This is a genomic window from Streptomyces sp. NPDC006296, from assembly GCF_040613235.1.
Classification (GTDB): Bacteria; Actinomycetota; Actinomycetes; order Streptomycetales; family Streptomycetaceae; genus Streptomyces.
On sequence record NZ_JBEXRT010000005.1, the window covers coordinates 53,737 to 109,585 of the forward strand.

Here is a 55,849-nt window from a genome sequence, read left to right on the forward strand (position 1 = left end):
GGGGCTGCATCCTCGCCGCGCTCATCACCTTCCCGCTGACCTGGGGCTGGTTCACCTTCACCTCCGGCAGCGGTTCGGGGCCCGGCTACGAGATGCGCATCTGGGGCGTCAAGATCCTCGGCTTCGACTCGCTCGACGCCCTCGGCTGGCTGATGTTCCACGGCCTGGACATCGCCGCCGTCCTCGTCATCCCCGGCGCGTCCTACTTCCTCTGGCGCCGGATGAGGGACCGCGGGGCCATCACCGGCCAGCGCTTCGCCTACGACATGGTGCCGCTGCTCGCCCTGATCATCATCTCGGTGACGGGCCTGCTGCTCACCTTCTCCTCGCTCTTCCTGCACGGCGGAGGCTACGAGTTCCTGGCGATCCTCCACATGGTGTCGGTGGTCTTCACCCTCATCTACATCCCGTTCGGGAAGTTCTTCCACATCGTGCAGCGCCCGGCCGCGGTCGGCATGCAGCTCTTCAAGTACACCGGCCGCCAGGACGACGAGGTCTTCCCCTGCCGCCGCTGCGGTGAGGCCATCGACACCGGTCCGTACGTCGAGAACCTGCGCGGCACCATGCAGGACCTCGCACTCGGCTTCGACGCATGGGCCGAGTACTGCCCGCGCTGCAAGCGGGTGCTGCGCGGCAACGCCTATCTCACCCAGGTCAAGAAGGGCTTCAAGTGACCGCGGACCCACGCGCTGCCGACGGCCGTACGGCCGTCCCCCTCGACCCCTCGCTCGCACCGCCCGGCACCCGCGGCTTCCGGGACGCGGGCGGCATCCCGGCCGACCGGTGGCACGCCGACCAGAACGGCGAGACGCTCGTCCCCACGCACTGCTGCTTCTGCGGCGTCCAGTGCGGGATGTACCTCCGCGTGGACCGGGGCGGCAAGGTCTTCGGGGTGGAGCCCCGCAACCACGACATCAACCGGATGCGGCTCTGCCCCAAGGGCATCAACGCCTACCAGCAGGTCAACCACCCGGACCGGCTCACCGCACCGCTCATGCGGCGTTCCCGCGACGAGGAACTGCGGGAGGTCTCCTGGGACGAGGCGCTCGACTTCACCGTCTCGGAGATCGAACGCATCCAGGAGGTGCACGGGCGGGACGCCGTCGGAGTGCTCGGCGGGGCGAGTCTCTTCTCGGAGAAGACCTATCTGGTCGGGAAGTTCGCCCGGGTCGCGCTGAAGACCCGGCACGTCGACTACAACGGCCGGCTCTGCATGGTCAGCGCCGCCGGAGCCAACAAGCTGGCCTTCAACATCGACCGGGCCGGCAACCCCTTCTCCGACATCCTGCTCACCGACTGCCTCCTGCTCGCCGGGACCAACGTCGGCGAGTGCTTCCCGGTGCTGACCCAGTACGTCTGGGGCGCCCGGGACCGGGGCGCCACCCTGATCGTCGTCGATCCGCGCGAGACGGCGGTGGCGCGCACCGCGGACATCCACGTCGCCCTCAGGTCGGGGACCGACTCGGCCTTCTTCAACTCCGTGCTGCACGTGGTCGTGGAGGAGGGCCTCACCGACGAGGCGTACCTGGCGGCCCACGCCACCGGCTGGGAGGAGGTCAAGGCCACCGTCGCCCAGTACCCCCCCGCCCGGGCCGCCGAGATCTGCGGGATCCCCGCGGAACAGGTCGTCCAGGTCGCCCGTGCCGTCGCCCGCGCGCCCAGGGCCATGGCCTTCCACGCCCGGGGCATCGAACACCACACACAGGGTGTGGAGAACTGCCTCAGCGTGATCAACCTGTGCACCGCCACCGGCCACATCGGCAAGCCGGGCGCCGGCTACGGCACCCTCACCGGGCAGGGCAACGGCCAGGGAGGCCGCGAGCACGGCCAGAAGGCCGACCTCCTCCCCGGGGGCCGCTCCATCCTGAACGAGGAGCACCGGCGGCAGATCTGCGAGGTCTGGGGCATCGAGGAGTCCGAACTCCCCGCCGCGGGCACGTCCATGATGGAGATGGTCTGGCAGATGCAGCGCCGGGAGATCCGCGGGCTGATCGGCATCTGCAACAACCCCTTCGTGTCCCTGCCCCACCACGCCGTGGTCAAGGAGGGGTACGACAGCACGGAGTTCCACGCCCAGTTCGACTTCTTCCTCTCCGAGACGGCCGCGAACGCGCACGTGGTCTTCCCCGTCACCGTCTGGGCCGAGGACGAAGGGGTGATGGCCAACTCCGAGGCCCGGGTCGTCAAGCACAACAAGGCGCAGGAACCGCCGGCCGGGGTGCGGACCGACACCTGGGTGATGTGCGAGCTCGCCCGTCGTCTGGGAGCCGGCGACAAGTTCGCGTTCGACGGCTCCCGCGACGTCTTCGACGAGCTGCGCAGGGCCTCCGCCGGCACCGTCATCGACTACTCCGGCATCACCTACGAGCGGCTGGAGGAGACCGGTGGGATCTCCTGGCCCTGCCCGTCCACCGACCACCCCGGCACCCCCCGGCTGTTCGAGGACGGCAGGACCTACCACGCGGACGGCAGGATCCACCTGCAGGTCGTCGAGTGGCATCCGCCGGCCGATCCGTACGACGACGAGCACCCGATGACGCTGACCACCGGGCGCACCGTCGCCCACTTCCTCTCCGGCAACCAGACCCGCAGGCTGGGTGCCCTCGTCGAGCAGACCCCCCGGCCCTGGGCCGAGGTCCACCCCTCGCACGGGTTCCGCAACGGCGAACCCGTCCGGGTCGTGACCCGGCGCGGCAGCGAGGTCTTCCCCGCCCTGGTGACCGAGGCGATCCGGCCCGACACGGTGTTCATCCCGTACCACTGGCCCGTCCCGACCGCGGCCAACGCACTCACCGTCGACGCCCTCGACCCGCGCTCCAAGATTCCCGAGTACAAGGTCTGCGCCTGCCGCATCGAGCACGCCGCAGCGATCGACGAGGTCCCCGCGCCGCCGGTCGCACCCGGCCACGTCGCCTATCCCGAGACCCAGGTCTCCCGCACCGACCCGCTGCCGCCCACGGCCCCGCAGGGCCGCGGCACCTCGGAAAGGAGCTGATGCCCGGATGATGGGTAGAACGATCTTCATCGACCCGGGGCGCTGCATCGGCTGCCAGGCCTGTGTCTCCGCCTGCCGGGAATGCGACTCGCACCGCGGCAAGTCGATGATCCACCTCGACTACACCGACGAGGGGTCGTCCGTCGCCTCTCTTCCCACGGTCTGCATGCACTGCGAGGACCCGGTGGCCCCCTGCGCGGAGGTCTGCCCGGCCGACGCGATCCTCGTCACCGCCGACGGTGTCGTCCAGCAGGCCGACACCACGCGCTGCATCGGCTGCGCGAACTGCGTCAACGCCTGCCCCTTCGGTGTCCCGAAGATCGACCTCCGGGCGAAGCTGCAGATGAAGTGCAACCTCTGCTACGACCGCACCGCCTACGGGCTCGCTCCCATGTGCGCCACCGTCTGCCCGACGGGCGCCCTCTTCTACGGCACCGTCGAGGAGCTCCAGGCGGAACGCCCCGGTGTGCAGGTCGCCGACACCTTCGTCTTCGGCGAGACCGAGGTCCGCACCGGCGTGGCGATGGTCGTGCCCGCGGAGCGGGTCCAATGGCCGGTACCGGGCGGACTTCCCGTCGTCGAGATCAATGGGAAGGACGTGCGCCGATGAGCGTCACCGAGCAGCAGCCCGGACCCGACCACGGGTCCGGCAACGGCTCGGGCCGCGGGTCCGGCAGCGATCCCCGCGAAGCCCTGCACGACAGGATCGCCGCCGACTCGCTGACCACCCGCCGCGACTACCTCCGGATCGTCGCCACCGTCTCCGGTGGTCTCGCCGTGGGCGGCCTGGCCGTGGCGGGCGGCATCCTGCACCGGCACGGCGACACGGAGGACGGGAAGGCGCCGTCCCCGAAGCGGATCGCCGCGCAACTGCTGCCGGGGGAGTCCCTCGCCTTCCGGTACCCCGGTGACGAGGACCGGGCGGTCGCCGTACGCCTGGACGACGGCACGCTCGCCGGCTACTCCGCGGTCTGCACCCACCTGGCCTGCGCCGTGCTCTGGCGCAAGGACCGGGGCACGGAGGGCGAGCTCTACTGCCCCTGCCACGAGGGGGTCTTCGACGCCCGCACCGGCGAGGTCACGGCGGGCCCACCGCCCCGCGGACTGCCCAAGGTGGTGCTGACCGAGCTGGAGGACGGCAGTATCTGGGCCGTGGGCACCACCCGCTCGGGAGAGAGCGTCGAGCAGGGGCTGTGCCGCCAGCTCGGCCAGGACCGCCCCGATCTCGCGGAGCGGATCGGCTGCCCCGGCACCGGGGGCGGCGCCGAGGCACCCCCCGGACCGCCCTCCTCCGGTGCCGCGGCCACCGGATCGGCCACGGCGAGGCGGTCATGACCGAGCCCCTGGACCCGGTCGAACCGCCCCGGCCCCCCGGCTCCTCCGGAACGCCCCGTCCCGGCTATCACCCCGGCAGTGCCCGCGCCGAGCTGAACCGGCCCGTCCACGAGCGCTATCCCCAGATCCGGCCCACCAGCGGGTACGCCGACCCACGGGTGCGCCACACGGGTCCGGGGCCCGGGGCGGGCTCGGAGCAGGAACCCGAACGCTCCGCGAAGCTGACGGCCCGGCTGGTGCTGGCGCTGAGTGTCGTCATCGGCCAGCTGTGGGCGCTCACGGAGGTCGTCGACGTGTGGATGGAAGGCGACACGGGGACCGCCTGGTGGGGCGCCGGATTCCTCTGCCTGTCGTTCCTCGTGGTGCTGGGGCTGTGGCGGCTGGATCCGAAGGACCGCTGAACCCGGCCGTACCCTGGAGACATGAGTACCGCCCCCGCCCCCGGACCGCGAGAGCCGAAGCCGTCGCAGCCGCAGCAGCGGCCGACCGAGGAGTCCAGGCCCAGGCCCCCGGCTCTGATCTTCGACGATCCGCTGGACAGGCAGTCCTCGGACGATACGGACCAGGGATGGGGTGAGCGGGCTCCCGGCGGCGGGTCCGACCTCACCCGCTTCCTCGACGAGAAGCCGCCCCACCACATCTGAGCGACGGGCACACCGGTCCATGACCGCTCCCGCCCGGCCTCGTCGGGCTCTGCCCTGGCGGGCCCTGTCGTGGCGGCCGGCCGGGGACGACCAGTCCGGGCCTGTGCAGGCCCGGACCCGCTGGCATCGGCCTCACCGGGCCCGGCACCGGAAGGCCGGGCACCGGAAGGTCTGGCACCGGCAGGTCCGGCCTGTGCAGGTCCGGACTCGCCATGATGGATCTCACCAGGGCCCGGCCCACCGGGGCCGGCACCGCCGTCCCGGGGCCCGTCCCGCCGGGCTGTACGGGAGCAGGACTCGCTACGCCTGGCCTCGCTGGGCGACCAGGGCGTCCCGGATCTCCTTCAGCACCTCCAGCTCGCTCACCTCCAGCGTCTCCTGCACGCCTTCCTTCGCCGCCTGGGCCGCCGCACGCTTGGCGAGGTACTTCGCCATCGGCCGCACCAGCAGGAAGTAGACGACGGCGCCGGTGATCAGGAAGCTGAGGGCGGCACTGAGCACCGAGCCCCACAGGATCTCGATGCCGTCCGTCATGCCGGTCTCCGGGTCCACCTCGCAGGGGCCGCGGAGACAGGAGGTGTACTTCTCCAGGTCCTGGGTGCCGAAGGCGCCCACCACCGGATTGATGACGCCCTTCACGATCGCGTTCACCACGTTCGTGAACGCGGCGCCGATGACGACGGCGACCGCGAGGTCGATCACATTGCCGCGCGTCAGGAAGGCTTTGAAACCCTCCAGCAGACCGGTCTTCTTCTCGCTCACACGTGAGCCTTCCTCTGTGCGTGCGGTGGGGGGAGTGAACTACCCCGCCACATAAGGCAGCAGAGGAGCACATTGTCCAATCTCGTACTTCTGACGAGTGAGTTGACGTGACACCTGTTCTATTCCGCATGGGACACCGCCACCGCGAGACGCCCCGAGACACCGGCACCGGCCAGCGCCGCCGCCGTCTCACGCTCGACGGACAGGACCACCAGCGCTCCGTCGGCGCCTCGGGCCGTGCCGCCCTCCGCCGTGCCTCCGCCCTCCGCCATGCCGTCCGCCCCGGGGAACGGGGGCTTCCCGTCGCCCGCGAGGCCCGGGATCCCGGTCACGCGGGCGTCGCGTGCCACCACTCTGGCCTCCGCGCCTCCGTCAGCCGCCGCGATCACGTCCACGCGGTCACCCGGCCGCAGCAGCCCGACCGTCGCCGCGTCGGCGATCCGCACCGGGGCGGACACCAGCCGCACCGCCTGTCGCTCGGGTCCCGGTGGCGCGCCACCGACTGCCGCGACCGCTCCCTTCTCCACGCCCGAACCGGAGATCGCGAGCACGGCCGAGGCGAGCGCGAACCCCAGGGCCAGCGCCCGGCGTTGCCCGCGCAGGGCGCGCCGGATCCGCCGGCCGGCGCCGCCCCGCACCCGGAGCGGCCCGAAGGACGGGACGCCGCACGGGGCGGGAGGCGCGGGGCGTGTGTCGGGTACCGAAGGGATCATGGCCAGCACCACCTGCCGTGAAGGCGATCCGGGGGCGCGTACGTGCGGGGGACCGCGCGGGAAGGCGCGCGACACCACGGAGCACTGCCCGGGGAAAGCGTGAGGGGAGTCCGGCGGACCGATCCGCCGGACTCCCCTCACGATCCACCCTGCGCGGAAATGCCGCAGACGCCTGTGGACAACCCACGGGATGTGGACAACCTCGTCACCCGTGCGAGAAGGGCACGCGGCGAAGTCCCTGCTCGGCCAAGCCCCCGACCGGCAGGACACGCTCCGCCGGAGCGCCGCCCCGCCAGCCGCCCACGCCCGCGGCATCCGCGCTCCCGGGCCGGCACTCCCGCGCCGCAGCCCGGCGCACCACCGCCGCGCTCGCAGGCCGGCACACCCGCACCCCGCGCGCCGACCCGCAGCGCCACGCACGGGCCCCCGCCGCGTCACCGCTACGGCAGGGCGATCCCCGTGTCGAGACCGTCCAGGGCGTGCGCGCAGACGCAGTCGCGGTCCTCGTTCGCGGGCAGGGCGGCCACCGCGTCGAAGAGCACCGACCGGAGCCGGTCCACGTTCGACGCGAACACCTCCAGCACCTCCGCGTGGCTGACCCCCTCGCCGGCCTCGGCTCCCGCGTCGAGGTCCGTCACCAGGGTCATCGTCGTGTAGCAGAGGTTCAGTTCACGGGCGAGCACCGCCTCCGGGTGGCCCGTCATCCCGACGACCGACCAGCCCATCGCGGCGTGCCAGCGCGACTCCGCGCGGGTCGAGAAGCGCGGGCCCTCGACCACGACGAGCGTTCCGCCGTCCACGGGCTCCCAGTCCCGTCCGCGGGCGGCCGCCAGGGCGGCCCTGCGCCCCTCCGGGCAGTAGGGGTCGGCGAAGCCGAGATGCACGACGTTCGGCTGCGTCCCGTCGGTCCTGGGCTCACCGTCGTAGAACGTCTGGGTGCGGGCCTTGGTGCGGTCGACCATCTGGTCGGGCACGAGCAGGGTGCCCGGCCCGTACTCCGGCCGCAGGCCGCCGACCGCGCACGGGCCGAGCACCTGGCGCACGCCGACGGAGCGCAGTGCCCAGAGGTTGGCGCGGTAGTTGATCCGGTGCGGGGGGAGGTGGTGGCCGCGGCCGTGGCGCGGGAGGAAAGCCACCCGGCGGCCCCCGAGGTCCCCCAGGAAGAGGGAGTCGCTCGGCGCCCCGTACGGGGTGTCGACCTGGATCTCGGTCACGTCGTCGAGGAAGGAGTAGAAACCCGATCCGCCGATGACTCCTATGTCCGCTGCTTCTGCGTTCGCCATGCGGGTCACACTAACCGGGCGGGCACGACCAAGACCCCACCGAGTCGATCGGGCGGGGTCCGGGCGGAACGTGGGGTGTCCGGGTGCTGCCTCAGGCGGCCGAGGTGCCGCTCGACGAGGACGAGGACGTGGAGGACGACGCGGAGGAGGCCGAGGACGACGAGGAAGCGGCCGACGTGGCGTCCGACTTCGACGAGGTCGACCCGGCGGTGGACGCGTCGGACGTCTTGGAGGACGACGACGTGGCCGGCGTGCTGCTCGACGAGGAGCCGCGGCTGTCGTTCCGGTAGAAACCGGATCCCTTGAAGACGATGCCGACGGCCGAGAACACCTTCTTGAGGCGTCCCTCGCAGTTCGGGCACACGGTCAGGGCGTCATCGGTGAACTTCTGCACCGCTTCGAGGCCCTCGCCGCATTCGGTGCACTGGTACTGATAGGTCGGCACTTGCTCCTCCTGGCACTCTGACTCAATGAGTGCTAACGACGCTCCATAGTGACGTATTCCGAGCGATCAGTCCACCGCGACCGGCTCGCGGTGACCGACACCACGTGCCACCGTCCGTCCCGCGGGGCGCGGTGTCAGCCGTGAGCGCAGGGCCAGCAGGGTCGCCAGAGCCAGCGCCGTGCCGGTCAGCGGGACCACGAAACCGGTGCTCGCGCCGTGTGCGTCGGCGAGCTGCCCGGCCACCGTGACGGCCGCCGCCTGGCCGAGTGCCACCGCGCCGGTCAGCCAGGTGAAGGCCTCGGTCCTGGCGGACGCGGGCACCAGCGCCTCGACGAGGGTGTAACCGCTGATCAGCGCGGGAGCGATGCACAGCCCGACCAGCAGACCGAGTCCCGCCAGCAGCGGTACGGAGTGCACGGCCCACAGCCCGGACGCGGTCAGCGTCAGGGCCACGTAGCCGACGACCAGCCGGCGGCGCGGACCGCTCTTCCACGCGACGGCGCCGCAGGCGATGCCGGCCAGCATGTTCCCGGCCGCGAAGATCCCGTACAGCAGCCCGTTCACGCCGGGCCGGCCGATCTCCTCGGAGAACGCCGTGAGGGAGACCTGCATGCCGCCGAAGACGGAGCCGATGCCGAGGAACGTGACCGCCAGGACCCGCACCCCGGGCACGGAGAGCGCCGAGCGGCGCGGTCCGGCCGCCGGGCCGGTGCCGCCGGGTACTACGGGCTGGGTGGAGCGCCGGGCGGCGAACAGCACGCCGCCCAGAAGCGTCAGGGCCGCCTCCGCGGTCAGTCCGGCCGCCGGGTGCACGCCGGTGCACAGCGCCGTCGCGAGCACCGGTCCGATGACGAAGGTGAACTCGTCCGTGACGGACTCGAAGGCGGCCGCCGTGGACATCAGCGGGGAGGCGGGACGGCCCGGGGCCGCGCCGAGCAGGGCCGCCCAGCGCGCCCGCACCATGGGCCCGACCTGCGGGACGGAGGCCCCGGTGGGCACCGCCGCGAGGAACAGCGCCCACAGGGGCGCGTCCGCGAGGGCGAGCACGGTGAGCGCGCCCACGGCCGCGGCGTGCACCAGTACCCCGGGCAGCAGCACGGCGCGCTGGCCGAACCGGTCGGCGAGCCGGCCGCTCTGCGGCGCGAACAGGGCCATGGAGACGCCGGAGACGGCGGCCACCGCACCCGCACTGCCGTACGAGCCGGTGGTGTGCTGCACCAGGAGCACGATGCCGATGGTCAGCATCGCGAAGGGCTGCCGGGCGGCGAAGCCCGGGAGGAGGAAGGTCCACGCACCCGGGGTGCGCAGCAACTGCCCGTAACCGGGGCGGTCGGAGACCGTGGACGCCACGGTCCATGCCTTTCTGCCGCCTGGTGGCCGTGTCCCCGGCGGCCCGGCACCGGGGTGCGGGCGTACGGGAACGGCCGAGAGCTGTCCTCTTCGCGCGGGACTGCGGTAGATGCCGGGCGGCTCGCTCCGGAGGCGAGAGGACGCCACGACCGCCATACGGTCGCGCCAGCTCTGCATCAGGCAGAGTTGGTCGATCAGATTCGAATCAGGTGGATCAGGAGATCCGGTCCTTCATGTTACAGGCTGCGCACCCATGTGGGCCTGCGATCGCGTGACGCCCGGGGCCGTGGGCGGGCTCGGGCGTCACGCCGCCGGTCAGTGGTGGGTCCGCCGGTCGCCCGCCCCGTCCCCCGCCTTGTCCTCGCCGCCCCTGCCCAGCTTCCTGGCCAGTCTGGTGAGGTGCGGGAGCTCCCCCGGGGCACCGGCCTGCCGGTCCGTCCCACCGGTCGCCGTCCCACCGGCCGCTCCGGCACCGGCCGGCTTCCCGCCGGCCGTTCTGACCCCGGCCGCCTTCGCGCCGACCGCCTTCGCACCGGCCGGTCTTCCGCCGGGAGCCTTCCCGCCGGGCGCCTTCGCCCCGGCCGGCTTCCCGCCGGTCCCCAGCCAGCCGGCCAGCTTGCCGCCCTCGCCGACCGCCCGCAGCCGGGCCTCCGTGGCGTCGCGCACCGGGTCGGTCGCGACGACCAGCAGCTCGTCGCCGTGGCGCAGCACCGTCGAGGGCGCCGGGACGAAGCTCGTCCCGTCCCGCACGACGAGGGTGACCGCGGCCCCGGCGGGCAGCCGGAGCTCCGCCACCTCCACGCCGTGCATCCTGGACCGGCCGGGTACCGCGACCGAGAGCAGATGGCCCTGCAGCCGCTCCAGCGGGGCCGACTCGATGCCGAGGTCCGCGGTCTCGGAGGGGTCCTCGGAGATCTTCAGCGCCCTGGCCAGCCAGGGCAGGGTCGGTCCCTGGATGAGCGTGTAGACCACGACGAGTACGAAGACGATGTTGAAGACCCGGGTGCTGCCCTCGATCCCGGACACCATCGGGATGGTCGCCAGGATGATGGGGACGGCGCCGCGCAGCCCGGCCCACGACATCAGGGACATCTCCCGCTTGGGCAGGCGGAACGGCGCGAGGCTGAGGAAGACCGACAGCGGCCGGGCGACGGCCGTGAGGACCAGCCCCACGACCACGGCGGGCCAGAAGTCGTCGATGAGGTCGTGCGGGGTGACCAGCAGGCCGAGCAGGACGAACATGCCGATCTGCGCCAGCCAGCCGAGCCCGTCGGCGAAGCCGCGGGTGGCGGGCCAGTGCGGGAGCTTGGAGTTGCCGAGGACCATCGCGGCCAGATAGACGGCGAGGAATCCGCTGCCGTGGGCCATCGCCCCGGCCGCGTACGCGGAGACCGCGATGGCCATCACGGCGATCGGGTAGAGCCCGGACGCGGGCAGCGCCACATGGCGGATGCCGTAGGCGCCGAGCCAGCCCACCGCAAGGCCGATCGCCGCGCCGATGGCCAGTTCCAGGGCTATCTCGCCGACGAGCGCGTACCAGTGCTCGACGGGGCCGGCGGCGGAGAACGCCACCACCAGGATGACCACGGGGGCGTCGTTGAAGCCGGACTCGGCCTCCAGGACACCGGTGATCCGGGAGGGGAGCGGGACCTTGCGCAGGACGGAGAAGACGGCCGCGGCGTCGGTGGAGGAGACGACCGCGCCGATGATCAGGGCCTGCCGCCAGTCGAGGCCGACGAGGTAGTGCGCCGCGCTCGCGGTGACGCCCACGCTGATGCCCACACCGACGGTCGACAGGACGGCCGCCGCCGGAAGCGCGGGCTTCACTTCCTTCCACTTCGTGCCCAGACCGCCCTCGGCCAGGATGACGACCAGGGCGGCGTAGCCGATCACCTGGGTCAGCTCGGCGTTGTCGAACTTGACGTCGAAGATGCCGTCCTGCCCCATGGCGACACCGATGCCGAGGTACAGGAGCAGGCTGGGGAGCCCGCTGCGGGACGAGATGCGTACCGCAGCGACGGCGACGAGCAGGACGAGGGAGCAGACGAGCAGAAGTTCGTTGAGCGCGTGGACAGTCAGGGTCCGTTCCTTCCCTGCGTACGCCTTCCGGATCGGCCTCCGGCGGCCAGTACTTCGTTACCTTACCTAATCTTTAACGCTTTCTTGACGCCTTCGGCCCTTCGTGCGAACCCGTACGCAAACGGATGCATCCCCATACCGCGTCCGAGTGGCTTCGGCGGGGCGCCTATGGTTGCTCCTGCACTTCCAGGACCACCCTGCCCCTCTAAGGACAGCGATGCCCGCCAACACAACCGCCCCTTCCGGGTCTTCCGATGCGAAGAAGACCGGCAGGAAGAAGGGGCGACGCGCCCGCCTGTTCGTGATCGTCCTGGTGCTGGCGCTTGTCGCGGGTGTCGGCTACGGCGCGTACTGGTCCGTCTCCACGGTCCGGGCCTCGTACCCGCAGACCACCGGGTCGATCGAGCTCAAGGGCCTCTCCGGAGACGTCGACGTCAGACGCGACGGCTACGGGATCCCGCAGATCTACGCGGACACCGACAGCGACCTCTTCCGCGCCCAGGGGTACGTCCAGGCCCAGGACCGCTTCTGGGAGATGGACGTACGCCGTCACATGACGTCCGGACGGCTCTCCGAGATGTTCGGCTCCGGCCAGGTCGAGACCGACTCCTTCCTGCGCACGCTGGGCTGGCGCAAGGTCGCGCAGGAGGAGTACGACAAGGTCCTGGACGAGGACACCAAGAAGAACCTCCAGGCCTACGCGGAGGGCGTGAACGCCTATCTGGACGGCAAGGACGGCAAGGACCTCTCCGTCGAGTACGCGGCCCTCGGTCTGACCAACGACTACAAGCCCACCGAGTGGACCCCGGTCGACTCGGTCGCCTGGCTGAAGGCGATGGCCTGGGACCTGCGCGGGAACATGCAGGACGAGATCGACCGCTCGCTGATGACCAGCAGGCTCAGCGCGAAGCAGATCGAGGACCTCTACCCGGACTATCCGTTCGAGAAGAACAAGCCGATCGTCGAGCAGGGCGGGATCTCCCCGGTCACCGGGAAGTTCGACCCGGCGGCCGAGACGTCGGGCGGTGTCGGCTCGCAGACCGCCGAAGGGGCGACCCAGGGGCTGAACACCCAGCTCTCCGCGCTCTCCGACACCCTGGACGAGATCCCGGCGCTGCTCGGCCCCAACGGCAACGGCATCGGGTCGAACTCCTGGGTGGTCTCCGGCGCGCACACGACGACCGGCAACCCGCTCCTGGCCAACGACCCGCACCTGGCCCCGCAGCTCCCCTCGCTCTGGTACCAGATGGGGCTGCACTGCCGTGAGGTCTCGGAGTCCTGCCGGTACGACACGGCCGGGTACACGTTCTCCGGGATGCCCGGTGTGATCATCGGCCACAACCAGGACATCTCCTGGGGCTTCACGAACCTCGGGGCCGACGTCACCGACCTCTTCCTGGAGAAGGTCTCCGCCGACGGCTACCAGTACGACGGCGAGACCCGGCCCTTCGTCACCCGTGAGGAGACCATCGCGGTCGCGGGCGGCAGGAGCCGGAAGATCACGGTCCGTGAGACGAACAACGGGCCGCTGGTGTCCGACCGGAGCGACGAGCTCGCGAAGGTCGGCAAGAAGGCTCCCGTCACCACCAACGCGCCCGACCGCGGCGACGGGTACGGCATCTCGCTGAGGTGGACGGCGCTTGACCCCGGCAAGTCCATGGACGCCGTCTTCGAGCTCAACCGGGCCAAGGACTTCACGAGTTTCCGCAAGGCGGCCTCCCACTTCGAGGTGCCCTCGCAGAACCTGATCTACGCGGACACCAAGGGCAACATCGGCTACCAGGCCCCGGGCAAGATCCCGGTCCGCACCCAGGGCGACGGCACCATGCCGAGCCCCGGCTGGAACCCGAAGTACGGCTGGGAGAAGGACCCCGTGCCGTTCGACGAGCTGCCCTACGAGTACAACCCGGAGCGCGGCTTCATCGTCACCGCCAACCAGGCGGTCATCGGCGACGGTTACGCGCACATGCTCACCAAGGACTGGGGTTACGGCGCCCGCAGCCAGCGGATCAACGACCTGATCCAGAAGAAGATCGACGGCGGCGAGAAGATCTCCACCGACGACATGCAGACGATGCAGATGGACAACCAGAGCGCGATCGCCGCGAAGCTGGTGCCCGAACTGAAGAAGATCGGCATCTCGGACACCAGCGTCCGTGAGGCGCAGAAGCTGCTGGAGGGCTGGGACTACACCCAGGACTCCGACTCGGCCGCCGCCGCCTACTTCAACGGCGTCTGGCGCAACATCCTCAAGCTGGCGTTCGGGAGCAAGCTCCCCAAGGAGATGCGCGCCAAGGGCGACTGCATCTACGTCACGCCGGTCGCGAGCACCGGGCCGGTGGACGAGCAGGACAAGCTGGTGCGCGAGTGCGGTCAGCGCGCCCCGGACGCGGCGCAGCCGGACGGCGGTGACCGCTGGTACGAGGTGGTCGAGAACATCCTGGACGACCAGGACAGCGCGTGGTGGAAGGTTCCGGCCAAGGGGCGCGAGGAGGCGATCGACAGCCGTGACGAGCTGTTCGCCCGTGCCATGGCCGACGCGCGCTGGGAGCTGACCGCCGAGCTGGGCAAGGACATCAACACCTGGAGCTGGGGCCGGCTGCACCAGCTGACCCTGCGCAACCAGACGCTCGGCAAGGAGGGTCCCGACCTCCTGCAGCGGGCCCTGAACCGAGGCCCCTGGGACCTCGGCGGCGGCGAGGCGGCGGTCAACGCCACCGGCTGGAACGCGGCGGGCGGCTACGAGGTCGTCTGGGTCCCGTCGATGCGGATGGTGGTCAACGTGGGCGACTGGGACAAGTCCCGGTGGATCAACCTCACCGGCGCCTCGGGACACGCCTTCAGCGCGCACTACACCGATCAGACCGACAAGTGGGCCGACGGTGAACTGCTCGACTGGTCCTTCGGGGCGGACGCGGTGAAGAAGTCCACCGTCGACACCCTGACGCTCACGAAGCCCTGACGCTCACGAGGCCGGAGCGCGGAAGCGCCGCACTCCGGCCGGCGTGACCACGGCGTCCACGGGGTGGTCGTGCGGTTCCTCCGGGACCCGCGCGACCACCTCGTCGTCGTAGAGCAGGACGATCAGGGCGGGGTGCGCCCCGGCCGACGCGAGCCGGGCCAGCACCCGGTCGTAACTGCCTCCGCCGCGCCCCAGCCGCATGCCGCGCCCGTCCGCGGCCAGCCCCGGCAGCAGCACGGCGTCCGCGTCCAGGACCGCCCGCGGCCCGAGGCGTACGCCGTCCGGCTCGCGCAGGCCGCGGCCGGCGGGCACGAGGTGCTCCGCGCCCTCGAACACCGCCCAGTCCAGGTCGTTGTCCGCCATGAGCACAGGCAGGAGCACCCGGACCCCCCGCGCCCGCAGTGCGTCCAGGAGTGGGTGGGTCCCCGGCTCGCGGCCCACGGACACGTAGGCCGCGACGGTCCGGGCGGCGGTCAGCTCGGGAAGCTCCTGGGCGGCCGCGGACAGAACCGCGGCGGTCCTCCCGACGTCCTCCTGACCGAGGAGCCGTCGTGCGGCGAGCAGATCGCGCCGCAGTGCTGCCTTTCCGGACATGTCATGGTTCAACGGGTGCTCACATGGCTCGCTTATGTGGATGTATGAGAACGAAGTTAACCGGACGCTCATCTTCCGCCCATATGTACGCGTTACAGTTCTGCGCATGACTCAGTCGCACCCCAGGATCAGCAAAGCTGTCATCCCAGCTGCAGGTCTCGGCACCCGGTTCCTGCCGGCCACCAAGGCCACTCCCAAGGAGATGCTGCCTGTCGTCGACAAGCCCGCCATCCAGTATGTCGTCGAGGAGGCCGTGGGGGCCGGACTCTCCGACGTGCTGATGATCACCGGCCGGAACAAGCGTCCGCTGGAGGACCACTTCGACCGGAACTACGAGCTGGAGTCCGCGCTGACCCGCAAGGGGGACGCCGAACGCCTCTCCCGGGTCCAGGAGTCCAGCGACCTGGCCACCATGCACTACGTGCGCCAGGGCGACCCGCGCGGCCTCGGCCACGCCGTCCTCTGCGCCGCCCCGCACGTCGGCGACCAGCCGTTCGCCGTCCTCCTCGGCGACGACCTCATCGACCCGCGCGACCCCCTGCTCGCCCGGATGGTCGAGATCCAGGAGCGTGAGGGCGGCAGCGTCGTCGCGCTCATGGAGGTCGACCCCGCGCAGATCCACATGTACGGCTGCGCCGCCACCGAGCCGACCGCCGACGGCGACGTCGTCCGGGTCACCGGTCTCGTCGAGAAGCCCGACCGCGCGGACGCGCCGAGCAACCTCGCCGTCATCGGCCGGTACGTACTGGATCCCGCCGTCTTCGACATACTGCGACGGACCGAGCCCGGCCGCGGCGGCGAGATCCAGCTCACCGACGCCCTCCAGCTCCTGGCCGAGGACGAGAAGATCGGCGGCCCGGTGCACGGCGTCGTCTTCAAGGGCCGGCGCTACGACACCGGTGACCGTGGCGACTATCTGCGTGCCATTGTCAGACTCGCGTGCGAACGTGAGGACCTGGGCCCGGACTTCCGGACCTGGCTGCGCAGTTACGTCACCGAGGAGTTGTAACAGCTTGAGCGGCACGATCTGGTCGGTGGACGAGCACCTGGACGACATCCTCGCCGCGGTGAAGCCGCTCGAACCCATCGAGCTGCTGCTGCCCGACGCCCAGGGCTGCGTCCTGGTCGAGGACGTCGTGGTGCAGGTGTCCCTGCCGCCCTTCGACAACAGCTCGATGGACGGGTACGCCGTCCGGATCTCCGACGTCGAGGGAGCGAGCGAGGAGTTCCCCGCGGTGCTCACCGTCATCGGTGACGTCGCGGCGGGCGACGGAGGCCTTCCCGACGGCCGGTCCGTGGGGCCCGGCGAGGCGGCGCGCATCATGACCGGCGCCCCGCTGCCCGCGGGCGCCGAGGCGGTCGTCCCGGTCGAGTGGACCGACGGCGGCACGGGCGGCGGCCCGGCCGACACCATGCGGGCCCACAGCGACGCCCCGGAGGGGGCGAGCGGTGAGGTCCGCGTCCACCGCCCAGTGAAGCCCCGCGCCCATGTGCGCGCCAAGGGCAGCGATGTGAGGCCCGGCGACCTGGCGCTGCGCGCGGGGTCGGTCGTCGGCCCGCCGCAGATCGGCCTGCTCGCCGCGATCGGCCGTTCCACGGTGCGGGTGAGGCCCCGGCCGCGCGTGGTCGTGCTGTCCACCGGCAGCGAGCTGGCGCAGCCGGGCGAGGAGCTGACCGGCGGCCGGATCTACGACTCCAACAGCTTCGCGCTGACCGCCGCCGCCAGGGACGCGGGCGCCATCGCCTACCGCGTGCCCGCGGTCGCCGATGACGCCGAGACGCTCCGGGCCACGATCGAGGACCAGCTGATCCGCGCGGACATCCTCGTGACCACGGGCGGCGTGAGCGTCGGCGCGTACGACGTGGTCAAGGAGGCCCTGTCCTCCGTGCGCGGCCGTGGCGCCGGCGGCGGGGTCGACTTCCGCAAGCTCGCCATGCAGCCGGGCAAGCCGCAGGGCTTCGGCTCGGTCGGCCCCGACCACACCCCGCTGCTGGCCCTGCCCGGCAACCCGGTCTCCTCGTACGTCTCCTTCGAGCTGTTCGTGCGGCCGGCGATCCTGGCGCTGAGGGGCCTGGAGGACGTCCACCGCCCGTCCGTCCGCGCCACGCTGCACAGCGACGGTCCACTCTCCTCGCCGTCCGGCAAGCGCCAGTTCCTGCGGGGGACCTACGACGCGGAGGCGGGCACCGTGACCCCCGTCGGCGGGCCCGGCTCGCATCTGATCGCCGCCCTCGCGCAGGCCGACGCCCTGATCGTGCTGCCCGAGGACGTCACCTCGGCCGAGCCCGGCACGGAGACCGAGGTGATCCTCCTCCGCTGACTTCCGCCCGGTGGCGGTACGGTGTCTCGCGCTGTGCCTTACCGGGGGAAGCCCCCGGGCCCCCGCCGCGCACTCGGCGCGGATCGGGCGGCAACCGGCGCCCTACCGCTAGGCGGAGTGAGTTGAGTACGCAGAACAGGCTGACGCACATCGACGAGGCGGGCGCCGCCCGTATGGTCGACGTGTCGGAGAAGGACGTCACCGCCCGGGTCGCCCGGGCGAGCGGTCGGGTCCTCGTGTCACCGCGTGTCGTCGAACTCCTCAGGGGCGAGGGAGTCCCGAAGGGGGACGCGCTCGCCACCGCGCGCATCGCCGGGATCATGGGGGCCAAGCGCACCCCGGAGCTGATCCCGCTCTGCCACCCGCTCGCCGTCTCCGGTGTGAAGGTCGAGCTGAGCGTGGCCGACGACGCGGTGGAGATCCTGGCCACCGTGAAGACCACGGACCGCACGGGCGTCGAGATGGAGGCCCTGACCGCCGTGTCGGTCGCCGCGCTCACGGTGATCGACATGATCAAGGCGGTCGACCGGAGCGCGGTGATCACGGACGTGCGGGTGGAGGCGAAGTCGGGCGGCAAGTCCGGCGACTACCGGCGCCCCGCACCGGAGGGGGCGGACGCATGACCGCGCCCGGCGGCGAAGAGGCGCGGGCCGGAGGCGCCTCGACCGCTCCCTACTCGGCCCTCGTGGTGACCGCCTCCAACCGCGCATCGGCCGGTGTGTACGCCGACAAGGGCGGCCCGCTCGTCTCCGAGGGCCTCACGGCCCTGGGGTTCGCCGTCGACGGCCCGCAGGTCGTGCCCGACGGAGATCCGGTGGAGGCCGCCCTGCGCGCCGGCGTCGCGGCGGGGTACGACGTGATCGTCACCACCGGCGGCACGGGGATCTCGCCCACCGACGGCACGCCCGAGGCGACCCGGCGCGTGCTGGACCGCGAGATCCCGGGCATCGCCGAGGCGATCCGTGCCGAGGGCCGCGACGCGGTCCCCACCGCCGCGCTCTCCCGCGGTCTCGCGGGCGTCGCGGAGGGCACCCTCGTCGTGAACCTGCCCGGCTCGACCGGGGGAGTGCGCGACGGCCTCGCGGTCCTCGGCAGGCTGCTGGTGCACGCCGTCGACCAGGTGCGCGGCGGCGACCACCCCCGACCGGGGAGCCCGAGCTGAACGTCCGGACCTGGCCGGTGATCCTGACCGACGGCACCGTCACCCTCCGCCCGATAAAACTGCGCGACCAGAGCACCTGGCGCGAGGTCAACCGGCGCAACCGCGACTGGCTGCGCCCCTGGGAGGCCACCGTCCCGCCGCCCGCCCCCGGCGGTCCGGTGGCCCAGCGCCCCACCTACCGGCAGATGGTCAGGCACCTGCGCACCGAGGCGAACGCCGGTCGGATGCTGCCGTTCGCCATCGAGTACGAGGGCCGTCTCGTGGGGCAGTTGACGGTGGCCGGCATCACCTGGGGCTCGATGTGCTCGGGCCACGTCGGCTACTGGGTCGACCGGAGCGTGGCGGGCCGGGGCGTGATGCCGACCGCGGTCGCGCTCGCCGTCGACCACTGCTTCCGCACGGTCGGCCTGCACCGGGTCGAGGTGTGTATTCGGCCCGAGAACGGCCCCAGCCGGCGGGTCGTGGAGAAACTCGGATTCCGTGCGGAAGGGCTGCGTCCACGTTATCTCCACATCGACGGCGCGTGGCGGGACCACATGATCTTCGCGCTCACCGCGGAGGAAGTGCCGGACGGGCTTCTGCAGCGTTGGCGCAGGGTGCGGCCCGGTACGTCGGGAACACCGCACCCGCCCGGATAAATAAAATAAGTGTTCGAATTCGACCGATCCGCGAACGTCATCCGTGTCACTTTCGCCACGTGTCGGCTCGAACAATCGTAAAAAAAGTCCGTCATATCAGCCTGATCGTGCGACACACCGGGCCAATTGGCGGATGCTGCCGTGCAAACCCCTCTACGGTGTGAGCGTGAGCAGCAGCGGCCTCATCTACGCAGTCATCGTCGGTGCATGGGCCGCCTACTTGGTGCCGATGTGGCTCCGCAGGCAGGACGAGCTCAACGAGGCGCGTCCGACGGAACGCTTCAGCACCGCCATCCGGCTGCTGTCCGGAAGGGCGGCCATGGAGCGCCGTTACGCCAAGGAGCTGCGGGAGCGGGATGCCGAGCAGGCGCCTGGCGACGTGGACCCGGACGCCGTCACGGACCGAATGGAGTCCGTCGACGTCCGGGGCTTTTCCGCGCCTCCGGCCCTCACCGAAGCGCGGTTGCGCGACCCGGAACCCGACGGAGCCGAGCAGGACCGCCCGCCGGCCCAGCGGCGCCGGCGCCCCTCCGGCGCGGAGACGGAACGCGAGCGGCGCCGCCGCTCGCAGGTCCTGGCGCGCCGACGGCGTACGACGACGATGCTCTTCGTGGCCTTCACCCTCGGTGCCGTCGTCGCCGCGGTGGGCGGGCTCCGCTTCCTGTGGGCGCCGGCTGTCCCCGCCGTGCTCCTGAGCTCGTACATCGTGCACCTGCGCGGTCAGGAGCGCCGCCGCTTCGTCTTCACGATGGACCGGCGGCGGGCCGAGGTGGCCGCGCAGCGGCTGCGCGAGAACCGCCCCCGCAGGCACCAGTCCGCGTCCTCGGCTCCCGCCGAGCCCGACGAGGAGTCCGAAGGGCCCGCGCCCGCACCGACGGTCTCGCCCCAGGAGGCGGGGCGCCGCGCGCTGGTCGAGCAGACGGACCACGCGGAGTGGGTGGACCAGCAGCGCGAACGCGGCCCGGTCCAGGGCGACAGCTGGGAGCCCGTCCCGGTCCCGCTGCCGACCTACGTCACCGCGCCCGTCGCCCCGCGTACCAGGGGCGGCGTGGAGGTCGGCGACCCGGAGACGTGGAGCGCGGCCCGGTCCAGCCAGGCCGACCCCACCCGGACGGGCAGCCACGAGGTCGCCGCGCCCGACGCCGAACCCGCCCCGCGCCGCCGCGGCACCCCGCCCAGGCGCACCCGCGACCGAGGCCGCACGCCGCTCTTCGACCAGTACGACGACGAGGACAGGCCGCGTGCGGCCAACGAGTGAGACCGGCTCGGTGACCTGCCGGGATGCGGATTTCCGAGCACCCCTGTCGGGGTGCTAGAGTTTCACTCGTTGCAAGGGCCTGTGGCGCAGTCTGGTAGCGCACCTCGTTCGCATCGAGGGGGTCTGGGGTTCAAATCCCCACAGGTCCACCGCACACACGAGATCCCGCCCGATCGAAAGATCGGGCGGGATCTCGTCGTTTCTCTGCCGTGGGACACAGCCGGTCGCCGTGTCGGCTCGATGGCGGTCGGTACGAAACGTGGTGCATCCGTGTCCGTGGCCATGGTCGGGTCCGGAACTGTACGGGGGCCGTCGTGAACAGTGCCGGTCCCTTCGCCACGACCGCCGCCCCTCTCATCGAGGCGGCGCTGCGGGCAGGGATTCCGTACGTGGACGTGGCGGCGGAGATCGAGGCCGACGTCGACACGTTCGCCCACTTCGCGGACCGGGCCCGCGCCGCCGGGGTGGTGGTCGTTCCCGCCATGGCCGTCTTCGGCGGCCTGGGTGATCTGCCGGCCACCGCTGCGACGGGTGACTGGACGACGGCGGACGAGGCGCACATCGCGTACGGGCTGAGCAGTTGGCATCCCGCGGAGGGGACGCGGGCCGCCGGCAAGGTCTCGGGGGAGTGGCGCGACGGCCGGCGCGTCCGTTGCACGAAGGGGCAGTTGGAGTACCACGACGACGCCCTGCCCACCGTGGAGTGGTCCTTCCCCGAGCCGATGGGCGCCAGGGCCGTCCTCGGTGAGTTCACGATGGCCGATGTCGTCACTGTCCCCAGCCATCTGTCCGTCCCCGAGGTCACCACCTGCCTGACCACCGACGCGGCCGGGGATCTGTCGGCCCCTCAGGCGCCGGTGCCCACCGCGGTCGACGGGAGCGGCCGTTCCGCGCAGACGTTCCTCGTCGACGTCGTCGTGCGCTCGGGTCCCCAAGTCGTACGTCCGGCTGACCGAGGACACCAGCGTGCCGCTCGCCGTGCGGGACCGGATGATCCGCGAGGGCGACGCGCTGACGCCTGAGAACCCCTACGACGTCCGGACGCTCACCGGCAGCCACCTGAAGTGGTTGGTCGAGCCGGCGGAGGCGGCCCGGGTCCTGGGTGAGATCCCCGCGCTCGTGACCGCGGGCCCCTGACCTGTGGAATCAGCGCGGATGGGTGTCCGGGGTCCGTGCCGGGGAAGCTCCTCGTCGTGTCCAGGGCGCCTGTCGGCCGGTGATCGACGGGTGCCCGCCCGCCGGTTCAGGCGACGGCGGCGACCAGCAGGGTGAAGGCGGCGACGATGACGGCGACGCGGACGTAGTGGAAGCGGTCCCAGCGGTTCATCTGCTCCTTCCAGTCCTCGGGCCGGTTCTCCGGTGTCCACGTCTTGCCCCTGTTGTTGATCGGGACGAGCAGCAGGACCGACATGATCACGCTGACGATCAGCAGCACGCCGGCGGTGACGGTGAGGCCGGTGCCGTCGTGGTGCCACCCCGCGACGGCCCGGACCGCGACGAGGACGAGCGAGCCGATGTACCAGAACGGCATCACGGAGCCGAGTATCCGGCCTCCGTGAGCACGGCCGAGCTGGCCGCCGTCGCCGGGCAGTGCGTCGAAGATGCGGTTCATGACGAAGGCGACGGAGAACTCCACCCCCACCATCACACCGACGACCACGACGGTGAAGACCTCAAGTGCGTCGAGCATGCCGAGCCCCCTGGAATCTAGCGTTGCTAGATGATGAAGCAGAGCTAGTTCTACTGCCGCTCGGTTGTCTAGCGGTGCTAGGCTCGCGATATGTCAGTCCAGGAACGCAAGGAGCGTGAGCGGGCGGGCCGTGAGCGCCTCATCGTGGCCACGGCCCGCGAACTCGCCGAGCAGCAGGGCTGGGACGCGGTCACCACCCGGCGGCTCGCCGAGCGCATCGAATACAGCCAGCCCGTCCTCTACAGCCATTTCCGGGGCAAGCGCGAGATCATCGGCGCGGTCGCCCTGGAAGGTGCCACCGAGATGGCCGCGGCGGTGCGGGCCGAGACATCCGCCGTGGACGGGCCTCGCGCCCGGGTCACCGCCCTTGCCCGCGCCTACCTCGACTTCGCCGCACGCAACCCGGCGGTCTACGACGCCATCTTCCAGCTCGACGGTGGTCTCGCGTACGCGCAGGAGGACACTCCGGAGCCCCTGAAGGACGCCTTCGCCGCCCTGCTGGAGACCCTCGGTGAAGTCGCGGGCGACGGTGTGCACCCGGGGCTGTTCACCGAGGCGTTCTGGGCGGCCCTGCACGGGCTGGTCACCTTGACCCGGGCGGGACGGCTCCCGCCGGAGCACACCGAGGTCAGGGTGGGCCTGCTGGTGGACCGCCTCGCCGCGTTCTGACGAAGCTCGGGCCCCGAAGCTCGGGGCTTGAGCTCCGGAATCGCCGCATCGCTCGTTCGAGGGGGCATGAACGGCCCCCTGCCCGGCGCTTGAGCTTCGGGAGCCGGGAGCCGGGAGCCGGGATCCGAGGTTCGAGTGTCGAGCCCTGTTGTTCATCCGGGGTGTGGAAGAAGGGGGTTGAGGAAACTCGGCACCTTGGCTCCGCCCCGCACGCACCCGCACCCTCGCGCCCGTACCGCCGGGCCCGCGTCGGCTGTGGCAAGCGTTCCGCGCCCGGTCAACGCCCGGCCGGTGCCGGTGACGTGTGGTGCCCCGCGACGGAGGGCCGGGCAAGACCGTGTGGGCCGAGATCGACGCCTCGCCCGCGATGGGGGCCGGGGGAGAGGCGACCTCTTCCGCCGGGGCGACCAGGCGGTAACCTGGCTGTCCTCGCTCACTCGTCCTTCCGGTGACCGCTGTTGGAGGTCGCGCAGGTCAGGTGCGGGTCGCGTGTTCGTGGTTCTGTTTGGAGAGTGCCCTGTGACTGCCGATATGCCCAGCTCCCGTATCGACACCAGCAAGCCGCACCCGGCGCGGGTCTACGACTGGCTGCTCGGCGGGAAGGACAACTATCCGGTCGACCAGGAGGTCGCGGAGAAGCTGCCCGCGGAGGCCCGGGCCAACGCCGCGCGGAACCGTGCGTTCATGCACCGGGCGTCCGGCTGGCTCGCGGGGCAGGGCGTCGACCAGTTCCTGGACATCGGTACCGGCATCCCGACCTCGCCCAACCTCCACCAGGTCGTCCAGGCGGTCACCCCGCACGCCCGGGTCGTCTACGCGGACAACGACCCCATCGTCCTGCGGCACGCGGAGGCGCTGCTGGTCAGCAGGCCGGAGGGGGCGACCGACTACATCCACGCCGATGTGCGGAAGCCGGAGACGATACTCGAACGGGCCGCGGAGCTGCTGGACTTCACCCGGCCCGTCGCACTGTCCCTCATCGCGCTGATGCACTTCCTGCCCGACGAGCAGGACCCGTACGGCATCACCCGCACCCTCGTCGACGCGCTGCCCGCGGGGAGTTATCTGGTGCTCTCGCACGGGACCGCCGATCAGCACCCGGAGCTCAGGCAGGAGACGGAGTCCGCGTACCGGAAGGGCGCGATCTCGCTGCGGATGCGTACGCGGGCGGAGGTCGAGCCGTTCTTCGCGGGGCTGGATCTGGTCGAGCCGGGGCTGGTCACCGCGCCCGAGTGGTACCGGGAGGAGGCCGCGCCGGTCTACGAGCGGAGCGGGTTCTACGTCGGGGTGGCGCGGGTGCGTTAGGCGGCCGGGCTCAGGAGGGCTCGGCCGGCGGCTCCACCAGCGACTTGGCCATGCAGATGCTGCTGTCGTACGCGCGGTAGTGGCCGAACTTCGCGCAGGCGGTGTAGCCGCTCGACGCGTACAGCGCGATCGCCTCGGGCTGCTGGTTCCCGGTCTCCAGGACCATGCGCGTCCGGCCGGCCGCGCGTGCGTCGGCCTCCAGGGCGGCGAGGATGCGGCGCGCGAGACCCCGGCCGCGGCCCTCGGGGATCACGAACATCCGCTTGATCTCGGCGTCGCCGTCGGAGTACCCCTCGTCGTTCTGCTCCTGGCTGCGCCAGCCGCCGGTCGCCACGGGGCGGACCTGCTCGTCGTAGGCGAGGAGGTACAGCCCGCGCGGCGGGTCGAACATGGTGGCGTCGAGCGGGGTGACGTCGCCCCCGTCGCCGTAGCGCGCGGCGTATTCGAGCTGCACCTGGGCGTTGAGTTTCACGGCGTCGGGGTGGTCGAACGGCCGGGGCTGGATATTCATACGTTGCATGGTACAGGTATGCATGGGCCTCGCGTAGGTACTGTACCTGGATGCTGACTGTTACCACCGTGAATGTGAACGGGATCCGCGCCGCCGCCAAGAAGGGCTTCGTCGAGTGGCTGGGGCGGACCGATGCGGAGGCGGTCTGCCTCCAGGAGGTGCGCGCCGAGGCGCAGCAGCTCCCCGAGGAGGTGCGCGCCCCCGAGGGGTGGCACGCCGTGTACGCGCCGGCCGCGGCCAAGGGGCGTGCGGGTGTGGGGATCCTCACCCGGCACGCGCCGGAGCGCGTCCAGATCGGCTTCGGCGGGTTCGGGGTGCCGGGGAGTGAGGAGTTCGACACCTCCGGTCGCTACATCGAGGTGGATCTCCCGGGTGTGACGGTCGCCAGCCTCTACCTGCCCTCCGGTGAGGTGGGTACGGAGCGGCAGGAGGAGAAGGAGCGCTTCATGGCGGCCTTCCTGCCCTACCTCCAGGGGCTGAAGGCGCGCGCCGCCGCCGACGGGCGTGAGGTGGTCGTGTGCGGCGACTGGAACATCGCCCACCGCGAGGCCGACCTCAAGAACTGGAAGTCCAACAAGAAGAACTCCGGCTTCCTCCCCGAGGAGCGGGAGTGGCTGACCCGGGTGTTCGACGAGGCGGCGTACGTCGACGTGGTCCGTGCGCTGCATCCGGAGCAGGAGGGCCCCTACTCGTGGTGGTCCTACCGGGGCCGGGCCTTCGACAACGACGCGGGCTGGCGGATCGACTACCAGGTGGCGACCCCGGGCCTCGCCGGGCGTGCGGTCAAGGCGTGGGTGGAGCGCGCCGCCACGCACGGCGAGCGGTGGAGCGACCACGCGCCGGTGACGGTCACCTACGAACGCCCCTGACGACGGAGGTCCGGCTGCCGGCGGTCCGCGCGGAGGGGGCCCGGCGCGGGGGCCCGGCGGCCGGGCGAGGGTGCTGCCCTCAGGACTCGTCCGCGGCCCTGTCCTCGTGCAGTCGGCGGTCCAGGGCCATCGAGAGTTCGGCGTCGACCACCGCCTGGGCGAGCGTGCGGAGTTGGTCCGGCTCGCTGTGCGCGGTGTGGGTGCGCAGGACGCGGACGAAGAGGTCGGCCAGGGCGTCGGCGTGCTCCCGTACCTGGCGGCCGGAGGAGAGCACGGCGTCGAGCGGCACGCCGGCCCGCACCAGTTCGGCCGAGGCGTCCAGGAGGCGGCGGCTGATGTGGACGATCTCGTCGCCGTCGATGCCGAGGTAGCCGAGCTCCATGGACGCGGCGAGGTTCTCCGCGGTCGCCTGGTCCTGGAAGTAGTCGGCGAGTTGCTCGGGCGTGAGCCTGACCGGGGTCTCCTCGGTGGGTTCGCCCAGGCCCAGCACCTCGGCGACGTCCCGGCCGCTGTCGAAGGTGGCGGCGAGGTCGGCGATGCCGTTGAGGGTGTGGCCCCGTTCCAGCAGGCCCGTGACGGTGCGCAGCCGGGCGAGGTGGTGGTCGTCGTACCAGGCGATGCGGCCCTCGCGGCGGGGTGGCTGGATCAGGCCGCGTTCCCGGTAGAAGCGCAGGGTGCGCACGGTGATGCCGGCCTTCTCGGCCAGCTCCTCCATGCGGTACTCGCGGTGCTCGCGTCCTTCGGCCACCCCCGCACCCTATGTTGTACCGCCGGTAACTTTCCTCGTCCCGCCCCCTACCCATCGGTACGGAGCTGCTCTACTCTCCCAACCATGCCAGTGATTGCTGGCAGAGTCGCGTGACGTACCGCGGGGAGGCGGCAGTATGGCCCAGCACGAGCACGTACGAGTGGCGGTGATCGGATCCGGATTCGGCGGCCTCGGAGCCGCGGTCCGGCTCCGTCGTGAAGGCGTCACCGACTTCCTGGTCCTCGAACGGGCCGGTGCCGTCGGCGGTACCTGGCGCGACAACAGCTACCCGGGCTGCGCCTGCGACGTGCCGTCCCACCTGTACTCGTTCTCGTTCGCGCCCAACCCCGACTGGCCCCGCACCTTCTCCGGGCAGCAGCACATCCGGGCCTACCTGGAGCACGTCGCCGACACCTTCGGGCTGCGCCCGCACCTCAGGCTGAACCACGAAGTCACCGTGATGCGCTGGGACAACGACGAGCTGCACTGGGTCATCGAGGCGGCCGACGGCTCCACGATCACCGCCGACGCGGTGGTGTCGGCCACCGGCCCGCTCTCCGACCCGAAGCTCCCGGACATCCCGGGGCTCGCCGACTTCCCCGGCAAGGTCTTCCACTCCGCGCAGTGGGACCACGACTACGACCTGAGCGGCAAGCGCGTCGCCGTGATCGGCACCGGCGCCTCCGCGATCCAGATCGTCCCGGAGATCCAGCCGAAGGCCGGCCGGCTCACCCTCTTCCAGCGGACCCCGCCCTGGGTGATGCCGCGCATGGACCGTGCGATCAGCGGTGCCGAGAAGTGGCTGCACCGGGCGCTCCCCTTCACCGCCACCGCGCGCCGCGGCCTCCTGTGGGGCATCCGGGAGCTGCAGGTCGGGGCCTTCACCAAGCACCCCGACCAGCTCGGGCTCGTCGAGTCGATAGCCAAGTCCAACATGGCGCGGGCCATCAAGGACCCCGCGCTGCGGGCCAAGCTGACCCCCTCCTACCGCATCGGCTGCAAGCGCATCCTGCTCTCCAACGCCTACTACCCGGCGCTCGCCCGGCCCAATGTCGACGTGGTCGACTCCGGTCTGTCCGAGGTGCGCGGATCCACCCTGGTCGGATCGGACGGCTCGGAGACCGAGGCCGACGTGATCATCCTCGGCACCGGTTTCCACGTGACGGACATGCCGATCGCCAGCCGGGTCGTCGGCGCCGCCGGCATCACCCTCGCCGAGTCCTGGAAGGACGAGATGCAGGCGCTGCGGGGGGCGACCGCCGCGGGCTTCCCCAACTGGATGACGATCATCGGCCCCAACACGGGGCTGGGGAACTCCTCCATGATCCTCATGATCGAGTCCCAGCTGAACTACATGGCCGACTACCTGCGCCAGCTGGACGCGCTGGGCGGCCGCGCCGCGCTCGACGCGCGGCCCGCCGCCGTCGGCGCCTGGAACCGGCGGGTCCAGGACCGGATGAAGCGGACCGTCTGGAACACCGGCGGCTGCACCAGCTGGTACCTCGACGCCAACGGCCGCAACACCACGGTCTGGCCGGGCACGACGGCCGAGTTCCGCCGGGCCACCCGATCGGTCGACCTCGCGGAGTACGAGGTCGTCCGTCCCCCCGCCACCACCCGGCCCGCGGTGCGGGCCGTCACCGAGGAGGCCGCACGATGAGCCGGCTGACGCACACGGCGGAGCAGGCGCCCGTGCCCGTACGCGAACTGAGCGTCGTGTCCGCGGACGGCGCGCGCATCCACGTCGAACTGCACGGCCCCGAGGACGCGCCGGCCGTGGTCCTGGCCCACGGCTGGACCTGCAACACCCGCTTCTGGGACGCGCAGGTGCGGGACCTGGCGGCGGACCACCGGGTCGTCGTCTACGACCAGCGGGGGCACGGGCGTACGCCCGAGGCGGGGCCCGGCGGGTACAGCACGCGGGCGCTGGCCGACGACCTCGAAGCGGTCCTGAGGGCGACCCTGGAACCGGGCCGCAAGGCGGTGCTCGGCGGGCACTCGATGGGCGGGATGACCGTGATGGCGGCGGCGGGCCGGGACGCCGTGCGGGAGCACGCGGCGGCGGTGCTGCTGTGCAGCACCGGCAGCTCGCGCCTGACGGCCGAGTCGCGGGTGCTGCCGCTGCGGGCCGGCGCCCTCCGGACCCGGATGACCGCGGCGGTCCTCGGTGCGCGCGCACCGCTCGGGCCGGTCAACGCGGTGTCGAAGGCGATCCTCAAGTACGCCACGATGGGACGCGGTTCCGCCCCGGAACGGGTGGACGTCTGTGCCAGGATCGTCCATGCGTGTCCGCGCCGGGCGCGCGTCGCCTGGGGGCACGTGCTCGCCGAACTCGACCTGGAGGCGCGGCTGCGGGAGCTGCGGCTGCCGACCGCGGTGATAGCGGGGACGGACGACCGCCTGACGCCGCCCGTGCACGCGCGGGCCATCGAGGCGGCGCTGCCGCACAGCCTCGGGCTCACCGAACTGGCGGGCATGGGCCACATGACGCCGGTCGAGGCGCCCGAGGTGGTCACGGAGAAGCTCCGCGCGCTGGTGGCCGCGTACGTCACCCTGGACGGTGCGGGCAGTGCGGCGGAGGCCGGGAGCGAGGAGGAGGTCGCATGAGCGGCAGGCGGAGTCTCGAAGGGCAGGTCGTCGTCGTCACCGGCGCGGCGCGGGGCGTGGGCGAGCTGCTGGCCCGCAAGCTCTCGGCGCGCGGTGCCACGCTGGCGCTCGTCGGCCTGGAGCCGGACGAGCTGAGGGAGGTCTCGGAGCGGCTGCACTCCGAGAGCGGCCACTGGCACGCGGACGTCACCGACCACGCGGCGATGAGCCGGGTCGCCCGGGAGATCAAGGAGCGCTTCGGCACGGTCGACGCCGTGGTCGCCAACGCGGGCGTCGCCACCGGCGGTCCCCTGGTGGACTCCGACCCGGAGGCGTGGCGGCGGGTCATCGAGGTGAACCTGATAGGCGGCGCGGTCACCGCGCGGGCGTTCCTGCCGGCGTTGATCGAGAGCCGTGGCTACTTCCTCCAGATAGCGTCGCTGGCCGCGATCACCCCGGCGCCGATGATGAGCGCCTACTGCGCGTCCAAGTCCGGGGTGGAGGCGTTCGCCCACTGCCTGCGCGGCGAGGTCGGGCACCGCGGGGTGCGGGTGGGGGTCGGCTACCTCTCCTGGACCGACACCGACATGGTGCGCGGCGCCGACGAGGACGACGTCATGCGCGAGTTGAGGCAGCGGCTGCCGTGGCCGGCGAACCGCACCTACCCCCTCGGGCCGGCGGTCGACCGGATCGTGGCCGGGATCGAACGCCGCTCCGCGCACGTCTACGCCCAGTGGTGGCTGCGCGGCATGCAGTCGGTCCGGGGGTACCTGCCGGCGGTCATAGGGACGGTCGGGCAGCGGGAGATGAAGAGGTTCGGATCCCGGCTCGACGGCGTCGGGAAGGGGCTCGTCGGGGCCGGCGGACAGGCCGATCAGAAGGAGCGCGTCCGGGGCGGATGATCGAAATGCGTTCAATGTCCGAGTGTGTAAGTCTGAGCGAGGCCCCGCCGGGGCCGCCCCCACGCACCCACGGAGGAGTGAACGGCATGGGCCTCGCAGACCAGTTCAGGGACAAGGCGCAGCAGCTCGCCGACCGGGCCAGGCAGCAGGCCGGCGAGCAGGACGAGGCGCCCGAGCGCTCCGCCGGCCGCCCGGACACCGGGGACCGGGCGCAGGGCCGTCGGCCCGAGGCGCAGGACCGGGCGCCCGAGCGCACCGAGCGCTGACGGCCGACGCGCACCGCGTCCGCGGGCTGCAGGGGCGTACCCGTTCACCGGGTGCGCCCCTTCCGCATGCGCTGCGCGGAGTGACCGGGGCCCCGCACTCCGGACGCCCGCACCGGGCCCCGCACCCCGACACCCGCACCGGGTCCCCGCACCCCGGACACCCGGGTGCGGGGACCCGCCGTTCACCTCGGGGGGAGCGGGGGGCGGCGCAGGTCCGGTGCCGTGTCGTAGCCGGGCGGGGTGGTCGCCGGGTGGGCGGCCAGCAGGTCCAGGGCCACCCTGACGGCGTCGTCCAGCACCGCGTGACGGCCCTCCGCCCAGTCGAGCGGGGTACGCAGCGCCTCCAGGTCGGGCTCGACCCCGTGGTTCTCGACGGACCAGCCGTACGCGTCGAACCAGGCCGCGTTCATCGGCACCGTGATCACCGTGCCGTCGCCGAGCCGGTGCCGCCCGGTCATCCCGACCACCCCGCCCCAGGTGCGCTGGCCCACCACCGGTCCCAGCTCCAGCAGCCGGAACGCCGCCGTGATCATGTCCCCGTCGGAGGAGGTGGCCTCGTCCGCGAGGGCGACGACCGGTCCCCGGGGCGCGTTGGACGCGTACGACACCGCCTGGGCGTTGCGGGTCAGGTCCCAGCCGAGGATGGTGCGGGTGAGCTTCTCGACGACCAGCTCGCTGATGTGGCCGCCCGCGTTGCCCCGGACGTCCACGATCAGGGCCGGGCGCGACACCTCCAGCCGCAGGTCGCGGTTGAACTGCGCCCAGCCGGAGCCGCCCATGTCGGGGATGTGCAGGTAACCGCACTTGCCGTGGCTCAACTCCCGGACGATCTCCCGGCGTTTGGCCACCCAGTCCTGGTAGCGCAGCGGTCGTTCGTCGACCAGGGGGACGATCGCGACACGGCGCGGCCGGCCGCCGCACTCGCTCCCCGCCGGGCGGAACGTCAGCTCGACCGTGGTGCCGCCCGCCGCCGCCAGCAGGGGGTAGGGGCCCGCCACCGGGTCGACCGGCCGGCCGTCCACATGGGTGAGCACGGCGCCCTCCCGGATGCCCGCCCCGGCCAGCGGTGAGCGGGCCTTGGAGTCGGAGGAGTCGCCCGGCAGGATGCGCCGCACCGTCCACGCGCCGTCCCGGCAGACGAGGTTGGCGCCCAGCAGCCCGATCGCCCGCTGGTAGTGCGGGGGGCCCTCGTTGCGGCGGGCGGGGGAGACGTACGCGTGGGAGGTGCCCAGTTCGCCGAGCACCTCGCGGAGCAGATCGGCGAACTCGTCGGGGGAGGCGACCCGTCGGACCAGGGGGCGGTACTGGTCCAGGACCCCGTCCCAGTCGATGCCGCACATGTCCGGTTCCCAGAAGTAGGACCGGATGATCCGCCCCGCCTCCTCGTACGCCTGGCGCCACTCGGCCGCCGGGTCGACGTCGTGCAGGATGCGGCGCAGGTCGAGGAAGACCGTCGTGTCGGTGTCGCCGGACTCGTTGGCCGGGACGGCGCGGAGCTCGCCGTCGTCCATGACGACCAGCCGGGTCGCGTCCCCGCTGACCGCGAACCAGTCGAGGTGGCCGACCAGTTCGGTCCTGCGGGCCCGGGCGATGTTGAAGTGCTCCAGGGTGGGGCGGCCCGACATGTCCGCCGGGTTCGCGAACGTCTCGCCCAGGGCGCCGGAGATGGGCCAGCGCAGCCAGACGAGGCCGCCGCCGCTGACCGGCTGGAGGGCCGAGTACTTCGACGCGGAGACCGGGAACGGGGTCACCCTGTTCTCCAGGCCCTCGGTCTCCACGATGACCGTCGCTCCCTCGGCCGGGCCCTCGGGGATGTCCACCGGGTCCAGGCCGCCCGCCGCGGGCCTGCCGTCCGGGAGCAGGGCGAAGGGGGAGGGGGTCGCCGAGGAGAGGGGGACGAGATAGGGGCGGCAGCCCAGCGGGAAGGACAGGTCGCCGGTGTGGACGTCGTACACCGGGTCGAACCCGCGCCAGGAGAGGAAGGCGAGGTAACGGCCGTCGCCGGTGAAGACGGGGTTCTCGTCCTCGAAGCGGCCGTTGGTGACGTCCACGATCAGCGGGGCGCCGGGGCCGGTGATCCGGGCGAGCTTGATCTGCCGCAGCGACCGTCCGATGCCGGGGTGCGACCAGGTCAGCCAGTGGCCGTCGGGGGAGAACGCCAGGTCGCGGACCGGGCCGTTCACGGACCGGATGAGCTCGGTGAGCCCGTCCGGCGCGGGGGCGTCGGGCGCCGCGGTGTCCCGACGGCTCTCGGCGGGATCGTCGAGGGGCCCGTCCGCCCGGGTCAGGACGTCCAGCGGGGCCAGGGTCCTCGGCGGGGCCACGCCCCCGGAGGGCTCCGGCGGCTCCCCGTCCGGGCCGAGGAGGGCCAGCGCCGGTCCGGCGGCGTCCTCCCGGGTGTCCAGCAGGAGCAGCCGGCCGTCGTTCGACGCGATCGCCAGCCGCTCGCCCTCCGGGTCGGAGACGGTCTCGTGGACCCTGCCCAGCCGGCCGGCGGCCAGCCGCCGGGGCGGGCGGTCGCCGCTGGCCCGGGGGAGATGGGCGATCTCGATCGCGTCGTCGCCCTCCGCGTCGGTGACGTACGCGATCCGTCCGCTGCTGCCGAGCATCTCCGGCAGCCGGACCCGCACCCCCGGGGTGTCGGCGATCGTGCGGGCGGGGCCGTCGCGGTGGGTGAGCCAGTACAGGCTGCCGCGCACGGAGACGGCGCTCGCCCGGCCCGTCTCGTCGACGGACAGCGAGTCGACGTGGCTGGACGCCGGCACCTGGTAGGTGCGCCGGCCCGTCCGCGGGCCGCCGAGCCGCACCTCCAGCTTCCGGGGCACCGCGTCCGGCGACTCCAGGTCCTCGGCCAGCCACAGGTCGCCGCCGCACTGGTAGACGACCCGGGTGCCGTCGCTGGAGGCGTGCCGGGCGTAGAACGCGTCGTGGTCGGTGTGCCGGCGCAGGTCGCTGCCGTCCATCAGGCAGGAGTAGAGGTTGCCGACGCCCTCGTGGTCGGAGAGGAAGGCGATCCGGCGCCCGACGAACATGGGGGCGTCCAGGTGCCCGCCGATGTCCGGCAGCAGCCGTTCGCCGTGCAGCCACAGCCGGCCCGTGGCGCCGCCCCGGTACCGCTTCCAGGCGGCCGGTTCGTGCGGCGGCTTCCCGGTGAGCAGCAGGGTGCGCCGCTCGCCGTCGACGTCGGCGACCGCGATGTCGGAGACGGGCCCCCAGGGGAGCTTGCCGCCCGGGCTGCCGTCGGTGGGGACGCTGTACGCCCACGAGAAGTAGGAGAAGGGCTGGTTGTGCGAGGAGACGGCCAGGATCTGCGAGGAGTCCCCGGGGTCCGGGCTCCAGCCGCAGACCCGGGCGTCGGTCGAGCCCCAGTGGGTGAGCCTGCGGGCGGGCCCGCCCTCGACGGGGACGAGGTGGATCTCCGGATCGAGGGTGCGCCAGGTCGTGTAGGCGATGCGGCGGCCGTCGGGCGAGAAGCGCGGGTGGCTGACCCGGGTCCGGTCGACGGTCAGCCGCCAGGCCCGGCCGGGCGTCCGGCCCGCCGGGGCGAGGGGGGAGACCCAGAGGTCGTCCTCCGCCGCGAAGCAGAGCAGGTCCTTGTGGAGGTGCGGGAAACGGAGATACGCGACGTCGTCACTCACCCTCCAATGCTTTCCGCGTGAAGGGCCCGCGGCAACTTGTGGTGCAGGACACAAACGAAACTCTCTCGTTTCGCTCGCGGAGGGGGTACCTTCTAAGTGTACGAAACAGTTTCGTTCCGTTAGTTGATCTTCGACTGACGTACCATCCAGCTGGCGTCATCACGAGGAGGTCGACCCATGGCACGCAGCCGGCTCACGCCCGAGCGCGAGAACGAGCTGTACACCGCCGTGCTCGACCTGCTCGGCGAGGTCGGCTACGAAGCCCTGACCATGGACGCCGTCGCCGCCCGTACCCGTTCCAGCAAGGCCACCCTCTACCGCCAGTGGGGGAGCAAGGCCGAGCTCGTCGTCAAGGCGCTGCGGCACAACAAGCCGATGGAGCTCGGCGCGATCGACACCGGTTCGCTGCGCGGTGATTTCCGTGCCGCGCTCCGGCGGACCGACGACTGCCAGATGGAGAAGAGCTCCGCGCTGATGCGGGGGCTCGGCCAGGCGGTCCACAGCAACCCCGACCTCCTCCAGGCGCTGCGTGAGCTGATGATCGAGCCGGAACTCACCGGTCTCGGACTGATGATCAGGCGCGCCGTGGACCGGGGTGAGGTGCGTCCGGACAATCCGGCGCTGTCCTACGTCCCGCACATGATGATCGGCGCCTTCGCTGCTCGTGAGCTGGTCGAGGGCCGCCCCGTCGACCAGGCGTTCCTCACCGACTACGCAGAAGCCGTGGTGTTCCCCGCCCTCGGCGTCTGACGCCCCCCGTTCCGCCCCCGCACGACCTGTCGCACGACAGCCGTACGGCGCTTCCGTACGGCCTGGATCCCCGACGCTCCACCTGACACGCCGCTCTCGTCGTCGGGCTGGTTCCTCACGCCCTCTTCCGTCCCACGACCCGACCGGGAGTACCCTCTCCGTGGCTACATTCCTGTACAAAATCGGACGGCTCGCCTTCCGGCGCCGCCGTTACGTCGCCCTGATCTGGGTCGCGCTGCTGGCACTCGCCGGATTCGGCGCGTCCTCCGCGGCCACCGCCACCTCCAGCTCCTTCTCCATCCCCGGCACGGAGGCTCAGCGGGCCTTCGACCTGCTCGACGAGCGCTTCCCCGGGGGCAGCGCCGACGGTGCGACCGCCCGGGTCGTCTTCAAGGCGCCCGGCGGGGAGAAGGTGACCTCGGCGGCCAACAAGGCCGAGATCCAGGAGATCGCCGGCGACCTGCGGTCCGGCTCGGACCAGGTCGCCGCGGTCGCCGACCCCTTCGCGGCGAACGCGATCAGCGAGGACGGCTCCACCGCCTACATCTCGGTCTCCTACAAGGTCAGCTCCATGGAGCTGACCGACGGGACCCGGGAGGCGCTGGAGGACGCCGGCGAGACCGCGCGGAGCAGCGGGATGACCGTGGAGATCGGCGGTGACGCGCTCCAGGTGATGCCGGAGACCGGTGCCACCGAGATCATCGGGGTCGCCGTCGCCGCCGTCGTGCTGGTGATCACCTTCGGATCGCTGATCGCCGCCGGGCTGCCCCTGCTGACCGCCCTGATCGGGGTCGGGATCGGCGTGTCCACGATCACCGCCCTGGCGAACGTGCTCGACCTGGGCTCCACCACCTCCACCCTCGCGATGATGATCGGCCTCGCGGTCGGCATCGACTACGCCCTCTTCATCGTGTCCCGCTACCGCGCCGAGCTGGCCGAGGGCCGGGAGCGCGAGGAAGCCGCGGGCCGGGCCGTCGGCACCGCCGGGTCGGCCGTCGTCTTCGCCGGTCTGACGGTCGTCATCGCCCTGGTGGGTCTCGCCGTCGTCAACATCCCGATGCTCTCCAAGATGGGCTTCGCCGCCGCCGGCACCGTCGTGATAGCCGTCCTGATCGCGCTCACCCTCGTCCCGGCGATGCTCGGCTTCGCGGGCAAGCGGGTCATGGGACGCAAGGCGCGCAAGGCCGCCGAGGCGGAGAACCGGCCCGAGGCGAAGCCGAACGCGGGCACCCGCTGGGCGCGGTTCGTGCTGCGCAGGCCGGTGTGGGTGCTGCTGGCCGGGGTCATCGGCCTCGGTGCCGTCGCCGTGCCGGCCGCCTCGCTGGAGATGGGCCTGCCGGACGACGGCTCCCAGCCGACGAGCACCACCCAGCGCCAGGCCTACGACCTGCTGTCGGACGGCTTCGGCCCCGGCTTCAACGGTCCGCTGCTGGTCGTCGTGGACACGAAGGGCGCCTCGGACGGCCGGGCCGCCGTCGACCGGGTCACGCAGGAGATCGAGGGCATCGGCCACGTCGCCGCCGTCACCCCGGCCGCCTTCAACAAGGCCGGCGACGCGGCGACCATCACGGTCGTCCCGCAGGACCGGCCGAGCTCCACGGAGACCGAGGACGTCGTCCACGCGATCCGTGACGCGGGCACCGTGATCAAGGAGGACACCGGCGCCGAGGTCCTGGTCACCGGGGCCACCGCGATGAACATCGACTTCTCCGAGAAGATGAACGACGCGCTGCTGCCCTATCTGGCGCTCGTCGTCGGGCTGGCCTTCCTGCTCCTGATGCTGGTCTTCCGCTCGGTCCTGGTGCCGCTCAAGGCGGCCCTCGGCTTCCTGCTCTCGGTCGTCGCGGCCCTGGGCGCGGTCGTCGCGGTCTTCCAGTGGGGCTGGCTCGCCTCCCTCTTCGGGGTCGAGCAGACCGGTCCGATCATGAGCATGATGCCGATCTTCATGGTCGGTGTGGTCTTCGGCCTCGCGATGGACTACGAGGTCTTCCTGGTCACGCGGATGCGCGAGGCCTACGTCCACGGGGAGACGCCCGGCCAGGCGATCGTCACCGGGTTCCGGCACGGGGCCCGGGTGGTCACGGCCGCCGCGGTGATCATGATGGCCGTCTTCGCCGGCTTCATCGGCTCCAGCGAGTCGATGGTCAAGATGATCGGCTTCTCGCTGGCCATCGCGGTCTTCTTCGACGCCTTCGTCGTCCGGATGGCCGTCGTCCCCGCGGTGCTCGCCCTGCTCGGCCGCCGCGCCTGGTGGCTGCCGCGCTGGCTGGACCGGGTGCTGCCCGATGTCGACGTCGAAGGGGAAGGCCTGCGCAAGGAGCTCTCCGGCGTCCCGGCCGAGGGCGGCGGCGAGCGGGAGCCGGCCGGCGTCTGACCCGTGGCGCGCGCCCCGGGGGCGACCCCGGCGGCGCGCACCGTACGGACCCCGGGGCCCCTCCCGAGCGGATGAGTGGGACGCGGCCCCGGAGCGCCGGCTACCTGTGGGGACGGGGGGCCGGAGCGGCGGAGAGCCCCCGTGCACGCGGCACGGGGGCTCTCCGGTGTGTCAGGCGCGGGTGGCGGTGGCCGGCGGGGCCGTGCCCGCCTCCGCCGGGGCCGGTGTCCCGGCGGGGGCGGGGCGCTTCGCCGTCCCCGCCCGGATCCGCGACAGGAAGCGGATGAAGGGCCCCCGGTCGAACTGCAGGACGGCGACGCCGTCCGGCGCGTGCAGTTCGACGACCAGCTGGGCCCGGCCGCACGGCCAGACCGCCGTGTCGCCGCGGGTGGCGGGGGAGCGCAGGCCGCGTTCCAGGAGATCGAGGGCGAACGACCGGTCGACACCCCCGGGCAGCCGGACCCGCACGGTCTCCGGGTCCTCGGGGTCGTAGCGCAGTTCGACGGGGACCGGGCGGGGGTCGGGGCCGTCGGTGATGAGCCGGGCGCGGGCGTGCTCTTGGATCACGAGGGACATGGCCGGCTCCTCCTGTGTGAAAATCTCTTCCCCTAATGTCGCATATTTTCCCATTTGGGCATGTTGAGGGTGGGGTTAGTTGTCATCTCTGCGCTCTTGCGAATCATTCGCAAGAGCGCACTATCATGGAGCGTTTTCCCGACCCCGCCCGTCGTCAGCCCGAAAGCGGAGCCCCTCCATGCATGTACCCGACGGTTTCATCGACGCACCCGTCTCCGCCGTCGCAGGCGTCGTCGCCGCAGGCGCGGTCGCCGTCGGGCTCCGCGGCGCCCGGCGCGAACTCGGGGGCGCCTCCCCGGGGGGCGTGGCCGGAGGAGAGCGGACCGCCCCGCTGGCCGGACTCGTCGCCGCGTTCATCTTCGCCGTGCAGATGCTGAACTTCCCGGTCGCCGCGGGCACCAGCGGCCACCTCCTGGGCGGAGCACTGGCCGCGATCCTGGTCGGGCCGTACACCGGGGTGCTCTGCATAGCCGTCGTCCTGCTGATGCAGGGCATCCTCTTCGCCGACGGCGGCCTCACCGCGCTCGGCGTGAACATCACGGTGATGGGGGTCGTCACCACCGTCGTCGCCCACCTCCTCTTCCGCGGGCTGACCCGGGTGCTGCCCCGCACCCGGCGCTCGACGACCGCCGCGGCCTTCGTCGCCGCGCTGGTCTCCGTGCCCGCCGCCGCCGTCGCGTTCACCGCGATCTACGCGGTCGGCGGCACCACCGACGTCCCCATCGGCAAGGTCCTCACCGCGATGGTCGGGGTCCACGTCCTGATCGGCATCGGGGAGGCGGCCATCACCGCACTGACCGTGGGCGCGGTGATCGCGGTGCGCCCCGACCTCGTGCACGGCGCCCGGCACCTCGGCACCCCGCTCAAGCTCCGGGTCGACGGCGAGCTCGTCGACGCACCGGCTCCCGCGCCCGCCCCCGCGCCCGCCGCGGCCCGCTCCACCCGCCGGGTCTGGGCCGTCGGCCTCGCCGCCGCACTCGTCCTCGCGGGCCTCGTCTCCTTCTACGCCTCCGCCGACCCCGACGGCCTGGAGAAGGTCGCCGCCGACCAGGGCATCGACCGGAAGGCCCGGGAACACGCCTCCGCCGACTCCCCGCTCGCCGACTACGGCGTCGGGGACATCACCGACGCCCGCCTCTCCGGGGGCCTCGCCGGGGTGATCGGCGTGGGCGTCACCGTCGTCGTCGGCAGCGGGGTCTTCTGGGCGGTCCGCAGCCGCCGCACCCCCGAGGCCCCCGCCACCCGCACCACCGGGTCCGTCTGACATGGGCGCCGGCCACGCGCACACGCTCTACCGGCACGGGCACTCACCCGTCCACGCCCTCCCGCCGCACTGCAAGCTCGCCGCCGTCCTCTGCTTCGTCGTGGTCGTCGTCTCCACCCCGCGCGAGGCGGTCTGGGCGTTCGCGCTGTACGCCGCCCTGCTCGCCGGCGTCGCCGCAGCCGCCCGGATCCCGCCCGGGTTCCTGCTGAAACGCCTGGTCATCGAGGTGCCGTTCGTCGCGTTCGCGCTGCTCATGCCGTTCGTCGTACCGGGCGAGCAGACCGAGCTTCTCGGCGTCCACCTCAGCGTCCCCGGACTCTGGGGCGCCTGGAACGTCCTCGCCAAGGGCACCCTCGGTGTGGCCGCCTCGGTCGTCCTGGCCTCCACCACCGAACTGCGCGCCCTGCTGCTCGGCCTCCAGCGGCTGCGGATGCCGTCGCTGCTCGTCCAGATCGCGTCCTTCATGATCCGCTACGGGGACGTCGTCACCGACGAACTGCGCCGGATGTCGGTCGCCCGGCGCTCCCGCGGCTTCGAGGCGCGCGGCGTACGGCACTGGGGCGTCCTCGCCAGGACGGCGGGCGCCCTGTTCATCCGGTCCTACGAGCGCGGGGAGCGCGTCCACCTGGCGATGGTCAGCCGCGGCTACACCGGCGCCATGCCGGTGATCGACGAGGTGACCGCCACCCGCACCCAGTGGGCGCACGCGGCGGCCCTCCCCGTGCTCGCCCTCGTCGTGTGTCTGCTGGGATGGACCGTATGAGCCTGCCCACCGCCCCCGTGCCGTCCCTCGAGGTCAGCGGCCTCGCCTACGCCTACCCCGACGGCCACCAGGCCCTCTTCGGCGTCGACCTGACCGTGGCCCGCGGGGAACGCGTCGCGCTCCTCGGCCCCAACGGCGCGGGCAAGACCACCCTCGTCCTCCACCTCAACGGCATCCTCGACGCGGGCGCCGGCACCGTCCGGGTCGCCGGACTGCCGGTCCGCAAGGAGAACCTGGCGGAGATCAGGCGCCGCGTCGGCATCGTCTTCCAGGACCCCGACGACCAGCTCTTCATGCCGACCGTCCGCGAGGACGTCGCCTTCGGCCCCGCCGCGGCGGGGCTGCGCGGCCCCGAGCTGGAGGAGCGGGTCATGACCGCCCTGGAGCGGGTCGGCATGCGGGAGTTCGCGGCGCGGCCGCCGCACCACCTCTCCTTCGGCCAGCGCCGCCGCGTCGCCGTCGCCACCGTCCTCGCCATGGAGCCCGAGATCCTCGTCCTGGACGAGCCCTCCTCCAACCTGGACCCGGCCTCCCGGCGCGAACTCGCCGACATCCTGCGGTCCCTGGACGTCACCGTGCTCATGGTCACCCACGACCTGCCGTACGCACTCGAACTCTGCCCGCGCGCCGTCATCCTCGGCGACGGTGTGATCACCGCCGACGACCGGACCCAGGACCTGCTGTGCGACGAGGAGGTCATGCGACGGCACCGGCTGGAGCTGCCCTTCGGCTTCGACCCGCGTTCCGTGTCCGTGCCGCGTACGTGAACAGGGGGTGACCCGGCACCCGTTCCCCCCGGGGCGCGATGCACCATGGGGGGATGAGCGGGAGCGCGGGAGCAGGCGTGGACGTACGAGGCACGGTGGCACCGGGATTCGAGGCGGTACGGGACGCATTCGTCCGTAACTTCGAACAGCGCGGCGAACGGGGAGCGGCCGTCGCGGTCTACCGGCACGGCCGCAAGGTCGTGGACCTGTGGGCCGGGACGCGCGACGTCGACGGCGCCGAACCCTGGGCCGTGGACACCGTGCAGATCGTCCGCTCGGCCGGGAAGGGCGTCGCGGCGGCCGTGCCGCTGCTGCTGCACCAGCGCGGACAGGTGGACCTCGACGCCCCCGTCGGCACGTACTGGCCGGACTTCAAGGCGAACGGCAAGGAGCGCGTCCTCGTGCGCCACCTCCTCGCCCACCGCGCGGGCCTGGCCGCCCTCGACACCCCGCTGACGCCCGCGGAGGCCGCCGACCAGGTGTCGGGACCGAGGGCCGTCGCCGCCCAGCGGCCCCAGTGGGAGCCCGGCACCGACCACGGGTACCACGCCCAGACCTACAGCTGGCTCGTCGGCGAACTGGTGCGCCGGGTCACCGGGCGGACCATCGGCCGCTGGATCGCCGAGGAGATCGCGCGCCCGCTCGGCCTGGACTTCTGGTTCGGGCTCCCGCACGACGAGGCGCACCGGATCGGCCGGATCGCCCCCGTCGAGCCCCCTCCGGCCGGGGGCGGCGGCGGTGCCCTGCGCACCCGCCCCAAGCGGTCCGTCGTCGAGGCCTACGGCGACCCGGCCTCGCTCACCCGGCGCGCCTTCGGAGCGATCGACCCGTTCCCCGACGAGAACGACCCCGGCTACCGCGCGGCCGAACTCCCCGCGTCCAACGGGGTCGCCACCGCCCGCGGCCTCGCCCGCTGCTACGCCGCGATGATCGGCGAGGTCGACGGCCAGCGGCTGTTCGCCCCCGCCACCCTCACCCTGGCCCGCACCGAGGAGTCCGCGGGACCGGACCGGGTGCTCGTCGTCAACACCCGTTTCGGGCTGGGCTACATGCTGCACGGACCGTCCGCCCCGCTGCTGGGCCCCGGCTCGTTCGGGCACCCCGGCCGCGGCGGCTCGCTGGGCTTCGCCGACCCCGAGGCGGGCGTCGCGCTCGGCTACGTGACGAACGGCCTGCAGAAGGGAGTCACCGCCGACCCCCGTGCCCAGGCCCTGGTCAGGGCAGTACGGTCGGCGCTATGACTCCTCCTCGCTTCGACGGGTACGCCGCGCTCCTCACGGGCGCGGGACAGGGCATCGGGGCGGCCACCGCCCGCCGGCTCGCCTCCGAGGGCGCCGCCGTCCTGGTCACCGACCTGGACGGCGGGCGCGCCGAGCGCACGGCGGCCGCGATACGCGGGGCGGGCGGCACCGCCGGATCCCTGGCCTGCGACGTGGGCGACCGGGCGGCGGTCGAGGCGGCGGTGGACCACGCGGTCGACGCCTTCGGCCGGCTGGACGTCCTGGTCAACAACGCCTACACCAACCACGACGACGCCCCGCTCTTCGAGGACGAGGCCGACGAACCCTGGGCCCGCACCCTCGACATCACCCTGAACGGCCCCTACCGCTGCTCCCGTGCCGCACTGCCGCACCTGGTCGCCTCCGGCCGGGGGGCCGTCGTCAACATCGGTTCGGTCAACGGCGAACAGGACTTCGGCGGACACGCCTACAGCGCCGCGAAGGCGGGCCTGGCCAGCCTGACCCGCACGCTCGCCGGCCACGCGGGACCGCGCGGGGTCCGGGTCAACCTGGTGGCCCCCGGCACCGTCCGCACCGACGCGTGGGCGGGCCGCGACGCCGAACTGGAGCGCGCCGGCGCCCTCTACCCGCTCGGCCGGATCGGCGAGCCCGACGACATCGCGTCCGCGGTGGCCTTCCTCGCCTCCCGGGACGCGCAGTGGATCACCGGCACCACGCTGCGGGTCGACGGCGGCCTCCTCGCCGTCAACACCGGCTTCCGCAGGGCGATGACGGGGGAGTCCGGAACCCGGTAGCGGGGGAGCGGCGGCTCCCGTCACGCTCGCCCCGGACGGTCCGCCACGCTCGCCCCGGACGGCCGGCCGCGGTCGCACCGGAGGGGCCGGGCGTCCGGCCCCCACCGTGGGGAAAACGCTTGCGGCGCCACCTGACTGATCGTTAGAATTATGAAGTAATTACCCATGTCAACTGGGGGGTTCATCATGGTTTTTTCGCGCGCCCGTATCGTTGCCGCACTTTCTGTCCCGCTGACCGCCGCCACACTTCTGGTGGCGGCCCCGACGGCGAATGCGGCCGCGGGGTCATCCTGTGATCTGAGTTCGGGCACCGGTTGTCTGCGGATTTTCTACAACAGCAACAGGCAGGGCTCCAGCACCTATTTCTACGGCAGCAACGTCTCCAACTTCGCCAACTACACCTTCCTGACCTCCGGTGCCGGAAAGGGGCTGACCGTCAAGAACAACGCGGCGGCGGCCATCAACGACGCGAGCAGCAGCACCACGATCTTCTTCAACAGCAACTACGGCGGGGCCTGCGACACCCTGACGTACTACGCGATCGCCGATCAGCTGCGCAACACGTACAACAACAACGCGTCGTTCAAGTTCGACTACAGCGCGTCCAGCTGCTACAAGTTCTGACCGGTCCGACGGTGCGCCCGACCCGGTGTCCGCACGGCGGCACCGGGAACGGCCCGGAATGCACCCGCTCCTCTGTTCCTTTTCGGCCCCGCACCTCTGGATCGGCGCTCATCCGGTGAAAAGAAGAACTCTTCCCCTCTCTGGCATCACCGCGGCGGTGCTCATGCTCTCTCTCGGCCTCGCGGGCTGTTCCGGGACGACCGGACCGGACGAAAAGGATCCGAAAAGCGGGCCTGTAAATGCATCGACGCCGGGTGCCACCGCGGCGGCTGACGGCAGCGACAGCGCGGACTTCACCTTCCGGCTGCCCATCGCCGCATATTCCTACACCGAGGCGCAGAACGCGGACATCGGTGCCGCGGAGGACGTGCTCACCGAGCGGTGCATGAAACGGCTGGGCATTCCTTACACGGCCGTGCAGGCGCCCGAGGCGTCCAGGGCCTCGGACCGCAGGTACGGGCTGTCGAGCGCCGAGGACGCCGCCCGCTACGGCTACCACCTGCCGCCGAAGGCCTCGTTCAACCCGAACAAGGGCCTCGACGCGCCCACGCTCGTCGCCCTCTACGGCCGGTCCGCGGGTATCGAGGGGACAGCCGACCCGTCGCTGGACGTACCTCCGCGCGGGTGCCGGGGCGAGGCCGCCGACTCCCTGGACGAGGACCACCGGTACCGCGCGGGCGCGGAGACCGCGAGCGGGATCGCGCGGCGCAGCTACCAGCAGGCCACCCAGGACTCCCGGGTGCGCGAGGCCGTCCGCCGGTGGTCCGGCTGCATGGCCGACCGCGGGTACACCTACTCCGATCCGATGGCGGCCCTCGGCGACGAGCGCTTCCTGGACAAGCCCGTGACCGAGCGCGAGGTCGAGACCGCGCGGGCGGACATGGAGTGCAAGGCCGAAGTCCGGCTCCTCCAGACGTGGTTCTCCGTGGAGACGGCGGTCCAGAAGGACATGATCGCGGACGGATCGGCCGAACTGGAGAAGCTGAAGGAGGCGCACGCGGCGAAGGCGGCCGAGGCCCGCGAGGTCACCGGGCGGAGCTGACGCGGGGACGGGCCTCCGGTGCGCGGGACGTGCCGTGACGGCGCACCCGGCGGACGGGCGCCGCTCCGGCCGGCGCCCCGCCGGCCGTGACCGGGAGGAAGCGCGGCGACGGCTCAAGGGCCGTGCGGGCGGGGGCGTCCCGGCGCGTGTGTCCGGTGGTGGGGTCCGGCGCGGCCGCCACCACCGGCGGGGTCACGCGGTCCGCTCACGCACGTCCACGAGAGTGCCGCCCGCGAGCTCGACCAGGGCGGCCGGGCCGATCCGGAAGACGGCGTGCGGATGGCCTGCCGCCGCCCACACCTCGGCGTGGCCGAGCAGCCCCCGGTCGGCCAGCACCCGGGTCTGCGTGCGGTGGCCGAAGGGCGGCACCCCGCCGATCGCGTAACCGGTGGTCTCGCGGACCAGGTCGGCCCGCGCCCGGGTGACCTTCGCGGCGCCCAGCTCGGCGCGCACCAGATCCAGGTCCACCCGCGAGGAGCCGTCCATCAGGACCAGGACGGGCACGCCGTCCGCCTCGAAGATCAGGGACTTGACGATCTGGCTCAGTGCGCAGCCCACCGCAGCGGCGGCCTCGACCGCGGTGCGGGTGGCGTCCGGGAACCGGCGTACCTCGACGTCGAGGCCCAGGTCCCGCAGGGCCTCGGCGAACCGGGGGTGGGCCTCGGACGTGGTGGTGGCGGGGGTGGCGTCGGAAGTGCTCATACCCCGCACGCTACTGAACCGGCCCCGCGCCGGGCCACGGCCTCCCGCCGCCGACGCCGGGGGCGCGCTGGTTGCCCCGCCCCCGGCGGAGCGTCGGTCCGGCCCGGACATCGACCCCGAGGCGATCGCCGCACGCCGGCGGCGCGGACGGGGCGGCGGAAAGCGGGCCGTCCCGGAGGCGTGATCCGGGCCCGGCACCCGGGCCCGGCCCGCGGCACCCCTCGGCGGGGCCGCGGGCCGGTCTCCCCGCTACGAGCCCGCGCGCAGGACTGCCGCCACCACCGGGCCGGCCGCGTCGCCGCCGTGGCCGCCGGACTGGACGACCGCCGCCGCCGCGAGGTCGTCGCTGAAGCCGGTGAACCAGCTGTTGGAGGTGCCCTGTCCGTCGACCTCGGCGGAGCCCGTCTTGGCGCCCTTGTCGCCGCCGACCGGGGCCATGGCCGCCTTGCCGGTGCCCCAGGAGGCGGTGGCCCGCATCATGTCGTTCAGCTGCCGGGTGACGTTCTGCGGGAGCGAGCGGGACGCGGTCGCCAGCTGCCGGCCGTCCAGGGACTGCGGGACGATCACCGGCTGACGGAACGTCCCGGTGCGGGCGGTCGCCGTGATGGAGGCGATGTTCAGCGCGTTCATCTGGACGGTGCCCTGGCCGATGTACTGGGCCGCCGCCTCGCCGCCGGTCTCGTCCGGCACGCTGCCGTCGTAGGAGGTGATGCCGGTCTTCCAGTCGAGGCCGATCCCGAAGACGTCGCGGGCCTCCTTCGGCAGCGCGGAGTCGTCGTGGGTGTCGTCGATCAGCTTGATCAGGGCGGTGTTGCAGGACCGCGCGAAGCTCGTGGTGAAGCTGCTGGAGTCGGGGAGCGAGAAGCGGTCCAGGTTGTGGAACGTCCGGCCCTGGTACAGCACCTCCTCGGGACACTCCGTCGGGCCGTCCGCCGTGACCAGGCCCTTCTCCAGGAGCATCGCCGCGGTCACGATCTTCAGCGTGGATCCGGGCGCCTGGGTGCCCTGCATGGCGGCGTTGAAGCCGGTCGCCGGGTTGTTGGCGACGGCGCGTATCGCGCCGGTGGACGGCCTGACCGCGACCACGGAGGCGCCGCTGAACTGCTTGACCGCCCTCTCCGCCGCCGCCTGGGCGTCCGCGTCGAGCGTGGTCCGCAGGGTGCCCGGCTTCCCCTTCGCGAGCGTCAGCAGGGTGGTGTTCGCCGCGGACCCGTCCCCGGGCTCGATCCAGGTCTCGATGCCCGGGGACCCGCCCGCGTCGTCGCCGTACTTCTCGTGCAGGCTGTCCAGGATCGGGCCCAGCGACGGGTACGTCTCCTTGTCGAGCACCTTCCCGTCGTGGTCGACGGCCTCGACCGCCGCCGTCGAGGACTCCCCGGTCCGCAGCACCGCCCCCGCGGCCAGCTGCGGATGGATCACCGCGGGCTCCCAGTCGACCAGCGCCTTTCCGCTGGTCAGACCGCGTACCACGGTCAGCTCGGAGGAGTACGACCAGGGCTTGGTGTGCCCCTCGTACGACACCGTCGCCTTCACCGTGTACGGCACCTTCGTGCCGACGGCCGGGCCCGGGGTGATCACCGCCTTCGTGACGTGGGCGTCCGAGGCGTAACCGGCCAGCAGCGGTTCGGCGCCGGCCTCGTCGTTCGTGAGGAGGGCCGCGCCCGCCGCGTCGCCGGACGCCCAGGCGCCGAGGAAGGCCTCGGCGGTCTCCCGGACCTCCGCCCCGTCCGGCGGCCCGGTTCTCACCTCCGAGGACGCGGCGGCGGTCTGCGTGCCGCCGGTCCCGCCGCCCCCCAGCAGCACCTCGTACGCGCCGTAGCCGATCCCTCCGGCCACCAGCACGAACACGCCGCCGACTGTCGCGACCTTCGCTCCACCGCGCATCTTCCGGTTCCCCTCCCGTGACGGTCTTGAACGTGTTCAAGTCCGTGTCCAGGTCGGCACCTTACGGGACGCCGGCGGGTTCCGAGGAGGTCGTTACCGGACCGGGACCGTCCGTGCGCGCTGCCGGAGAGCGCTTTCTCGGCCATGCGCGAAGAGGCCCGCGGGGAAGCTCCCGCGGGCCCCGGCGGCGCTACACCCAGGTGTCCAGCCACATCCGGTCGCGCCAGGACGTGTCCGGGATCGACGTGCCCGTGTACAAGGGCCAGAAATAGACGAAGTTCCAGATGATCAGCAGCACCAGGACGCCCGCCGCGATCGTGCCCGACGTGCGTCTGCGCTCACCCGTCAGATCGCTGGCGGCCGTCCCGGGACGCTGCCCGGGACCGGTGCCGACCGCCGGACCGATGAGGGCGCCGATCATCATGGTCACCGCCAGGCACAGGAACGGCACGAACACGACCGCGTAGAACAGGAAGATCGTCCGCTCCTGGTAGAAGAACCAGGGCACCCAGCCGGCCGCCACCCCGCACGCGATCGCGCCTGCCCGCCAGTCGCGGCGGAAGAACCAGCGCCACAGGACGTACAGCAGCGCCACGCACGCCGCCCACCACAGCAGCGGGGTGCCGAGCGCCAGCACCTCACGGGCGCACTTGCCGGTCGCCGACGTGACACAGCCCGTCTGCTCCTCGTAGAAGTACGAGACGGGACGGCCCAGCACGATCCAGCTCCACGGATTCGACTGGTAGGTGTGGCCGGAGGTCAGGCCCACGTGGAACTCGTAGACCTGGTACTCGTAGTGCCACAGGCTGCGCAGCCAGTCGGGCAGCCAGGTCCAGCTGCCGCCCTTGCCCTCGGTGGCCGCCCAGTTGCGGTAGTACCCCTTGTCCGTGACGATCCAGCCGGTCCACGAGACCAGGTACGTGCCGACGGCCACCGGCACGGTGGAGACGAACGCGGGCAGCAGGTCCCGGAGGACCACGGCCCGGTACGGCTGCACCGCGCCCGCCGTGCGCCGCGCGCCGACGTCCCAGAGCACCGCCATCACGGCGAACGCGGCCAGGATGTAGAGACCGTTCCACTTCGTGGCGAAGGCCAGCCCGAGCATCAGACCCGCGGCGATCCGCCACGGCCGCCACCCCAGGCGCAGCGTCTCCGCGACGGTGGCGTCGGGACGCAGGATCCCGTCCTCGTCGACCGGGAGCGCCGCGGCCAGCCGGGCGCGGGACCGGTCCCGGTCGGCCAGCAGACAGCCGAAGGCCGCGAGGACGAAGAACATCAGCACCAGGTCGAGCAGCGCGGTGCGGCTCATCACGAAGTGCAGCCCGTCCACCGCGAGCAGGGTGCCAGCCAGGCAGCCAAGGAACGTCGAGCGGAACAGACGGCGCCCGATACGGCACAGCATCAGGACCGAGAGCGTGCCCAGCAGCGCCACCATGAAGCGCCAGCCGAACGGGGTGAAGCCGAACAGCTGCTCGCCGAACCCGATGATCCACTTGCCGGCCGGCGGATGGACGACGTAGCCGGGGTCCACCGGGATGTCCACCGAGGACGGGTCCTTGAGGATCAGCTTGTCGACGTCCTTGGGCCAGGAGCCCTCGTACCCCTGGTTGACCAGGGCCCAGGCGTCCTTGGCGTAGTACGTCTCGTCGAATATCACCGCCTTCGGGCTGCCCAGGTTCCAGAACCGCAGCACCCCGGCCACCAGGGCGACCAGCAGCGGACCGCCCCACGCGGACCAGCGCACCAGGCGCGCGGCGAGGGCCGGGGGCACCGCGAGCACGCTCCAGAACCGGTCGCCGGGGCGGGTGTAGGGCGGGACCAGGCGCTCGCGCAGCCCCGTCTCCGGCCGTCGGGAATGGCCGAAGCGGCGCAGCCGCCGCTCCCAGGAGGGCGGCTGATCTCCGACGTCGTCGCCCTGCCGGGCCTCGGGCGCAGTACTCGTCACCGCGCCATCGTAGGGAACGCATCTGTGCGAACGGCGCCGCCCGTGCTGGGAGGATGGCCGATGTGACTGGAACGACTGGAACGCTCGTACTCGCAGGGACCCCCATCGGCGACGTGGCGGACGCCCCGCCACGGCTCGCCGCCGAGCTGGAGACGGCCGACGTGGTGGCCGCCGAGGACACCCGGCGGCTGCGCCGGCTCACCCAGGCGCTGGGCATCCACACGACGGGGCGTGTCGTGTCCTACTTCGAGGGCAACGAGTCCGCCCGCACCCCCGAGCTCGTCGAGGCGCTTGTCGGCGGCGCGCGCGTCCTGCTCGTCACCGACGCGGGCATGCCGTCGGTCTCCGACCCCGGCTACCGGCTCGTCGCCGCCGCCGTGGAGCAGGACATCCGGGTCACCGCCGTACCCGGCCCCTCGGCCGTGCTGACCGCGCTCGCGCTGTCCGCCCTGCCGGTGGACCGGTTCTGCTTCGAGGGCTTCCTGCCGCGCAAGGCGGGCGAGCGGCTCGGCAAGCTGCGCGAGGTCGCCGACGAGCGCCGCACGATGGTCTTCTTCGAGGCCCCGCACCGGCTGGACGACACCCTGGCCGCGATGGCCGAGGTGTTCGGCGCGGACCGCAGGGCCGCCGTCTGCCGGGAGCTGACCAAGACGTACGAGGAGGTCAAGCGCGGCCCCCTCGGCGATCTCGCGGTCTGGGCCGCCGAGGGCGTGCGCGGCGAGATCACCGTCGTGGTCGAGGGCGCCACCGACACGGGCGACGAGGGCCTCGACGCCGCCGAGCTGGTGCGCAGGGTGCAGGTGCGGGAGGAGGCGGGGGAGCGGCGCAAGGAGGCCATCGCGGCGGTCGCCGCCGGGGCGGGGCTGCCCAAGCGGGAGGTCTTCGATGCGGTGGTCGCGGCAAAGAACGCGGCTCGGACCGGCCAGGAACAGGGCAAAGGACTAGCCTGAAATGTAAAGCCCGAGCCGCGATCCGGGCCCTTCGGCCACGGATCGGCCAAAAGCGTTCCAACACTCGGCAGGCCTGGTGCGCCGCCGTCGGCGAGGGCGTCCACTTGAGGGTGGAACGCACCGTCCGGAGTGCTCGTCCGGAGTGCTTGTCCATCGGACAAGAGGAGCAGGCATGAGTGAGATCGCAGCACCCACCGTGCACGAGGAGTACGCCTTCGCGTGCATGCGGTGCGGACACGGCTGGGAACAGGCCTACGCGATAGAGCACCACGTCGACGGCTCGGGCAACGCCTTCGTGGTCTACAAGGCGGACGGGCGGCGCGTGCCCTCCCCGCTGTCCACGCCCACCTGCGAGAACTGCGGCGGCCACGTCGTACGGATCATGCGGGCCGGCCGGGTCTCCACGGTCCAGCGGCTGCTCCAGCCCCCGCAGACCGCCCTCCCGGACGAGCCCGGTGACGGGACACCGGGCGAGGAGATGGCCGTCGCCGCGGTGCGGGCGCCCGGGGCCGAGGAGCACCACTGGCACCTGTCCGACCTGCTGCGCCCCTTCCACCGGCGGTGAGCGCGGGCCCGTGCCCGGGTCCGGCCGCCGCGCGGCGCACCGCACCGCACGCCGCGCGCCGATCCACGGGGGCCGCCGGGCGGGCCCCCGTGGAAACGGGACGGCTCTTCGCGGAAACGGGAGGGCTGTTCGTAGAGTCGGGGACATGAGCCGTACCGAAGCCCCGCCCCTCCCCGAACCCCTCAGGGTTCCGGTCGCCGATTCGCACACCCACCTGGACATGCAGGACGGAACCGTCGACGAGGGCCTCGCCCGCGCCGCGGCCGTCAACGTCACCACCGTCGTCCAGGTGGGCTGCGACGTGAAGGGCTCGCGCTGGGCCGCCGAGACCGCCGCCGCCCACCCGTCCGTCCACGCCTCCGTCGCCCTGCACCCCAACGAGGCGCCCCGCATCGTGCACGGCGACCCGGAGGGCCGGGGCGCGCGGGAGCCCGGCGGCAGGGCGGCACTCGACGAGGCGCTCGCCGAGATCGACGCGCTGGCCGCCCTGCCCCACGTCCGCGCGGTCGGCGAGACCGGCCTGGACCACTTCCGTACGGGGCCCGAGGGCATGGCCGCCCAGGAGGAGTCCTTCCGGGCGCACATCGAGATCGCCAAACGGCACGGCAAGGCCCTGGTCATCCACGACCGGGAGGCCCACGCCGACGTGCTGCGCGTCCTCGCCGACGCGGGCGCCCCCGAGCGCACCGTCTTCCACTGCTACTCCGGGGACGCCGAGATGGCCCGGATCTGCGCGGCGGCCGGCTGGTTCATGTCCTTCGCGGGCAACGTCACCTTCAAGAACGCGCAGCCGCTGCGGGACGCGCTGGCCGTCGTCCCCGACGCGCTCGTGCTCGTCGAGACGGACGCCCCCTTCCTCACCCCCGCGCCGTACCGCGGCCGCCCCAACGCGCCGTACCTGATCCCGGTCACGCTGCGCGCCATGGCGGAGGTGCGGAACACCGACGAGGACTCCCTCGCCGCCGCCGTCTACGACAACACCGCGCGGGCCTTCGACTTCTGACCTCCGCGGCGCACCCCCGCGCAGCCCCGGGGCCCGGGCGGGGGTGCGCCGGGCGGCGGCGGACCTCCCGGCCTCCGGGCCCCCGTAGGCTTGACGGGTGAGCACCACTGAGCCCGACGCCCTCCTGGGCCCCGCAGACATCCGCGAGCTGGCCGCAGCGCTGGGCGTACGCCCCACCAAGCAGCGCGGCCAGAACTTCGTCATCGACGCCAACACGGTCCGCAGGATCGTACGGACCGCCGAGGTGCGGCCGGACGACGTGGTGGTCGAGGTCGGCCCCGGCCTGGGCTCGCTGACCCTGGCCCTGCTGGAGGCCGCGGACCGGGTCGTCGCCGTGGAGATCGACGAGGTGCTCGCCGGCGCGCTGCCGGCCACGGTCGCCGCCCGGCTGCCGGGACGCGCCGACCGCTTCGCCCTGGTCCACTCGGACGCGATGCTCGTCACCGAGCTGCCGGGCCCGGCGCCGACCGCACTCGTGGCCAACCTGCCGTACAACGTCGCCGTGCCGGTCCTGCTCACGATGCTGGAACGGTTCCCCACCATCGAGCGGACGCTCGTCATGGTGCAGGCCGAGGTCGCCGACCGGCTGGCCGCCCGCCCCGGCAACAAGGTCTACGGCGTCCCGTCGGTCAAGGCCAACTGGTACGCCGACGTCAAGCGCGCCGGGTCGATCGGCCGCACGGTGTTCTGGCCCGCGCCCAACGTCGACTCGGGGCTGGTGTCCCTGGTCCGGCGCGCGGAACCGGTCCGCACGACCGCGAGCAGGACCGAGGTCTTCGCCGTCGTGGACGCCGCGTTCGCCCAGCGCCGCAAGACGCTGCGCGCGGCCCTGTCGGGCTGGGCGGGCTCCGCCCCGGCCGCCGAGGCCGCCCTCACCGCCGCGGGCGTCTCGCCGCAGGCGCGCGGTGAGGCGCTGACCGTCGAGGAGTTCGCCGCCATCGCCGAGAACAAGCCGGAGCCCACCGCATGACCCGCAGCGTCACCGTCCGCGTCCCCGCCAAGGTCAACGTGCAGCTCGCGGTGGGCGCCCCCCGCCCGGACGGCTTCCACGACCTGGCCAACGTCTTCCTCGCCGTCGGCCTGTACGACGAGGTCACCGTCACCCCGGCCGACACCCTGCGGATCACCTGCTCCGGCCCGGACGCCGCCCAGGTGCCGCTGGACGCCACGAACCTGGCGGCCCGCGCCGCGGTCGCCCTGGCCGCCCGGCACGGCATCGCCCCCGACGTGCACCTCCACATCGCCAAGGACATCCCGGTGGCCGGCGGCATGGCCGGGGGCAGCGCCGACGGCGCCGCCGCCCTGCTGGCCTGCGACACCCTGTGGGCCACCGGGGCGAGCCGGGAGGAACTCCTGGAGATCTGCGCCGAGCTGGGCAGCGACGTGCCGTTCAGCCTGGTCGGCGGGGCGGCGCTCGGCGTCGGCCGGGGCGAGCGGCTGACTCCCGTCGAGGTCGGCGGCACCTTCCACTGGGTCTTCGCCGTCGCCGACGGCGGGCTCTCCACCCCGGCCGTGTACGGCGAGTTCGACCGCCTCACCGCCGGTACCGACGTCCCCGAGCCGGCCGCCTCGTCCGCGCTGCTGACCGCGCTGCGCAAGGGCGACACCACCGCACTCGCGGACGCCCTCGGCAACGACCTCCAGGCCGCCGCCCTCTCCCTGCGTCCCTCGCTGGCCGACACGCTCGCGGCGGGCACCGCCGCGGGCGCCCTGGCGGCGCTCGTCTCGGGGTCCGGGCCGACCACGGCGTTCCTCACCGCCGACGAGGAGTCGGCGCGGAAGGTCGCCGACGCCCTGCTGGCCTCGGGCACCTGCCGCAGCGCGCGGGTCGCGGTGTCGCCCGCCCCGGGGGCCACCGTCCGCTGACCGCCCCGCCCGCGCCGCACCGCCCGGCGGCCGGTCCTCGGCACCCGGCCGCCGCTCTCCGCCGGTGCGGTGCGGTGCGACCAGGACCAGGACCAGGACCAGGACCAGGGCCAGGACCAGGACCCGGACCCGCACCGGTCACACGGCGGGGGCGGGGCCGTCTCCGTGTCCCTCAGCTCAGCGCCAGGGTGCTCCTGGCCCGTGTGTACGCCGGGAGCATCTCCTCGTGCTCCTGCGCGTCCAGCCCGCCCAGGTGCACCACGACCGGCCCGTCGGGCGTCGCGACGGCGAAGGCGCGTTCGGGCTTCGGCTCGTCCGGCAGCTCCCCGCTCACGGTGTAGCGGACCTCGACGGCGGTCAGCGTGCCCGCCCGCACCTCGGAGTACGCCGCGCGGCTCGTGTTCGGGTCGGCCGCCACGAAGGACTCCAGCACGGCACGCGGTTCGCCGGCCAACGGCTCGCCCCGCCACACCCGCAGGTAGCCGATGTTCCCGGCCGGTTTCGCGTCCGCCTCGCAGACCAGCGTGACCGGGCCCTGCTCGCCCAGTGCGGCCAGCTCCGAGCCGGCCTCCACCGCGACGGCGGCAGGCTTCCAGCCCGCCGCCAGCTCGAACGTCACCGGCAGTGCGCAGGCCGAGCCCTGCCCGCCGAGGGCGACGCCCTTCGCCGCGGTGGCCGCCGGGGCGTCGTCGCCGTTCTTGCCGGTGCCCGCGCCGGTATCCGCCCCGGTGCCCGTGTCCGTGCCGCCGCCGGACGGCGTGCAGCCGGCGAGCGCCAGGACCGCCGCAGCCGCCGGAATCAGTGCCCGTACTGTCTCGCGCCTCACGAAGTCCCCACCCCTGAGATGATCAGAACCGCTCCGACCTGGGGTTACTCCCCATGATCGATCGCCGCACGCTATCGCACCCCGCGCGGCGACTACGCTGGGACGTCGAGCGGTCCTCGACCCAGGGATCCCCGAGGCAGGAGTGAAATGGCCGTCAATCTGGTCAATGTCGAGCAGGTCAGCAAGGTGTACGGCACCCGTGCCCTGCTCGACGGTGTATCCCTCGGGGTGTCCGAGGGCGACCGGATCGGCGTCGTCGGCCGGAACGGCGACGGCAAGACGACGCTCATCCGGATGCTCGCCAAGCTGGAGGAGGCGGACACCGGCCGGGTCACCCACAACGGCGGACTGCGGCTCGGCGTCCTCACCCAGCACGACTCGCTGGACCCCGGGGCCACCATCCGGCACGAGGTGATCGGCGACCTCGCGGACCACGAGTGGGCGGGCAGCGCCAAGATCCGCGACGTGCTGAACGGCCTCTTCGGCGGCCTCGCGCTCCCCGGTTTCGAGCACGGCCTGGACACCGTCATCGCCCCGCTCTCCGGCGGTGAGCGGCGCCGGATCGCCCTGGCGAAGCTGCTGATCGCCGAGCAGGACCTGATCGTGCTCGACGAGCCCACCAACCACCTCGACGTCGAGGGGATCTCCTGGCTCGCCGGACACCTGCGGACCCGGCGCTCCGCACTCGTCTGCGTCACCCACGACCGGTGGTTCCTCGACCAGGTCTGCACCCGCATGTGGGACGTCCAGCGCGGCACGGTCCACGAGTACGAGGGCGGCTACAGCGACTACGTGTTCGCCCGGGCCGAGCGGGAGCGGATCGCCGCGACCGAGGAGTCCAAGCGGCAGAACCTCATGCGCAAGGAGCTGGCCTGGCTGCGGCGCGGCGCCCCCGCGCGCACGTCCAAGCCGCGCTACCGCATCGAGGCGGCCAACGAACTGATCGCCGACGTGCCGCCCCCGCGCGACACGAGCGAGCTGATGAAGTTCGCCAACGCCCGTCTCGGCAAGACCGTCTTCGACCTGGAGGACGTGACCGTCCAGGCCGGTCCCAAGACCCTGCTCACCCACCTCACCTGGCAGCTCGGCCCCGGTGACCGCATCGGCCTGGTCGGTGTCAACGGCGCCGGCAAGACCTCGCTGCTGCGCGCGCTCGCCGAGGCGTCCCGCAGCCAGGGCGACGTGCAGCCCGCCGACGGGAGGATCGTCGTCGGCAAGACCGTCAGGCTCGCGTACCTCTCGCAGGAGGTCGCCGAGCTGAACCCGAACCTCCGGGTGCTCGAAGCCGTCCAGCAGGTGCGCGACCGCGTCGACCTCGGCAAGGGCCGCGAGATGACGGCCGGGCAGCTCTGCGAGCAGTTCGGCTTCGCCAAGGAGAAGCAGTGGACCCCGGTCGGTGACCTGTCCGGAGGGGAGCGCCGGCGTCTGCAGATCCTGCGCCTGCTGATGGACGAGCCCAACGTCCTCTTCCTCGACGAGCCCACCAACGACCTGGACATCGAGACGCTGACCCAGCTGGAGGACCTCCTCGACGGCTGGCCCGGGTCGATGATCGTGATCTCCCACGACCGGTTCTTCATCGAGCGCACCACGGACAAGGTGATGGCGCTCCTCGGCGACCGCGCGCTGCGGATGCTGCCGCGCGGCATCGACGAGTACATCGAGCGCAGGCAGCGGATGGAGCAGACGGCGACGCCCGCGTCCTTCGCCGGATCCCCGTCGGCCGGGACGGCGCCGGCCGAGACCGTGTCGCCGCAGGCGGCGCGCGCCGCGAAGAAGGAACTGCAGAAGGTCGAGCGGCAGCTGGAGAAGATGTCGACGAAGGAGACCTCGCTGCACGCGCAGATCGCCGACCACGCCACCGACTTCGAGAAGGTCGCCAAGCTCGACGCCGAGCTGCGTGAACTGGTCGCGGAGCGCGACGTGCTGGAGATGCGCTGGCTGGAGCTGGCCGAGGACGCCTGACCGCCGGTCCGGCCCGGAGGCCGCTGCCGGGCGCGGCCGGCGGTGAGCCGGTCCACCCGGGCCGGCGTGACTCTGCGTCGCCGGGCCGCCGGGGACCCCTTGCCGGGGGTCCCGTCGCCGGACCGTCGCCCGGTGGTCGTGGCCGCCCCGGCGGTCGTGCCGATGGGGGTCCGCGGGGTGCAGCGGGCGGTCACCGGGGTGCCGGCCCGCGGCGGACGGGGCC

Annotated in this window: 51 protein-coding genes, 1 tRNA gene and 2 pseudogenes (1 of these 54 cut by a window edge); 38 read left to right on the forward strand and 16 right to left on the reverse strand. The window is 72.6% G+C overall.

From position 1 onward, the window contains the following. The 6 genes in view from ABZ172_RS05185 to ABZ172_RS05210 are tightly spaced (at most 21 nt apart) and all read left to right on the forward strand, a layout consistent with a single transcriptional unit that may run on beyond the window. Window positions 1–674, forward strand: partial view of an MFS transporter gene (locus ABZ172_RS05185; RefSeq protein ID WP_356880376.1) — the 3' portion only. 499 nt of this gene lie to the left of the window's left edge; 674 of the gene's 1,173 nt are visible here — the last part of the coding sequence; its start codon lies beyond the left edge, outside the window; it ends in the stop codon at window positions 672–674. Beyond that, window positions 671–2,995, forward strand: coding sequence for a molybdopterin oxidoreductase family protein (locus ABZ172_RS05190; RefSeq protein WP_356880378.1), 2,325 nt, complete (start codon window positions 671–673; stop codon window positions 2,993–2,995). Before ABZ172_RS05185 ends, ABZ172_RS05190 begins: the two co-directional genes overlap by 4 nt. A gap of 7 nt (window positions 2,996–3,002) precedes the next feature. After that, window positions 3,003–3,605 (forward strand): 4Fe-4S dicluster domain-containing protein, encoded by a 603-nt coding sequence (locus tag ABZ172_RS05195; protein ID WP_356880380.1) that lies wholly within the window; start codon window positions 3,003–3,005, stop codon window positions 3,603–3,605. Continuing rightward, a complete protein-coding gene (locus ABZ172_RS05200) occupies window positions 3,602–4,330 on the forward strand; it encodes a Rieske (2Fe-2S) protein (protein WP_356880382.1) in 729 nt (242 codons plus the stop codon). The genes ABZ172_RS05195 and ABZ172_RS05200 overlap by 4 nt, the downstream gene beginning before the upstream one ends. Continuing rightward, window positions 4,327–4,731, forward strand: coding sequence for a DUF6755 family protein (locus tag ABZ172_RS05205; protein ID WP_356880384.1), 405 nt, complete (start codon window positions 4,327–4,329; stop codon window positions 4,729–4,731). Before ABZ172_RS05200 ends, ABZ172_RS05205 begins: the two co-directional genes overlap by 4 nt. 21 nt (window positions 4,732–4,752) lie before the next feature. Further along, window positions 4,753–4,974: a hypothetical protein gene (locus tag ABZ172_RS05210; protein ID WP_356880386.1), complete on the forward strand. Its 222-nt coding sequence runs from the start codon at window positions 4,753–4,755 to the stop codon at window positions 4,972–4,974. A gap of 300 nt (window positions 4,975–5,274) precedes the next feature. Here the strand turns inward: ABZ172_RS05210 and ABZ172_RS05215 are convergent, their stop codons facing one another. From ABZ172_RS05215 to ABZ172_RS05240, 6 genes are all read right to left on the reverse strand, one after another. Further along, window positions 5,275–5,736, reverse strand: a complete 462-nt coding sequence (locus tag ABZ172_RS05215; RefSeq protein ID WP_356880388.1) for an MscL family protein — start codon at window positions 5,734–5,736, stop codon at window positions 5,275–5,277. A gap of 119 nt (window positions 5,737–5,855) precedes the next feature. Further along, the gene (locus ABZ172_RS05220; RefSeq protein WP_356880390.1) at window positions 5,856–6,449 is read right to left on the reverse strand and encodes an RcpC/CpaB family pilus assembly protein; all 594 of its coding nucleotides are present in this window, start codon (window positions 6,447–6,449) and stop codon (window positions 5,856–5,858) included. 440 nt (window positions 6,450–6,889) lie between these two features. Beyond that, window positions 6,890–7,732: an S-methyl-5'-thioadenosine phosphorylase gene (locus ABZ172_RS05225; RefSeq protein ID WP_356880392.1), complete on the reverse strand. Its 843-nt coding sequence runs from the start codon at window positions 7,730–7,732 to the stop codon at window positions 6,890–6,892. A gap of 91 nt (window positions 7,733–7,823) precedes the next feature. After that, window positions 7,824–8,177, reverse strand: coding sequence for an FmdB family zinc ribbon protein (locus tag ABZ172_RS05230; RefSeq protein WP_356880394.1), 354 nt, complete (start codon window positions 8,175–8,177; stop codon window positions 7,824–7,826). Window positions 8,178–8,243: 66 nt separating this feature from the next. Then, window positions 8,244–9,527: an MFS transporter gene (locus tag ABZ172_RS05235; protein WP_356880396.1), complete on the reverse strand. Its 1,284-nt coding sequence runs from the start codon at window positions 9,525–9,527 to the stop codon at window positions 8,244–8,246. Between the two features lie 315 nt (window positions 9,528–9,842). Next, entirely contained in the window at window positions 9,843–11,579 is a 1,737-nt protein-coding gene (locus ABZ172_RS05240; protein ID WP_356880622.1) for a potassium/proton antiporter, read from the reverse strand. A gap of 244 nt (window positions 11,580–11,823) precedes the next feature. On the opposite strand from ABZ172_RS05240, the gene ABZ172_RS05245 reads away from it, so the two are divergent. After that, window positions 11,824–14,568, forward strand: a complete 2,745-nt coding sequence (locus ABZ172_RS05245; protein ID WP_356880398.1) for a penicillin acylase family protein — start codon at window positions 11,824–11,826, stop codon at window positions 14,566–14,568. Window positions 14,569–14,571: 3 nt separating this feature from the next. Here the strand turns inward: ABZ172_RS05245 and ABZ172_RS05250 are convergent, their stop codons facing one another. Next, on the reverse strand, window positions 14,572–15,162 hold the full coding sequence (locus ABZ172_RS05250; RefSeq protein WP_356880400.1) for a 5-formyltetrahydrofolate cyclo-ligase: 591 nt from the start codon (window positions 15,160–15,162) through the stop codon (window positions 14,572–14,574). 106 nt (window positions 15,163–15,268) lie between these two features. On the opposite strand from ABZ172_RS05250, the gene galU reads away from it, so the two are divergent. From galU to ABZ172_RS05295, 9 genes and pseudogenes are all read left to right on the forward strand, one after another. Next, window positions 15,269–16,171, forward strand: coding sequence for a UTP--glucose-1-phosphate uridylyltransferase GalU (gene galU / locus ABZ172_RS05255; RefSeq protein WP_356880402.1), 903 nt, complete (start codon window positions 15,269–15,271; stop codon window positions 16,169–16,171). 4 nt (window positions 16,172–16,175) lie between these two features. After that, window positions 16,176–17,483, forward strand: coding sequence for a gephyrin-like molybdotransferase Glp (gene glp / locus ABZ172_RS05260; protein ID WP_356880404.1), 1,308 nt, complete (start codon window positions 16,176–16,178; stop codon window positions 17,481–17,483). Window positions 17,484–17,605: 122 nt separating this feature from the next. Beyond that, on the forward strand, window positions 17,606–18,106 hold the full coding sequence (moaC, locus tag ABZ172_RS05265; protein ID WP_356880406.1) for a cyclic pyranopterin monophosphate synthase MoaC: 501 nt from the start codon (window positions 17,606–17,608) through the stop codon (window positions 18,104–18,106). Further along, window positions 18,103–18,645: a MogA/MoaB family molybdenum cofactor biosynthesis protein gene (locus ABZ172_RS05270; RefSeq protein WP_356880408.1), complete on the forward strand. Its 543-nt coding sequence runs from the start codon at window positions 18,103–18,105 to the stop codon at window positions 18,643–18,645. The genes moaC and ABZ172_RS05270 overlap by 4 nt, the downstream gene beginning before the upstream one ends. Before the next feature lie 17 nt (window positions 18,646–18,662). Beyond that, entirely contained in the window at window positions 18,663–19,283 is a 621-nt protein-coding gene (locus ABZ172_RS05275) for a GNAT family protein (RefSeq protein ID WP_356880410.1), read from the forward strand. A 133-nt stretch (window positions 19,284–19,416) separates the two neighbouring features. Then, complete coding sequence (gene glpR, locus ABZ172_RS05280) at window positions 19,417–20,541, forward strand: gephyrin-like molybdotransferase receptor GlpR (protein WP_356880412.1); 1,125 nt, start codon at window positions 19,417–19,419, stop codon at window positions 20,539–20,541. Window positions 20,542–20,616: 75 nt separating this feature from the next. After that, window positions 20,617–20,690, forward strand: a tRNA-Ala gene (locus tag ABZ172_RS05285). A 159-nt stretch (window positions 20,691–20,849) separates the two neighbouring features. After that, window positions 20,850–21,470: pseudogene (locus tag ABZ172_RS05290) on the forward strand (saccharopine dehydrogenase); the annotation flags it as partial. After that, a pseudogene (locus ABZ172_RS05295) lies at window positions 21,466–21,678 on the forward strand (alpha/beta hydrolase); the annotation flags it as partial. The pseudogenes ABZ172_RS05290 and ABZ172_RS05295, both read left to right, overlap by 5 nt. A 106-nt stretch (window positions 21,679–21,784) precedes the next feature. Here the strand turns inward: ABZ172_RS05295 and ABZ172_RS05300 are convergent. After that, entirely contained in the window at window positions 21,785–22,231 is a 447-nt protein-coding gene (locus ABZ172_RS05300) for a DUF1772 domain-containing protein (RefSeq protein ID WP_356880414.1), read from the reverse strand. Window positions 22,232–22,321: 90 nt separating this feature from the next. On the opposite strand from ABZ172_RS05300, the gene ABZ172_RS05305 reads away from it, so the two are divergent. Both ABZ172_RS05305 and ABZ172_RS05310 read left to right on the forward strand, forming a co-directional pair. Next, a complete protein-coding gene (locus tag ABZ172_RS05305) occupies window positions 22,322–22,900 on the forward strand; it encodes a TetR/AcrR family transcriptional regulator (protein WP_356880416.1) in 579 nt (192 codons plus the stop codon). A gap of 519 nt (window positions 22,901–23,419) precedes the next feature. Continuing rightward, entirely contained in the window at window positions 23,420–24,205 is a 786-nt protein-coding gene (locus tag ABZ172_RS05310) for an SAM-dependent methyltransferase (protein WP_356880418.1), read from the forward strand. 10 nt (window positions 24,206–24,215) lie between these two features. Here ABZ172_RS05310 and ABZ172_RS05315 read toward each other — a convergent pair whose 3' ends face one another. Beyond that, window positions 24,216–24,716 (reverse strand): GNAT family N-acetyltransferase, encoded by a 501-nt coding sequence (locus ABZ172_RS05315; RefSeq protein ID WP_356880420.1) that lies wholly within the window; start codon window positions 24,714–24,716, stop codon window positions 24,216–24,218. A 50-nt stretch (window positions 24,717–24,766) separates the two neighbouring features. Between ABZ172_RS05315 and ABZ172_RS05320 the strand changes: the two genes are divergently transcribed. Then, window positions 24,767–25,585 (forward strand): exodeoxyribonuclease III, encoded by an 819-nt coding sequence (locus ABZ172_RS05320; RefSeq protein WP_356880422.1) that lies wholly within the window; start codon window positions 24,767–24,769, stop codon window positions 25,583–25,585. Window positions 25,586–25,664: 79 nt separating this feature from the next. Here the strand turns inward: ABZ172_RS05320 and ABZ172_RS05325 are convergent, their stop codons facing one another. Further along, a complete protein-coding gene (locus ABZ172_RS05325) occupies window positions 25,665–26,300 on the reverse strand; it encodes a MerR family transcriptional regulator (protein ID WP_356880624.1) in 636 nt (211 codons plus the stop codon). Window positions 26,301–26,469: 169 nt separating this feature from the next. Here ABZ172_RS05325 and ABZ172_RS05330 point away from each other — a divergent pair, with 169 nt between their 5' ends. The 4 genes from ABZ172_RS05330 (at window position 26,470) to ABZ172_RS05345 (ending at window position 30,087) form a co-directional block, all read left to right on the forward strand. Then, window positions 26,470–27,993: an NAD(P)/FAD-dependent oxidoreductase gene (locus ABZ172_RS05330; protein ID WP_356880424.1), complete on the forward strand. Its 1,524-nt coding sequence runs from the start codon at window positions 26,470–26,472 to the stop codon at window positions 27,991–27,993. Then, entirely contained in the window at window positions 27,990–28,940 is a 951-nt protein-coding gene (locus ABZ172_RS05335) for an alpha/beta fold hydrolase (protein ID WP_356880426.1), read from the forward strand. Before ABZ172_RS05330 ends, ABZ172_RS05335 begins: the two co-directional genes overlap by 4 nt. Continuing rightward, complete coding sequence (locus ABZ172_RS05340) at window positions 28,937–29,821, forward strand: SDR family oxidoreductase (protein ID WP_356880428.1); 885 nt, start codon at window positions 28,937–28,939, stop codon at window positions 29,819–29,821. Before ABZ172_RS05335 ends, ABZ172_RS05340 begins: the two co-directional genes overlap by 4 nt. A gap of 86 nt (window positions 29,822–29,907) precedes the next feature. Further along, the gene (locus ABZ172_RS05345; RefSeq protein ID WP_356880430.1) at window positions 29,908–30,087 is read left to right on the forward strand and encodes a hypothetical protein; all 180 of its coding nucleotides are present in this window, start codon (window positions 29,908–29,910) and stop codon (window positions 30,085–30,087) included. 182 nt (window positions 30,088–30,269) lie between these two features. On the opposite strand, the gene ABZ172_RS05350 is transcribed toward ABZ172_RS05345, so the two are convergent. Continuing rightward, window positions 30,270–33,725 carry a S41 family peptidase gene (locus ABZ172_RS05350; protein WP_356880432.1) on the reverse strand — a complete coding sequence of 1,152 codons (3,456 nt, stop codon included), beginning with the start codon at window positions 33,723–33,725 and terminating at the stop codon, window positions 30,270–30,272. A gap of 177 nt (window positions 33,726–33,902) precedes the next feature. Here ABZ172_RS05350 and ABZ172_RS05355 point away from each other — a divergent pair, with 177 nt between their 5' ends. Continuing rightward, window positions 33,903–34,475, forward strand: coding sequence for a TetR/AcrR family transcriptional regulator (locus ABZ172_RS05355; RefSeq protein ID WP_356880434.1), 573 nt, complete (start codon window positions 33,903–33,905; stop codon window positions 34,473–34,475). 160 nt (window positions 34,476–34,635) lie between these two features. Continuing rightward, complete coding sequence (locus tag ABZ172_RS05360) at window positions 34,636–36,849, forward strand: MMPL family transporter (RefSeq protein WP_356880436.1); 2,214 nt, start codon at window positions 34,636–34,638, stop codon at window positions 36,847–36,849. 171 nt (window positions 36,850–37,020) lie between these two features. Here the strand turns inward: ABZ172_RS05360 and ABZ172_RS05365 are convergent, their stop codons facing one another. After that, on the reverse strand, window positions 37,021–37,425 hold the full coding sequence (locus ABZ172_RS05365) for an SsgA family sporulation/cell division regulator (protein ID WP_356880438.1): 405 nt from the start codon (window positions 37,423–37,425) through the stop codon (window positions 37,021–37,023). Window positions 37,426–37,603: 178 nt separating this feature from the next. On the opposite strand from ABZ172_RS05365, the gene ABZ172_RS05370 reads away from it, so the two are divergent. From ABZ172_RS05370 to ABZ172_RS05400, 7 genes are all read left to right on the forward strand, one after another. After that, a complete protein-coding gene (locus tag ABZ172_RS05370; RefSeq protein ID WP_356880441.1) occupies window positions 37,604–38,689 on the forward strand; it encodes an energy-coupling factor ABC transporter permease in 1,086 nt (361 codons plus the stop codon). Window position 38,690: 1 nt separating this feature from the next. After that, complete coding sequence (gene cbiQ, locus ABZ172_RS05375) at window positions 38,691–39,452, forward strand: cobalt ECF transporter T component CbiQ (protein ID WP_356880443.1); 762 nt, start codon at window positions 38,691–38,693, stop codon at window positions 39,450–39,452. After that, window positions 39,449–40,219 (forward strand): ABC transporter ATP-binding protein, encoded by a 771-nt coding sequence (locus ABZ172_RS05380; RefSeq protein WP_356880445.1) that lies wholly within the window; start codon window positions 39,449–39,451, stop codon window positions 40,217–40,219. The genes cbiQ and ABZ172_RS05380 overlap by 4 nt, the downstream gene beginning before the upstream one ends. A gap of 77 nt (window positions 40,220–40,296) precedes the next feature. Then, entirely contained in the window at window positions 40,297–41,460 is a 1,164-nt protein-coding gene (locus tag ABZ172_RS05385) for a serine hydrolase domain-containing protein (protein ID WP_356880626.1), read from the forward strand. Further along, window positions 41,457–42,254: an SDR family NAD(P)-dependent oxidoreductase gene (locus ABZ172_RS05390; RefSeq protein ID WP_356880447.1), complete on the forward strand. Its 798-nt coding sequence runs from the start codon at window positions 41,457–41,459 to the stop codon at window positions 42,252–42,254. Before ABZ172_RS05385 ends, ABZ172_RS05390 begins: the two co-directional genes overlap by 4 nt. A 186-nt stretch (window positions 42,255–42,440) precedes the next feature. Then, the gene (locus ABZ172_RS05395; RefSeq protein ID WP_356880449.1) at window positions 42,441–42,878 is read left to right on the forward strand and encodes a hypothetical protein; all 438 of its coding nucleotides are present in this window, start codon (window positions 42,441–42,443) and stop codon (window positions 42,876–42,878) included. A 163-nt stretch (window positions 42,879–43,041) separates the two neighbouring features. After that, window positions 43,042–43,920, forward strand: a complete 879-nt coding sequence (locus tag ABZ172_RS05400) for a hypothetical protein (protein WP_356880628.1) — start codon at window positions 43,042–43,044, stop codon at window positions 43,918–43,920. A gap of 192 nt (window positions 43,921–44,112) precedes the next feature. Here ABZ172_RS05400 and ABZ172_RS05405 read toward each other — a convergent pair whose 3' ends face one another. The 3 genes from ABZ172_RS05405 to ABZ172_RS05415 all read right to left on the reverse strand — a co-directional run bounded on the left by ABZ172_RS05405 (window position 44,113) and on the right by ABZ172_RS05415 (window position 48,451). Further along, the gene (locus tag ABZ172_RS05405; protein WP_356880451.1) at window positions 44,113–44,622 is read right to left on the reverse strand and encodes a YbaK/EbsC family protein; all 510 of its coding nucleotides are present in this window, start codon (window positions 44,620–44,622) and stop codon (window positions 44,113–44,115) included. A 249-nt stretch (window positions 44,623–44,871) separates the two neighbouring features. Then, window positions 44,872–46,506, reverse strand: a complete 1,635-nt coding sequence (locus ABZ172_RS05410) for a penicillin-binding transpeptidase domain-containing protein (protein ID WP_356880453.1) — start codon at window positions 46,504–46,506, stop codon at window positions 44,872–44,874. Between the two features lie 190 nt (window positions 46,507–46,696). Next, window positions 46,697–48,451 (reverse strand): phospholipid carrier-dependent glycosyltransferase, encoded by a 1,755-nt coding sequence (locus tag ABZ172_RS05415; RefSeq protein WP_356880455.1) that lies wholly within the window; start codon window positions 48,449–48,451, stop codon window positions 46,697–46,699. A 53-nt stretch (window positions 48,452–48,504) separates the two neighbouring features. On the opposite strand from ABZ172_RS05415, the gene rsmI reads away from it, so the two are divergent. From rsmI to ABZ172_RS05440, 5 genes are all read left to right on the forward strand, one after another. Beyond that, entirely contained in the window at window positions 48,505–49,401 is an 897-nt protein-coding gene (gene rsmI / locus ABZ172_RS05420; protein WP_356880457.1) for a 16S rRNA (cytidine(1402)-2'-O)-methyltransferase, read from the forward strand. Between the two features lie 172 nt (window positions 49,402–49,573). Next, window positions 49,574–49,966, forward strand: coding sequence for a hypothetical protein (locus ABZ172_RS05425; RefSeq protein ID WP_356880459.1), 393 nt, complete (start codon window positions 49,574–49,576; stop codon window positions 49,964–49,966). Between the two features lie 145 nt (window positions 49,967–50,111). After that, on the forward strand, window positions 50,112–50,969 hold the full coding sequence (locus ABZ172_RS05430) for a TatD family hydrolase (protein ID WP_356880461.1): 858 nt from the start codon (window positions 50,112–50,114) through the stop codon (window positions 50,967–50,969). Window positions 50,970–51,066: 97 nt separating this feature from the next. Next, a complete protein-coding gene (gene rsmA, locus ABZ172_RS05435) occupies window positions 51,067–51,939 on the forward strand; it encodes a 16S rRNA (adenine(1518)-N(6)/adenine(1519)-N(6))-dimethyltransferase RsmA (RefSeq protein WP_356880463.1) in 873 nt (290 codons plus the stop codon). After that, window positions 51,936–52,835: a 4-(cytidine 5'-diphospho)-2-C-methyl-D-erythritol kinase gene (locus ABZ172_RS05440; RefSeq protein ID WP_356880465.1), complete on the forward strand. Its 900-nt coding sequence runs from the start codon at window positions 51,936–51,938 to the stop codon at window positions 52,833–52,835. The genes rsmA and ABZ172_RS05440 overlap by 4 nt, the downstream gene beginning before the upstream one ends. 172 nt (window positions 52,836–53,007) lie before the next feature. On the opposite strand, the gene ABZ172_RS05445 is transcribed toward ABZ172_RS05440, so the two are convergent. Then, entirely contained in the window at window positions 53,008–53,661 is a 654-nt protein-coding gene (locus ABZ172_RS05445) for a lipoprotein (RefSeq protein ID WP_356880467.1), read from the reverse strand. Between the two features lie 147 nt (window positions 53,662–53,808). On the opposite strand from ABZ172_RS05445, the gene ABZ172_RS05450 reads away from it, so the two are divergent. Continuing rightward, window positions 53,809–55,626 carry an ABC-F family ATP-binding cassette domain-containing protein gene (locus ABZ172_RS05450; RefSeq protein ID WP_356880469.1) on the forward strand — a complete coding sequence of 606 codons (1,818 nt, stop codon included), beginning with the start codon at window positions 53,809–53,811 and terminating at the stop codon, window positions 55,624–55,626. Window positions 55,627–55,849 lie beyond the last annotated feature (223 nt).

What these genes read in the sequence shown, in the direction of transcription:
- ABZ172_RS05195 (WP_356880380.1), top strand. Translation starts at nt 3,003, where the DNA reads ATGATGGGTAGAACGATCTTCATCGACCCGGGGCGCTGCATCGGCTGC.
- ABZ172_RS05200 (WP_356880382.1), top strand. Translation starts at nt 3,602, where the DNA reads ATGAGCGTCACCGAGCAGCAGCCCGGACCCGACCACGGGTCCGGCAAC.
- ABZ172_RS05205 (WP_356880384.1), top strand. Translation starts at nt 4,327, where the DNA reads ATGACCGAGCCCCTGGACCCGGTCGAACCGCCCCGGCCCCCCGGCTCC.
- ABZ172_RS05210 (WP_356880386.1), top strand. Translation starts at nt 4,753, where the DNA reads ATGAGTACCGCCCCCGCCCCCGGACCGCGAGAGCCGAAGCCGTCGCAG.
- ABZ172_RS05220 (WP_356880390.1), bottom strand. Translation starts at nt 6,449, where the DNA reads ATGATCCCTTCGGTACCCGACACACGCCCCGCGCCTCCCGCCCCGTGC.
- ABZ172_RS05225 (WP_356880392.1), bottom strand. Translation starts at nt 7,732, where the DNA reads ATGGCGAACGCAGAAGCAGCGGACATAGGAGTCATCGGCGGATCGGGT.
- ABZ172_RS05245 (WP_356880398.1), top strand. Translation starts at nt 11,824, where the DNA reads ATGCCCGCCAACACAACCGCCCCTTCCGGGTCTTCCGATGCGAAGAAG.
- ABZ172_RS05250 (WP_356880400.1), bottom strand. Translation starts at nt 15,162, where the DNA reads ATGTCCGGAAAGGCAGCACTGCGGCGCGATCTGCTCGCCGCACGACGG.
- galU (WP_356880402.1), top strand. Translation starts at nt 15,269, where the DNA reads ATGACTCAGTCGCACCCCAGGATCAGCAAAGCTGTCATCCCAGCTGCA.
- ABZ172_RS05270 (WP_356880408.1), top strand. Translation starts at nt 18,103, where the DNA reads ATGACCGCGCCCGGCGGCGAAGAGGCGCGGGCCGGAGGCGCCTCGACC.
- glpR (WP_356880412.1), top strand. Translation starts at nt 19,417, where the DNA reads ATGCTGCCGTGCAAACCCCTCTACGGTGTGAGCGTGAGCAGCAGCGGC.
- ABZ172_RS05300 (WP_356880414.1), bottom strand. Translation starts at nt 22,231, where the DNA reads ATGCTCGACGCACTTGAGGTCTTCACCGTCGTGGTCGTCGGTGTGATG.
- ABZ172_RS05305 (WP_356880416.1), top strand. Translation starts at nt 22,322, where the DNA reads ATGTCAGTCCAGGAACGCAAGGAGCGTGAGCGGGCGGGCCGTGAGCGC.
- ABZ172_RS05315 (WP_356880420.1), bottom strand. Translation starts at nt 24,716, where the DNA reads ATGAATATCCAGCCCCGGCCGTTCGACCACCCCGACGCCGTGAAACTC.
- ABZ172_RS05320 (WP_356880422.1), top strand. Translation starts at nt 24,767, where the DNA reads ATGCTGACTGTTACCACCGTGAATGTGAACGGGATCCGCGCCGCCGCC.
- ABZ172_RS05325 (WP_356880624.1), bottom strand. Translation starts at nt 26,300, where the DNA reads ATGGAGGAGCTGGCCGAGAAGGCCGGCATCACCGTGCGCACCCTGCGC.
- ABZ172_RS05330 (WP_356880424.1), top strand. Translation starts at nt 26,470, where the DNA reads ATGGCCCAGCACGAGCACGTACGAGTGGCGGTGATCGGATCCGGATTC.
- ABZ172_RS05335 (WP_356880426.1), top strand. Translation starts at nt 27,990, where the DNA reads ATGAGCCGGCTGACGCACACGGCGGAGCAGGCGCCCGTGCCCGTACGC.
- ABZ172_RS05340 (WP_356880428.1), top strand. Translation starts at nt 28,937, where the DNA reads ATGAGCGGCAGGCGGAGTCTCGAAGGGCAGGTCGTCGTCGTCACCGGC.
- ABZ172_RS05345 (WP_356880430.1), top strand. Translation starts at nt 29,908, where the DNA reads ATGGGCCTCGCAGACCAGTTCAGGGACAAGGCGCAGCAGCTCGCCGAC.
- ABZ172_RS05355 (WP_356880434.1), top strand. Translation starts at nt 33,903, where the DNA reads ATGGCACGCAGCCGGCTCACGCCCGAGCGCGAGAACGAGCTGTACACC.
- ABZ172_RS05365 (WP_356880438.1), bottom strand. Translation starts at nt 37,425, where the DNA reads ATGTCCCTCGTGATCCAAGAGCACGCCCGCGCCCGGCTCATCACCGAC.
- ABZ172_RS05370 (WP_356880441.1), top strand. Translation starts at nt 37,604, where the DNA reads ATGCATGTACCCGACGGTTTCATCGACGCACCCGTCTCCGCCGTCGCA.
- cbiQ (WP_356880443.1), top strand. Translation starts at nt 38,691, where the DNA reads ATGGGCGCCGGCCACGCGCACACGCTCTACCGGCACGGGCACTCACCC.
- ABZ172_RS05380 (WP_356880445.1), top strand. Translation starts at nt 39,449, where the DNA reads ATGAGCCTGCCCACCGCCCCCGTGCCGTCCCTCGAGGTCAGCGGCCTC.
- ABZ172_RS05390 (WP_356880447.1), top strand. Translation starts at nt 41,457, where the DNA reads ATGACTCCTCCTCGCTTCGACGGGTACGCCGCGCTCCTCACGGGCGCG.
- ABZ172_RS05395 (WP_356880449.1), top strand. Translation starts at nt 42,441, where the DNA reads ATGGTTTTTTCGCGCGCCCGTATCGTTGCCGCACTTTCTGTCCCGCTG.
- ABZ172_RS05400 (WP_356880628.1), top strand. Translation starts at nt 43,042, where the DNA reads ATGCTCTCTCTCGGCCTCGCGGGCTGTTCCGGGACGACCGGACCGGAC.
- ABZ172_RS05405 (WP_356880451.1), bottom strand. Translation starts at nt 44,622, where the DNA reads ATGAGCACTTCCGACGCCACCCCCGCCACCACCACGTCCGAGGCCCAC.
- ABZ172_RS05410 (WP_356880453.1), bottom strand. Translation starts at nt 46,506, where the DNA reads ATGCGCGGTGGAGCGAAGGTCGCGACAGTCGGCGGCGTGTTCGTGCTG.
- rsmI (WP_356880457.1), top strand. Translation starts at nt 48,505, where the DNA reads ATGGCCGATGTGACTGGAACGACTGGAACGCTCGTACTCGCAGGGACC.
- ABZ172_RS05425 (WP_356880459.1), top strand. Translation starts at nt 49,574, where the DNA reads ATGAGTGAGATCGCAGCACCCACCGTGCACGAGGAGTACGCCTTCGCG.
- ABZ172_RS05430 (WP_356880461.1), top strand. Translation starts at nt 50,112, where the DNA reads ATGAGCCGTACCGAAGCCCCGCCCCTCCCCGAACCCCTCAGGGTTCCG.
- ABZ172_RS05440 (WP_356880465.1), top strand. Translation starts at nt 51,936, where the DNA reads ATGACCCGCAGCGTCACCGTCCGCGTCCCCGCCAAGGTCAACGTGCAG.
- ABZ172_RS05450 (WP_356880469.1), top strand. Translation starts at nt 53,809, where the DNA reads ATGGCCGTCAATCTGGTCAATGTCGAGCAGGTCAGCAAGGTGTACGGC.